This window comes from Marinicrinis lubricantis, assembly GCF_042658665.1.
Taxonomy (GTDB): Bacteria; Bacillota; Bacilli; order Paenibacillales; family KCTC-33676; genus Marinicrinis; species Marinicrinis lubricantis.
This window is the reverse complement of sequence record NZ_JBHSQV010000036.1, coordinates 1-57,671: the sequence shown is the minus strand read 5'-3', so window position 1 is coordinate 57,671 and position 57,671 is coordinate 1. Positions and strand designations below refer to the sequence as shown.

Here is a 57,671-nt window from a genome sequence, read left to right as displayed (position 1 = left end):
AGAATGGAGCGGCTCGGAGAGGATCGAAAATCCAAGTAGGAAATGTTCTCATCGACGGACTGGGTGTCGGAGACGTCGGGAACATTGTCCTTCGTGACCGCAAGCTGCTTTCTCAAGATGGAATTTTAGTCGTCGTCGTTACGTTGAGCAAGCAGGAAGGCAAAATATTGTCAGGCCCTGATATTATCTCAAGAGGTTTTGTATACGTTCGTGAATCGGAAGGCTTGCTGGACGAGGCTAACCGAATCGTTTCCGGAACGCTGAACAAATTAATGAGTGATAATGTGAACGAGTGGGCTTCCTTAAAAACGCATGTTAAAGAAGCATTAGGCCGCTTTTTATATGAACAAACCAGAAGAAGACCGATGATTTTGCCAATCATCATGGAAGTATAACGTTATTCCGCAGTCACTTAAAACCTACCCAAAAAAGCATATAGTGTCGGACGCAGGCTTGTGTACCGGCAATGAAGGTCTCCCATACGGCTATACGGGAGGCCTTTTCTTTTTCCTATTCCGTTTTCGCATAATAATGCCAATCATTTTACATAATAGGTAGGGATATACAACCTGAAAATATGTGATCTGCAAAGGGGTAGTCAAATTATATGAACATGAACCGGTACCAGCCGTATCAACCGAATGTGCAGCAAAATCAGCAGCCGAATATTCAGCTTCCCGGAACGAATCCGAATCCTATGCCGAATCCAGGAATTGGCTCCTATGCTTTTCGTCAATCTGAGCAACCGCCGCAAACGATGCCGGCCCCAGATAAGAAAAATCCAGTCGCCGACAATATTCAGCAGATGGGTACGCCGAATTTGCCGCAGCTCGACTCCAATATCCACTGCTTAACGATCATCGGCCAAGTTGAAGGTCATATCGTGCTCCCGCCGCAAAACAAAACGACGAAATATGAACATATCATTCCGCAATTGGTGGCAGCGGAGACCAATCCGAAAATCGAAGGTGTACTTATCATTTTGAATACAGTAGGAGGAGATGTCGAAGCGGGACTTGCGATTGCCGAGATGATCTCTTCGATGTCTAAACCGACGGTTACGATTGTTTTAGGGGGCGGACATAGTATCGGTGTACCGATCGCCGTTTCTTCGAATTATTCGATTATTGCCGAGACCGCGACGATGACGATTCATCCGATTCGGCTCAACGGACTCATCATTGGCGTTCCGCAAACCTTCGAATATTTAGATAAGATGCAGGATCGTGTCGTCCGCTTTGTAACCACCCATTCCAACATCACGGAAGACAAATTTAAGGAGCTGATGTTCATAACAGGTGAACTGACACGTGATATTGGAACGACAGTCATCGGCGAGGATGCCGTGAAGCACGGATTGATTGATGCCGTTGGTGGTGTCGGTGAAGCGATCAAAGTACTGAATCGCTTGATTGATGAAAAGAAACAGCAAAGTCCGACGCCGAATGGAGGGATGGTTCAGTGACGCTGTATACGGAAGTATCGCTTAACGACATTTTTGAAGGGCACGACCAGTTGACACAAGCCTTGGAAGAGATTCAGGTTGAAGGTGTGACCATGCAGGTGGAACCGATGAGTACAGGGCAAGCCAAAATTGTCAGACTAATCTCTTCGGACCCGAATGATTATCTTAATCCGCGCCTGCAGCCCGGAAGCATCATCGAGTACAAGCCATATCTAATGCCTTAACCGTGCCCTCAGTAGTGGGCATCCCTGGAAAGAGTATGTTATAATAACTTCCGGGGGTGGATCGATTGGCAAAACGACGCAAGCGCAAAAAAAACCTCGGGATGAGTTTAAAATATGAAGTATACGGTATTTTAATTATCGTATTCTCAATCATTTCATTGGCCGGCAAGGAGGATGTCCCCGGTATTGGAAGTGTGGGACGAAGCTTAAGCTACATCAGCTTATTTCTTGCCGGTCAGTTATATTTTGCGATACCGCTGATTTGTATTTACATAGGTTTGTACGTCATGATCAAAAGAGACTGGCCGGTTAAATGGACATTCAAAAAAACCGGAGTTCTTTTGTTTATTTTGGCTCTGTTGATTCTTTTTCATATTGAGCTGTTTACCGACAAATATCCTGCAGGCAATCAAACGTTCGGCACCATTGTCGGACAGCCTTGGCTGAACCTGCAGGAGCAGCTTGCAAATCCGAATTACAGTCAAACGTTTCTGCAGGAAATCGGAGGCGGCCAAATCGGCGCCATTTTGTATGCTTTACTGTTCTTGCTGTTAGATAATCTTGGTGCACGACTGATCGTATGGACACTGTTCGCAATCTCTTTTATTTGTATGACCGGTTGGTCGCTGTCGGACATTGTGAAGAAGCTGCGCAAAGGCTCTGGAGGGTTCATGAAGCAGCTAAAGCTTCGTTTGTCTGAGAGCAGGGCTGCAGTGCGTCAGAGGAAGCGTACACCGGAGCCAGCCGTTTCTGACGATTTTGATTTGTATGATGACGAGCTGCTGGATGAAGAAGCTTGGACACCGGAGTTAAGTTCTTCGAAGCCGAAGAAACGAAAGCTGTTCTTCCAGCTGTTTCAAAATGAAAAGAAAGCGGAATCCCAAAGTCTTGATGATGATTTCGAACCTGCCGAAGATGTGCTTTCGCCTGTTCAGGATGAGGAACAGGTAGTGTACTCCGCAGACGAAAATGGCGAAATGCTTTCGAATGATGCGAAAGCGAAGTACAACGACGATCTAGATGTACCCAGTCATGAGGAGCCTTTATTTAGAGATTTTCAAGAACATGTACTTGTATCAAAATTACCTGCTGTGCAGGATGATTTAGAAATAAAATCCGAGCAGCATGATATGCCGGTGCAGGAGGCAAGTGAACACATTCAGAACGCTGGTTCTGAAGAAGAGCAGCAGCATGATGAAGGTGTTGATGCCGTAAGTCTAGAAGCACCTGTGGAAAGGAAAATACCTTATCAGCTTCCTCCGCTTGATTTACTATCGATGCCATTAGACGGCGGAGCGGGGGGAAGCAGTTCGGATTATCGGGCCAATGCCCGAAAACTGGAAGCTACCTTAGAGAGCTTTGGGGTAAGAGCGCGCGTGCTGGAAGTGGTTAGAGGACCGGCGGTTACCCGGTATGAAATACAGCCGGATATTGGTGTGAAAGTTAGCAGAATCGTTAGCTTAACAGACGATATTGCACTTGCCCTCGCGGCGAAGGACATTCGGATGGAAGCACCCATACCTGGGAAATCTGCCATCGGTATCGAAGTGCCGAATTCCGAGGTATCGATCGTTACGATGCGCGAAGTGATGGAGAGTGCCACGTTCCAGAAATCGGAGGCCAAGCTGTCCATTGCGCTTGGGAGAGATATTTCGGGACAGCCGATCGTCGCCAATCTTGCGAAAATGCCCCATCTCCTTGTGGCAGGTGCGACCGGTTCCGGTAAGTCTGTCTGTATTAACGGAATTATTACGAGTGTCATTTACAAGGCCAAACCGGAAGAGGTCAAGTTCCTCATGATTGATCCGAAAATGGTCGAATTGAACGTCTATAACGGCATTCCGCATCTGCTATCTCCGGTCGTTACTGATCCGCGCAGAGCATCGCTGGCACTCAAGAAAATCGTAAAGGAAATGGAAAATCGCTACGAGCTGTTTTCTAAATCGGGGACACGCAATATCGAAGGCTACAATAAATTACTGGTTCAGGACGGACAGCAGCCGCTGCCGCTCATTGTCGTCATTGTGGACGAGCTGGCAGACTTGATGATGGTAGCCGCCAACGATGTGGAAGACGCGATTTGCCGGCTTGCACAGATGGCTCGCGCCGCTGGCATTCATCTGATTATTGCCACCCAGCGGCCTTCCGTTGACGTCATTACCGGGGTCATCAAGGCGAATATTCCTTCACGAATCGCTTTCGGTGTTTCCTCTCAGGTGGATTCAAGAACGATTCTTGATTCGGTTGGCGCAGAGAAGCTGCTTGGCCGAGGTGATATGCTGTTCCTGCCGGTAGGATCCTCCAAGCCGGTGCGTGTTCAGGGGGCATTTTTGTCAGATCAGGAGGTAGAGGCTGTCGTATCGTTCGTCAGCAAACAGGAAGAAGCGCAGTATCAGGAGGATTTGGTACCGGAAATTGACGATACACAGGAAACAAAGGATGAATTCGAGGACGAGCTGTTCGACCAAGCGGTCGGTATTGTACTAGAGGCTAAGCAAGCTTCAGTATCTTTACTGCAAAGAAGAATGCGAATTGGATATACAAGAGCGGCCCGCTTAATTGACAGTATGGAGGCGAAAGGAATTGTCGGTCCATACGAGGGAAGCAAGCCGAGGGAAGTGCTTACGAGCTTGGAAATGTATCAGCAGCAAAATCGTATCAGCTCGTAACAGATATATCGAGACATCCGGAGTTGTTTTACAATCGAATACCCATACCGCTCTTTGGAAGTAAGAATAGAAGCAGGTGCTGTTTGCAATAATAAGCGTAAATGGATTTCATCAGAAAGGCTGATCTCGATGAATAAACGCTTAATTGTAACCACCTGCTTTATTGTTTTTGTTCTGCTTTCAGTCATGCATTTGAAGGAGTCTCAGCAGACCGATGAAGTATTTAGTAAAAATATCATCAAATATGGTGCTGTTGGATCAGATGTGCGTGAGCTGCAAGGGCGTCTGAAATTTCTAGGATTTTATCACGGCAACGTGGACGGCGATTTCGGTTATCAAACTTTGACCGCCTTGAAATCATTCCAATACAAATTTGGAATGAAGGTGGATGGTATCGCCGGAGCCAAAACAAAGCTGAAGCTGTGGGAGGCTACAAAGAAATGGCGTCCTGGAGCAGGCGATACGGGTCAAACCGGTACTGCCCAGCGGCAAACGGCCCCGAACCAGGCGGGTGCTGGCGGTGCGGCGAATGTCATGTCCAGCTCGCATCGAGGCTTGTCCAGCAACGATATCAAGCTGATGGCCAACGCTGTATACGGTGAGGCTAGAGGAGAACCGTATGAAGGACAAATTGCAGTTGCAGCAGTCATCTTGAACAGGATTGATTCCGAGAGATTTCCGAATACCGTTTCTGGAGTCATCTTTCAGCCAGGCGCCTTTACTGCGGTAGCCGACGGTCAAATTTGGCTGGAGCCGAATGATAAAGCGAAGCGGGCGGTATTAGATGCATTGAATGGAATGGATCCAACCGGAGGATGCATTTACTACTTCAATCCAGCAACAGCAACCTCGAAATGGATATGGAGCCGTACTCAAATTAAAACAATCGGAAAACATATATTCTGCAAATAGACAAATAAGGTTCAGCCAGTCTGAAATTGCAGCTTGCTTTTTTGAAGTAAGTTGGCAGCTTCCGACTGGTTTTATTTTGCAAACCAATTGGAATGAATTGTAATGGATGAATCAAATAAGGTAGAATATCGGTAACAGGTATTCGGTGACAGCCATCCTGTAACCTCCGTAAAAGGAAGGAGTATGAATATTGAACAAACAAAGCTTTGAGCGGTCTCATGTTCGTCAAATTCGAATTCATGTGATGCCTACAGATCGATTTAAGACTTTTTCCATCTCACTGTTCGCAGGAACCCCGCTGCGCGAGCAGACGGTTACGCCTACGGCACTGCTGCCGTTTGTATTGCGGAGGGGGACGAAGCGTTACCCGCTCACCAAGCAGTTTCGAGAGCGTTTGGATGATTTGTACGGCGCTGGCTTTGGCTTTGATATATATAAGCGCGGCGATTATCAGATGGTTCAGTTTAAAATGGATACAATACACCAAGACTACGTGCATGCGGAGAAGGATGATTTATTGAGAGCATCTCTGACCTTTCTCGGTGAGGTACTCTGTTCCCCGGTAATCGAGAACGATATACTGAAAACTCAATACGTACAATCTGAAAAAAATACACTTACTAAACGGATCGAATCCATCATTAATGATAAAATCAGATACGCTGCGGAGCGGTGCGTGGAAGAAATGTGCAAGGACGAACCATACAGGCTTCATCCGCTAGGACAAATTGAGCGTATCCCAGAAATAGATGCGGAAAGCTTGACCTCCCATTATCACAGCTGGCTGAATGAAGCAGTGATGGATCTGTATGTCGTCGGCAACACGACGATGGAAGAAGTAACGAAAATCGTCGAGGAGGCATTTCCGTTATCTCGCAGCAGCAGTCCGGGTTATGAGAGCCATTCGCATAATGTGCAGGCAAAAGATGTCCAAACGGTTGTTGAACGATTAGATGTCACACAAGGCAAGCTAAACTTAGGACTTAGATCCAAAATCCGCTACGCCGACCAGGATTACCCGGCAGCGCTGATGTACAATGGCGTGTTAGGCGCTTATCCTCACTCCAAGCTGTTTATTAATGTCAGGGAAAAAGAAAGCCTCGCCTACTATGCTGCATCTCGATATGATGGTCATAAAGGAATCATTACGATACAGTCAGGAATTGAGATTGAGAATTATGAGAAAGCACTGCGTATTATTCAAAAACAGCTTGATTCCATGAAAAACGGAGAAATTACCGATTTAGAACTAGCCCAGACGAAAGCGATGATCCGCAATCAGCTGCTTGAACTCAACGATTCCGCCTTTGAAATGATCGGCTACGACTTTAACGGTGTGCTTTCGGGGGTACATCGAGATACCGATGCCTTTATTGAGATGATTGAACAAATCGACCGCGGAAAAGTGCAGCAGGCCGCAGAACAGGTGGAGCTCGATACGGTCTATTTCCTTCGCAATGAAAAGGAGGTACTTGCAGATGCAGACAAAAACGTATGAGCAGCTTCAGGAGACGCTGTATTTTGAAAAATTGGATAACGGCCTGAGCTTATATGTGCTGCCCAAAAAAGGCTTCCGTAAAACTTTTGCGACGTTTTCCACAAAATATGGATCGATCGACAACGATTTTCAGGTGCAGGGAAAAGAGCGTACGCAGGTACCTGATGGAATTGCGCATTTTCTTGAGCATAAAATGTTCGAGGAGCCGGAAGGGGATATTTTCGCGCGTTTTGCATCGCAAGGAGCATCGGCGAATGCATACACAAGCTTTGATAAGACGGTTTATTTATTTTCTTCGACCGGTGAAGTGCCTAAAAACCTGGAGACACTCATCGATTTTGTACAAAATCCTTATTTTACGGATGATAATGTCGAGAAGGAAAAAGGAATTATTGGGCAGGAAATCAATATGTACAGAGACAATCCGGACTGGCGGGTATATTACGGGTTGATCGAAGCATTGTACCAGCGGCATCCGGTACATATTGATATTGCCGGAACGATTCCATCGATTACTCAGATTACGAAAGAAATGCTCTACACATGCTATCATTCCTTTTATCATCCATCCAATATGTCATTGTTCGTTGTAGGTGGCGTAGATCCGGATGAAATCAGCACGCTGGTAAAGCAGAACCAAAGCCGGAAGAAATTCGAACCACAGGGTCATATCGAGCGGTTTTTACCGGATGAACCGCAGGAAGTCCGGGAAAAGGTTCGCAGGAATACACTGCCTGTCTCGCTTCCGAAATTTTATATGGGCTTCAAAGAAACAGATCTGCAGGAACAAGGCCCTGATCTGCAAAGAAAAGATGTGGAAATGCGCATTGTAATGGATATCTTGTTCAGCTCCACATCCGATTTGTATCAGAAACTCTATGATGAAGGGTTGATTACGGATCAGTTCGGCAGTGATTATCGAAGCCATCCTCGTTATGCCTTCTCGGTCATTGGCGGAGATACGAAGGACCCGCAAAAATTAGAAGAGACGATTCAACAGGAATTGTCAAACGTGTTGAAACAGGGACTCAGTGAACATGATTTTGAACGGACTCGCAAGAAGAAGATGGGCGGTTACTTGCGAATGCTGAACTCTCCGGAAGGCATTGCCAACCAATTTACCGATTATCTGTTCAAGGGAATGGACTTTTTCGAAACATTGAGCTTGTATGAGTCTGTTACTTTAGATCAGATTAATGAACGAATGAGAAAACACTTTGATTGGAATCGATGTGCGGTATCTATCGTATCGAGTGATAAAAAATGACGAAAGCGTTAGGGGATATGACGGTCCTCATCACAGGAGCCAGCAGGGGGATTGGAGCTGCGATAGCAAAGCGTTTTGCTTCCGCGGGTATGAATATTGTGATTCATTACCGCGAATCGCATGAAGCCGCCAATGAGGTGGCCAGAAGCTGCCTAGAGCTGGGAGCTCAAGTCCTGACGGTGACGGCCGACGTATCAAAGAAAAATCAGATTGATAAAATGGTGGAGAAGCTGGAGCAGCACGGCATGCTTCCGAATGTGCTGATCAACAACGCGGGAATTTCACACTTTGGCCTGATCTCCGATGTGTCTGAGGAAGAATGGGATGAAGTGATGAATGTGAATTTAAAAGGCATGTTTCTGTGCACGCAGGCTTTTTTGCCGCAGATGATCAGACAAAAATGGGGACGGATTATTAACGTATCTTCCGTATGGGGACTTACGGGCGCATCTTGTGAGTCGGTATATTCTACGGCAAAGGGCGGAGTGAATGCATTTACGAAGGCACTCGCCAAAGAGCTGGCACCTTCCCACATTACAGTTAATGCGATAGCGCCGGGTGTCATTGATACCGAGATGAACCATCGATTGGATGGAGAAGAAAAGCTGGCATTGCAGTCCGAAATACCGGCAGGCCGTTTTGGCCAGCCGGAGGAAATCGCATCACTTGCTTATTTTCTTGCCCTTCCGGAATCAAGCTACATTACAGGACAAATTATTAGCCCTAATGGCGGATGGCTCACTTAGATTTCAAACAACTGCTAGCAGCCCTTTGCATAAATCAAGGACAGCAGACACATATTATAGTTGTTCCTCGAATTTATGGATTAAGGGGTGAGCGTACATGTCCACAGTATTGGAAACCTTCGACAGATGGAAAAGCTTTTTGGCTGAGCGCGTCAACGCCGCTCAAAAGCTTGGTGTCAGCGATGAGATGATTTCCAAGCTGGCTTATGAAATTGGCCAATTCCTTGATGAAAAAGTAGATCCGAAGAACGACCAAGAGCGTTTGCTTAAGGAATTATGGGATGTTGGATCTGAAGATGAGAAAAAGACAATGGCTCGTCTAATGGTCAAATTGGTGGATACAAAATAATGACGACAAAGCCTCCTATCATGGAGGCTTTGCCTATAATACAAGAAAGCTTCAGGTTCATACGGTTTTGCAATGGATTCTTTGCTTTTTATATCGAAGAACTTTTTTTTCTAGAAGGAATCATCTATTCATTGTAGAATACATTCAAAGAAAGAGTTCTACAAAACAACATTTATCGACTATTTTCTCAATTTATTCGACTTTTTGATTAGAAATTTCGTCTAAGAGTATAGAATAGATGAATGTGAACAGCACACCATACCTGTGATGAGGTGTTATTTTGGAATTAACACAGTGGTACATGGAATACAAGATACATAAGAATAGGCCTGGGTTATTGGGAGATATCGCTTCACTTATGGGGATGCTTGACATTAACATTTTGACCATCAATGGAGTGGACGATTATACGCGCGGCATGCTGCTCGAAACTGCAGATGATGAAAAAATCGATGTGATGGGTAAAATGCTGCAAAAAGTGGATAATATAACCGTAACCAAATTAAGGGCACCGAAATTAGTGGATATTCTCGCCGTTAGGCATGGACGATATATTGAAAGAGATTCCGACGATAAAAAGACATTTCGTTTTACTCGTGACGAATTAGGACTATTGGTTGATTTTCTTGGTGAAGTCTTCAAAAGAGAAGGAAATCAGGTCATCGGACTCAGAGGCATGCCTCGCGTGGGGAAAACGGAAAGTATTATTGCCGGAAGCGTGTGTGCCAACAAGAGGTGGTCTTTCCTATCCTCAACGCTGTTGAGGCAAACGGTGAGAAGCATGATGTCCGAAGAAGAAATGAGTCCGGATAACGTTTTTATTATCGATGGAATTGTAAGCACAATCAGAGCCAACGAAAAACACGTTCAATTGCTAAAGGAAATCATGGAAATGCCATCGACCAAGGTGATTGAGCATCCGGACATCTTTGTCCGAGAGTCGGAATATAATTATGATTGCTTCGATTGTATTGTGGAGCTGCGCAACGATCCAGATGAGGTCATTGATTACGAAGCCATTACGACGAGTATTGAGGGCTTCTGAGATGCTTGTAAATAGAACATAAGGGAATGCCGGAGGTGAACGGATTGTCTGACTTGGGAGAAATACTAAAGACGGCAAGAACGGAAAAAGGGATCACATTAGATGAACTGCAGGATCAAACCAAAATACGGAAAACGTATCTAGAAGCTATTGAAGCGGGAAATTATAAAATCCTTCCGGGCAATTTTTATGTAAGAGCTTTTATTAAAAGCTACGCAGAGGCTGTGGGTCTTGATCCGGCCGAGGTGATGAGTCATTATCAGAACGACATTCCGAAGCCAGAACCGGAGCCTGCTGCAGTAGAAAACTCGAGACCGCGTTCCAGCCGGTTAAGAAATACGGATAAAATCGCCAAATGGGCTTCTTCTCTGCTGCTGCTTTCATTTATTGTGCTCATCGCGGTTGTCATCTACACTTTTGTTGTAAAGGGCGACGATGGTTCTAACGAAAGCGTAGACAACAATCCTCCTATTACGGACAGCAGAAGCAATTTGGAAGCTGGGCTGGTGAACGGGGGAGATGAAGAGCAGGCGGATGATGGTGAGAAGCCGGCTGACAATGGAGCATCTGAAGAGCAGGAACCGGAACAGGAGCCCGTTCAGGAAGTCGAAGTGTCTTATGTTGGAACAGACAGCAGCACTTACATTTATACCATCAATAACACGAAAGAATTAAGTGTCGAATTCATAGCTGCGAACGGAGAATGCTGGGCCCAAGTGAAGAGCGGCAACAGCAACGGTGAAGTTTTGGTAGAGAAAAAATATAATAAAGGTGAACAGGAAACCTTCACTGCTCAAAATTCATTGTGGATTCGCATGGGTAATCCAAGCGCTGTACAAATTAAGGTGAACGGGAAGCTGATTGAGGAAGAAAAATTAAAAGAAAGCAGTCCGTGGAACATCCAATTGAACCTTTCTAATTCCGCAACGGAATCGCCGGCATAGGTTTACAACGAAGCGCATCAGGGGATGCGCCTTTTCTTTGCATTTTTTTCCTGATATAATGAGGTTGATTTTTGATGAAAGGTCGTGTGAGGACAATGGCTTCAGAATCTTCTTTTGATATTGTTTCCCAAATTGATATGCAGGAGGTTAACAATGCCGTTCAGCAAGCAATGAAGGAAATTGAAACCCGCTTTGATTTCAAAGGCTCCAAGAGCTCGATCAAGCTGGAAAAGGATGAGATCGTTCTGATCTCGGATGATGAATATAAATTAAAAAATGTCATAGACATTCTTCAATCCAAGATGGTGAAGCGCGGTATTCCGATTCGCAACTTGGAGTTTGGCAAGGTGGAAGGTGCAGCATCGGCAACGGTTAGACAAAACGTGAAGTTGATCTCAGGCATTGAGCAGGCGCATGCGAAAAAAATCAATCAACTGATTCGTGACTCAAAGCTAAAGGTCAAAAGCCAGATTCAAGGGGATCAAATTCGCGTTACCGGCAAAAGCAGAGACGATTTGCAGCAGGTTATTCAGATCTTGAGGGAAGCGGATTTGCCCATCGAGCTGCAATTCATAAATTACCGATAAATTTTAGCGAAATTACTTTTTTGACACCCTATCAGGGCTTGTATTATACTTTATCAGGGCTTGTATTATACTTTGAAAAGAGTTTCCATTGTGAGTAGCAATGCAGGCACGATACTGGGGGATAGCCATGACTGAAAAAGTAAAAGTAGTGACGCTCGGTTGTGAGAAAAATTTAGTTGACTCGGAAATTATGTCTGGTCTGATAGATTCAAGAGGATATCAGCTGGTTGACAATAAAGAAGACGCCACGATCATTATCGTCAATACGTGTGGTTTTATCGATGCGGCGAAAGAAGAGTCGGTGAATACGATTTTGGAAATGGCCGACTTGAAGGAAACGGCGAATTTGAAAGCACTGATTGTATCGGGCTGTCTAACACAGCGCTATAAGGAAGTACTGATGCAGGAAATGCCGGAGATCGATGGAATCGTCGGAACAGGCGACTTCCACCGAATCAATGACATCATTGACGAAGCGATGGGCGGTAAAAAGCCGATCTATGTTGGAAATCCTATTTTCAACTACGAACAGGCCCTTCCGAGAAAAGTGGCCACTCCGCGTTACACTGCGTATGTAAAAATTGCAGAAGGCTGCGACAATGCTTGTACGTTCTGCAGTATACCGATCATGAGAGGGAAATTCAGAAGTCGTACCGTAGAATCGATCCTTTCCGAGGTGAAACAGCTCGCATCCCAAGGTGTGAAGGAAATCAGCTTGATCGCGCAAGATTCTACCAACTACGGGTCGGACCTCTACGATCGATTTATGCTTCCTGAGCTGTTGAATCAAGTGAGCCAAGTGGAAGGCATCGAATGGGTACGTCTTCATTATGCATATCCAGGCTTCTTCACTGACGAATTGATAGAAACTATCGCGAAAAACGACAAAATCTGCAAATATATCGATATGCCTCTGCAGCACAGTGAGGATCGGATTTTGAAGCGGATGCGCCGACCGGGAAGACAAAGAGATGCGAGAGAATTGATTGCTAAGATCCGCTCGCATATTCCGGATGTGTCTATTCGTACATCGCTGATTGTAGGTTTTCCTGGTGAAACAGAGGAAGATTTCAATCAACTAAGTGAATTTGTACGGGAAATGAAGTTTGATCGTCTAGGTGTATTTACCTATTCCAACGAAGAGGATACGCCTGCATCGAGACTTCCGGATCATTTGCCGGATGAAGTGAAAGAGTGGCGCGCTAATACGCTGATGGAAATTCAAAGGGAAGTATCGACGGAAGTCAACAGCCGCTTCGTCGGTAAAACATTGGATGTTCTGATTGAACGGTACGATGGACGAAACGATGTCTTTATCGGGAGAAGCCAATATGATGCGCCAGAGATTGACGGTGAGGTGTTCGTTTCCAATGTCCATAAGAACATCGAGATCGGTCAGGTGCATAAAGTGAAAATTACTCATGCATATGAGTACGATTTGTCCGGGGAGGGTCTAGCATGAACCTGGCCAATAAAATCACTTTAGCGAGAATCTTTTTAGTTCCCTTAATTATGTTTTTATTGCTGGTTCGGTTGGACTTTAATCCGATTCGTATCGAAGATTTTACCATTACGTATAATCAAATTTTTGCAACGCTGATTTTTATTATCGCGGCGAGTACGGATGGTCTGGATGGATATATCGCCAGAAAAAGAAAAATGGTATCCAATTTAGGAAAGCTGCTCGATCCTTTAGCAGATAAACTCCTCATTGCCGCCGTACTGATTTCGTTAGTGGACATGGGCAAGCTGGACGCTTGGATTGCCATTGTGATTATCAGCAGAGAGTTCGCGGTCACTGGACTCCGGCAGATTGCGCTTCTGGAAGGAAAAGTGCTTGCGGCAAGCAAGTGGGGGAAATGGAAGACGGCGATTCAAATTGCAGCTATTATCGTGCTGCTTATTAACAACTTTCCATTCACATTCTTGGATATTCCGGTTGACTTGATCGCAAGCTGGGCGATGGCGGCCATCACGATTTATTCGGGTATCGATTATTTTGTGAAGAATAAAGAGTTGTTAGTGCTAAATGCTTAGCTTGACAGAGGCTCCGATCAGGAGCCTTTTTTCGTAGTATTAAAAGGATAACAATTTTGGGGGCTATTAGTTGATGACTGTATTGCTCTGAGTAGAATAGAAAGGAGTGGGTAATGCCGGAGGAGCGACTTTTGCAGACGTGTTGTTACCAAAAATTTTAATGAAGAGAACATGGCTGCAATGGAGTCCCGGAGGTATTATCCACAACTCCCTATGCTCGGATGAACTCATGCTCGAACCAAAGGACGCCAATAGGCGTTTTCTCATAGAATAAAATGAAAAGTTATGTAGGAGGGATCATAAGATGAAAGCTGAGATTATAGCAGTTGGCACTGAGCTGCTGTTAGGACAAATCGTCAATACGAATGCGCAATACATATCGAAACAGCTGGCGGAGATAGGGATAGACGTTTATTTTCAAACGGTGGTCGGAGACAATCGCGAAAGAATTCAAGAAGCTCTCCGCATGGCTCAGCAGCGTGCAGATGTGATTGTGTTGACTGGAGGACTGGGACCCACGGAGGATGATTTAACCAGGGATGCCGTCGCAGAATTTACCGGGAACACGCTGGCGTTCGATCGTGCAGCTTTGCAGCAGTTGGAGACTTATTTTCACAATCGCGGCATGGCGATGACTGAGAACAATCGCCGCCAGGCCTTATTTATTGAAGGAGCGGATGTGCTTCCTAATGATGCGGGACTGGCGATTGGATCCGCGCTGCAAGCCGGCAATACCCTGTATATACTGCTGCCAGGTCCTCCTAAGGAGCTGAAACCCATGTTCGAACGGTACGCGAAGCCTTGGCTGTTAAAGCATCTAGGACAGGAAATTCGCTCGCTGCATTCGGTTATGCTCAAGTTCGCAGGAATCGGTGAATCGATATTAGCCGATCGGCTTGCTGATCTTATCGATGGCCAGCACGACCCTACGATCGCACCTTATGCGCAGGAAGGAGAAGTGACGATTCGGGTCAGTACGAAAGCGTCTGATCCGGCAGAGGCGGAACGAAAAATGCGTCCTGTATTGGATGAGATTAAGAAAAGGGCTGGCGAGCATTTGTATGCGGAGACGGATATCCCCCTCGAGCAAGCCATCGTTGAACATTTCGCACAAAATGGTTGGACCGCAGCTGCGGCAGAGAGCTGCACCGGCGGCCTTATCAGTGAAATGATCACATCGGTTCCAGGCAGCTCAAGAGTGTTCGCAGGGGGCATTGTGAGCTATACGAATGAGATTAAGCATCAGTGGCTTGGGATCCCGATGAGTGAGCTGGAAGGTCAAGATGCGCATGGTGCCGTAAGCAGAGAGACAGCTAAGCTGATGGCTGAGCAAATCAGAGAACGGATGAACTGTCGTTTTGGGGTTTCTATTACCGGCGTTGCTGGTCCTTCACCATCGGAAGGGAAACCGGTTGGATTAGTTTATATTGGAATATCCGAGCAGGGCAAACAGACGCAGGTTTTTGAAGAGAGATTTAACGGAGATCGGGTATTAATCCGTTGGAGGGCCGCGAAACGAGCATTATATTTGCTTTGGAAAAGCTCTAAAAATATGGAATAGGGCTTGTCAATCAGCCCAAGCGGCGTTATAATTATAAGTACGGAAGAACCGCAGTGAACGTCCTTTTGCTGCGGTTTTATTTCGGACATTAAATCGAATGTATGTTCGCAAAAAGTGCTTGGCAATCGAAGCAAAACAAGTTATCATACTATTATAACAAGTATCAGATTCATCAGTGAATCCGTATTTTATGCACTCTATTTTACAAACGTTTATTTCATTTAAAGGAAGTGAGTCTTTTGACAGATCGCAGCGCGGCACTAGAAAATGCCCTTCGTCAAATTGAAAAGCAGTTCGGTAAAGGTTCTATTATGAAATTAGGTGAGAACGCAGGAGCCAAGGTAGAGACAGTATCCAGCGGTTCTATTGCGTTAGATATCGCGCTTGGTGTCGGAGGATTTCCAAGAGGCAGAATTATTGAAGTATACGGTCCGGAATCTTCCGGTAAAACGACCGTTTCCCTGCATGCGATTGCTGAAGTACAGAAAGCCGGCGGACAGGCTGCATTTATTGATGCGGAGCATGCTTTGGATCCGCAATATGCTAGTAAATTAGGTGTTAATATTGACGAGCTGCTGCTGTCTCAGCCAGACACAGGAGAGCAGGCGCTGGAAATTGCCGAGGCGCTCGTACGAAGCGGTGCCATCGATGTGATTGTCATTGACTCTGTAGCGGCACTCGTTCCAAAGGCCGAGATTGAAGGCGAGATGGGGGATGCCCACGTCGGACTTCAAGCACGCTTGATGTCTCAAGCATTACGGAAGCTGTCGGGAGCGATCAGCAAATCGAAGACGATTGCGATCTTTATTAACCAGCTCCGTGAAAAAGTAGGCGTCATGTTCGGTAACCCAGAGACCACTCCGGGAGGAAGAGCGCTTAAGTTTTATTCTTCCGTTCGTTTGGATGTGCGTCGTGTTGAATCCATTAAGCAGGGTAACGATGTTGTCGGGAACCGTACAAGAATTAAAGTTGTGAAAAATAAAGTTGCTCCACCGTTTAAGCAGGCAGATGTTGATATTATGTACGGTGAAGGTATTTCCAAAGAAGGCAGCATTATTGATATCGCTACCGAAATGGATATCGTCAATAAGAGCGGTGCTTGGTATTCCTATGAAGGTGAACGTTTAGGTCAGGGCCGTGAGAATGCGAAGCAATTTTTGAAGGATCATCCAGAAGTTTCCGAAACGATTGAATTGAAGATTAGAGAAGCTGCCAGCTTATTGGTTCCTCAAAATGCTTCAATTATAGAGGACGACGATGAAGATGAGGAAACATTGCTTGCACTCGAATAGTTTTGTTGTCATGGAGCGCACCTGAAAGTAGGTGCGTTTTATCATATATAAAACAATGAACGTGAAGCTCTAGTGATCGGCGGTGAAGGGATGGAACAACAATCTAAGGGTGGCGAGATAACATCTATACAGCAGCAGAAAAACAATCCGCATCGATTTAATATCTACATCCAAAACGAATATGCTTTTTCCGTGCATGAGGATGTCATGGTCAAGCATCGGTTGCTGAAAGGCCAAGTTTTAGATGAACAGAAAATAGTATATATTAGCCAAGAAGAAGAACTACATGCTGCTTACGCCGCAGCTGTCCGGTATCTGGGCAGAAGGCCGAGGACGAGGCATGAAATTTCTGTCAAATTAGCGGATCTAGGGTATGAACCCGAACAAATCCAATGGGTAACCGATCGACTTACGGAGCAGCGCTGGATAGACGATCTTGATTTCGCCCAGCGTTTTGCGGCTGACAAGATCCGGCTTCAGAAAAAAGGGACAAAATGGATACAATTTGAATTGAAGAAAAAAGGGATCAGTCCACAATTGATTGATGAGGCGCTAAGGCAAGTCTCCAAGAAGGATGAGCTTGAGCAGGCTGTGTCCGTAGGTCTAAAGAAGTGGAAGCAGTTCGATGGCAAGCCGCTGCCGGAACGAAAGGCGAAGACGATTCAATATTTAATGAGACGAGGATATCCTGGAGAAATATCGAGAATGGCGCTGCAGCGGTTGATGGATGAAGATGAAGACGCTCAATTGGAATAGTATGTGTGATAAGAGAGCAGCTCATACGTTTAAATCCAAAAAAAGAAACATATTGACAGCCCTTCCCTTGACAAAAAAGTTTCACAAAAGATACAATGAAAAATGTGTTACTGTATTATACACAAAGAATTAGTTTCCTCATTACGTCATTGGAAATTAGTTCGAACCATTTCGCCAAATTACATGTGTTATACGGAATCGAATGCAAACAAAATCGGATTAAACAAACCAAATGAGTCCCCAAGCAAGCCTTGGAGAATCAACGGAGGAGGTGATAACGTGGAAGCGTTCCTCTGGGTGTTGATTATTCTCGTAGTTGGTGCTTTGTGCTTAGGGATTGGTTATTATATCCGCAAATCTCTTGCTGAAGCTAAAATCTCCAGTGCTGAAGAGGCTGCTAAACAAATCTTGGAGCACGCCAAGAAGGAAGCGGAGGCACTGAAGAAAGAGACAGTGTTGGAAGCGAAGGACGAAGTCCATAAACTCCGAACTGAAGCTGAAAAAGACATTCGTGAACGTCGGATGGAAACACAACGGCTAGAAAGACGATTGTTGCAAAAAGAGGAATCGCTGGATAAAAAAATAGAATCCTTAGAGCGTAAAGAAGAAAAACTAGCCAACAAAGAGAAACGAATTGAAGAAACCCAAGAGCAAATTGATGAAATTTACAAGCAGCAAGTCAGTGAATTGGAGCGTATTTCCGGCCTAACTATGGACGATGCGAAGAAGATTATACTTCAGAACGTTGAACAAGAGGTTCGGCATGAAACCGCCCAGATGATCAAGGACATTGAGAATCAGGCGAAGGAAGAAGCAGATAAGCGGGCTAGAGAAGTCATCACACTCGCGATCCAACGCTGCGCTGCTGATCATGTGGCTGAAACGACAGTTTCCGTCGTATCACTGCCTAATGAAGAAATGAAAGGCCGGATTATCGGTCGGGAAGGCCGCAATATCCGCGCACTGGAAACATTGACCGGTATTGACCTGATTATTGACGATACCCCAGAAGCGGTCATTCTTTCCGGATTTGATCCCATTCGCAGAGAAATTGCTCGAAATGCACTAGAAAAGCTGGTGTCTGATGGACGAATTCACCCTGCGAGAATTGAAGAGATGGTGGAAAAATCACGTAAAGAAGTGGATGAACGTATTCGGGAATATGGTGAACAAACCACGTTTGAAGTGGGGGTTCATGGTCTGCATCCAGACCTCATAAAGATATTGGGAAGATTAAAATTCCGGACAAGCTATGGACAGAACGTTCTGAAACATTCGATGGAAGTCGCTTATCTCACCGGATTGATGGCTGGAGAGCTAGGCGTAGACGTAACTTTGGCGAAACGAGCAGGACTTCTGCATGACATTGGTAAAGCCCTGGACCATGAGGTAGAGGGTTCACACGTAGAAATTGGCGTGGAAATCGCTAAGAAGTATAAGGAACATCCAGTTGTAATTAATAGTATTGCTTCTCATCATGGCGATTGTGAAGCGAACTCGGTGATTGCGATGCTGGTAGCTGCAGCGGATGCATTGTCTGCTGCTAGACCGGGAGCACGCCGTGAAACGCTGGAAACTTATATTAGACGCCTTGAGAAGCTGGAGGAAATCTCCGAATCGTTCGAAGGTGTTGAAAAATCTTACGCGATTCAAGCGGGTCGAGAAGTACGAGTCATGGTTCAACCCGAAAAAATCGACGATGCGGAATCGTTCCGTCTGGCTCGAGATATTACAAAACGCATTGAAAGTGAACTGGATTATCCAGGACACATCAAGGTCACGGTAATCCGTGAAACGAGAGCCGTCGAATATGCAAAATAGTTGGAACAATGAAAAGTGGCTGAATAGGCCACTTTTTCAATGTTATAAGAATATAGTCACTCTGGAGCATTGTACTTCGTACTTTGAGGAGATCCGGAGGATAATGAACATAAAGACCAGCGTGATAGCGAGGAAGGAGTACGACTTATCATTAAATTATTATTTATTGGAGACATCGTCGGTTCAGTCGGTAGAGATGCGTTGAAGAAAACATTGCCTTACTTAAAACAAAAGTATACCCCTGATTTTATCGTCGTGAATGGAGAAAATGCGGCAGCAGGAAAAGGGATTACACCGGAAATCGCAAAATCCTTTTATGACTGGGGCGTCGATTGTATTACATTGGGTAATCACAGCTGGGATAAAAAGGAGATCTTTGATTACATAGAGGATGAACCAAGAATGATTCGTCCAGCCAATTTTCCGGAAGGAACCCCGGGCCGCGGTTATACCATCATTAAGAAAGGAGGGAAGGAACTGGCCGTTATTAATATTCAAGGCAGAACCTTCCTTCCGCCACTCGATTGTCCTTTTCAGAAGGTGAATCACATCATTGAAGAATTGCCCTTGAAGTTGAAGTGCATTTTTGTGGACTTTCACGCAGAAGCAACGTCGGAGAAAATTGCCATGGGTTGGCATTTGGATGGAAGAGCCTCGGCCGTTGTAGGTACGCATACGCATGTGCAAACCCACGATGAGACCATTTTACCTAGCGGAACAGCCTATGTAACGGATGTTGGGATGGTAGGGTCCAAGGAAGGCGTACTGGGGATGGAGCGGACAGCGGTGCTTCGCAAATTTATGACCCAGCTGCCTGTTAGATTCAATGCGGATACGGGGAAATGGCATTTGCACGGCGTCTATATTGAAATGGATGATGCGTCAGGGAAAGCAACGAAAATTCGTCTGCTTCGTCATTATGAGGATGAAGTCCGATTTGATTAAATCAGATTCATAAGTCGTTTTCCATAAAGAGTCATGAATTAAGTCATCCATGAATACCTTTAATAATGGAATTACTCATCATTCCCGAGGAGGTACTTTCATGGAAGTATTAAAGGTATCAGCAAAATCCAATCCAAATTCCGTAGCTGGTGCATTGGCAGGCGTACTGCGTGAACGCGGATCCGCCGAACTCCAGGCGATTGGGGCAGGTGCACTGAATCAAGCGATAAAAGCGGTCGCCATCGCAAGAGGATTCGTAGCCCCCAGCGGAGTGGACCTCATTTGCGTACCGGCGTTTACGGATATTGTCATTGACGGAGAGGATCGGACAGCCATTAAGTTAATCGTTGAGCCTAGATAGCCGGCAGACGAGAAGAAGTGAAACCTGTTTACCCCGTAGACAGGTTTTTTTGCTTGGAATCTAAAGCGAAGTACATCCTGCGGTTTTATGGACACGACATAAGTCACCGGGGAGGGACGATGAGATGAAAGTGTTTGATTTGCACTGTGACGTCTTGACGAAATTATACAGTGACACCACGATTCACTTTCAGGATGGAAAACGGCTCGATGTTACCTATGATCGTATGAAGGGAGCAGACAATTACATTCAGTGCTTTGCGATCTATTTGCCGGAGCGAATCAGCAGGCCGGACGTTCGTCACTGGCTGCATTATATTCAGGTGTTTCACGAGAAAATATTGTCTTTTCCGGATTTGGTGCAAATTCGCAGCAAAACGGATTTAATTCACTGTGTGCACCATGGAAAGCTTGGAGCGATACTGACGATCGAGGGAATGGATGCGCTGGGCGGTCAGCTTGAGCTGGTTAGAGCGTTCTACGAATTGGGCGTGCGATGCGCCGGAATCACTTGGAATTATGGGAATTGGGCGGCGGATGGGATATTGGAGCCGCGAGGAGGAGGCTTGACGAGAAAAGGGAAGCAATTCGTAGAGCTTTGTAACGAGCTGGGCATCGTTATTGATGTTTCGCACCTTTCGGTTAAAGGCTTTTGGGATGTGTGTGAGGTAAGCGATCAGCCTTTCATCGCATCGCACTCTAACGTGAAGTCCGTTTGCGGTCATCCGCGAAATCTATCGGATGATCAAATCAAGGAAATCATCCGACGCAACGGCAGAATCGGCTTGAATTTTGTTCCTTTTTTTATCTCAAGGAAGCAGGCTTCAATGCATGATTTGCTTCATCATATCGATTATATTTGCGCACTCGGAGGCAGCCGCGTCATCGGTTTTGGTTCTGACTTTGACGGCATCGAGGAATGGACCTATGGGCTTGAACACGCAGGTAAATATCAGGATTGGGCGGAGCTGCTCACCCATCATTACGGCAGTTCTCTTGCGGAACAGTGGCTGTGGAGGAGCATGTACGACTTCTTCCTGCAGCATCTTCCGGACGAATAGGCCGAATACATGCCTTTATATGGGCTGAATTATCTATTTGAGCTATCATAACGATCTAAAAATGCTATATTTCGTTCTAAATATTTCACTTGTATTATTCCTGCTTTAGTCATACCATGGTATTGACTTCCATATGCAGGTTTTTTATATTTTCGACAGGCGGACGTACTCCTTCAAACAAGATCAGTCACTTTCCGCCATTTTTCCAACATATGATCAAGTGGATTGTAAACGTATTCTTGCCATCGATAAAAGGAGTGGACATTTCGTGACCAGAGAGCTTTCGTGGAAAATCGGCGGTCAGCAAGGAGAAGGTCTGGAAAGTACCGACCGCATTTTTTCTACTGCATTAAATAGATTAGGATATTATTTGTACGGTTACAGGCATTTCTCTTCCCGAATTAAGGGAGGACATACGAACAATAAAATTCGAATTAGTACTTCACCGATTCGATCCATCTCAGACGATCTGGATATTTTGGTTGCATTCGACCAAGAGACGATCGATCTGAACGCGGCAGAGCTTCGTGAAGGCGGGATCATTATCGCGGATGCGAAATTCGAGCCAAAAGTTTCAGATGGAGCCGATGCAAGGCTCATTGCCGTGCCTTTTACAGCGATTGCGGAGCAACTGGGAACTTCTTTGATGAAAAATATGGTCGCTACAGGTGCCTCTGTTGCGCTGCTTGGACTGCCGGTCGATGTGGTAAAGCAAGTCGTTGAAGAAGAATTCGGGCGAAAAGGCTCCGCCGTCGTAGTGAAGAACGTAGAAGCCGTAGATCAAGGATATCAATTTGTGCTGAATGAGGTGGGAGGACCTCTCGCCCATTTCCAGTTGGATGCGGGAGATGGCCATCAGCGTCTTTTCATGATCGGTAACGATGCCATTGGCTTAGGCGCCATCGCTGCAGGCTGCCGTTTTATGCCGGCATATCCGATTACACCCGCATCGGAAATTATGGAATATTTGATTAAGCATCTTCCTAAGTTTGGAGGAACGGTCATTCAAACCGAGGATGAGATTGCAGCTGTCACGATGGCGATCGGAGCGAATTACGGGGGAGTTCGGGCAATGACGGCATCTGCTGGACCTGGTCTATCGCTGATGACGGAAGCCATTGGCTTGGCAGGAATGACCGAGACGCCTGTCGTGATCGTCGATACGCAGCGCGGAGGTCCAAGCACAGGACTGCCGACCAAGCAAGAGCAAAGCGATTTGAATGCGATGGTGTACGGAACGCACGGAGAGATTCCGAAGATCGTAATTGCACCCAGCACGGTAGAGGAGTGCTTTTACGATACGATAGAGGCTTTCAATTTGGCTGAGAAGTATCAATGCCCTGTTATTCTGATGACGGATCTGCAGCTTTCACTAGGCAAGCAAACCGCTGAAAATCTAGATTATGAACAAATTCGCATAGAGCGGGGGAAATGGGTTCGCGAACCTGAACCATTAGAGCCGGGAGAACTGTTTGCGAGGTATCAGTTTACCGAGGATGGAATATCTCCAAGGGTGGCTCCAGGTACGCAGCATGGAATTCATCATGTTACAGGAGTAGAGCATGATCAGGAAGGGCGTCCTTCAGAAAGTCCAGCCAATCGGAAGGCGATGATGGAGAAGCGGTTTAAAAAGCTGGAGAATCTGCAGGTGACGAATCCGATTAAGGTGGATGCACCGCATGAGAAACCAGATGTACTTTTCATTGGGATGGGCTCAACCGGGGGGACGATTGATGAAGCGAGAACACGCCTTGAGCGAATGAGTGTAACCACGAACCATGCGACGATTCGTCTTGTTCATCCATTCCCTGCGGAAGAGCTGAAAGCTTATGCAGAGCAAGCGAAGATCATAGCGGTTGTAGAAAACAACTACACGGGCCAACTCGCTGCACAAGTTAGGCTGCATACGATGCAAGCGGAAAAAATCCACAGCATATTAAAATATGATGGGAATCCGTTTTTGCCGTCTGAAATATTCAATAAGACGAAGGAGTTGTGTGAACGTGGCGACATTTAAAGATTTTCGAAATAAGATCAAGCCGAACTGGTGTCCGGGCTGCGGTGACTTCTCCATTCAGGCGGCTATTCAAAGAGCGGCGGCGAACGTCGGATTGGAACCGGAGGATGTTGCCATCGTATCCGGTATTGGATGCTCGGGACGAATCTCCGGATATATTCACGCATACGGATTTCACGGTATACATGGCAGGGCACTGCCGATTGCTCAAGGCTTGAAGATGGCAAACCGTGAATTAACGGTCATTGCCTCCGGCGGCGACGGTGACGGTTTTGCCATCGGCATGGGACACACCGTACACGCGATTCGCCGCAATATGAATATCACGTACATTGTGATGGATAACCAAATTTACGGTTTGACGAAAGGGCAGACCTCACCGCGCAGTGCATTCGGGTTTAAAACGAAAAGTACACCGGAAGGTTCGGTCGAAGATGCGCTGTCTCCTCTGGAGCTCGCTATGGCCGCAGGTGCAACCTTCGTCGCTCAATCGGTCTCCAGCAATATTAAACAGCTGACACGGCTTATCGAAGAAGGAATCAAGCATGACGGCTTCTCTTTCATCAATGTATTCAGTCCATGTGTGACCTTTAATAAAATCAACACCTATGATTGGTTTAAAGAACACATTGTCGATCTGGACGAAGAGGAAGCCTACGACCGCTCGAATCGTACATTAGCCATGACGAAAATTATGGAGACAGGCAGCTTGGCCTGCGGACTCATTTATCAGGATCAAACGAAAAAATCGTATGAGCAGGTCGTATCGGGCTTTAAGCCGGAGCCGTTAGCGAAGCAGGACATTCAATTGACGAAGAAACAATTTGAACAATTGGTGGCAGAATTTAGGTGAAGATGTGAAGGCACACAAGGAATTGTCCGGTGTGCCTTTTATATTAGATGAATTATAGATATAATTGGGTTTGGATAAACTATACTGACATATTAGACGGAAGGAACGATGGAGAGATGAAACAAGTACCAGTCGGCGTATCAGCCAGACATATCCACTTATCTAAGGAGCATATTGAGATCCTCTTTGGACCTGGCTACGAACTGACCGTCATGAAGGACTTATCCCAACCAGGCCAATTCGCTGCGAATGAAACCGTTGCGGTCCATGGTCCTAAAAGCAGTTTTCCTAAAATCAGAATATTGGGACCCGCAAGAGGCAAAACGCAGTTGGAAATTTCACGTACGGATGCTTTTTCGATCGGTGTGAATGCACCGGTTAGAGAATCCGGCCATATTGAAGGGACACCAGGGATTAAAATTGTTGGACCAGCGGGCGAAGTAGAGATCCAAGAGGGCGTCATCGTTGCCGCTAGACATATTCATTTCCATACGAGCGATGCGGAGAAATGGGGCATTCAAGACAAACAAGTCCTGCGTGTTCAATTGAAAGGCGAAAGACCTTTAACATTCGATGATGTCATTGCCAGAGTATCGGACAGCTATGCTCTCGATATGCACATTGACACAGATGAAGCCAATGCGGCTGGCGTAAAAACCGGAGACACGGCGGTTATTTTGGACTAATCCACAGCAGGGCATTCGGATTGTCCGGATGCCTGCTTTTCATGATTCCTTGAATGCGCATACACGTCAGTATGTAAAGACTTGACTTTTCCATCGTTTAATCCGGTACCTATCATATATGTATAATCATCGGCACATCCTTATTTTTTCTTTGTGTCGCCTATAGAGTACATGATATAATGAGAGGATGAATTCGACAGAAAGGAAGATTGTTCACATGGCGAAAACATCCGAAAAGGATTTCTCTATATATTTTCAGCCTCCTTCTCTGAAAGACGCGAAGAAGCGTGGGAAGGAAGACGTCAAGGTTCATTATAATTTTGAGATCCCTGAGGAAATGGAAGGCTTCGGGATCGGAAAAAAATATATGATCCGTACCTTTGGCTGCCAAATGAACGAACACGATACAGAAACCATCAAAGGAATCTTGGAGCAGCTGGGATATACCGATACGGAAGACAGAACCCAAGCAGACTTGATTCTATTAAATACGTGTGCCATTCGTGAGAACGCCGAGGATAAAGTGTTTGGCGAATTAGGCCATTTGAAATCGTTAAAGAGGGAAAATCCGAACCTCGTGCTCGGCGTATGCGGATGTATGTCGCAAGAGGAATCGGTCGTAAATCGTATTCTGCAAAAGCACGCGCACGTTGATCTCATTTTTGGAACACATAATATTCACCGGCTTCCTCATCTCCTTAAGCAAATCTCGTTCGAGAAGGAAATGGTCGTTGAGGTTTGGTCCAAGGAAGGCGATATCGTAGAAAATATGCCGAAGAAGCGGGAAGGCATGAAGGCCTGGGTCAATATTATGTATGGCTGCGATAAATTCTGTACGTATTGTATTGTTCCTTATACGCGAGGTAAAGAAAGAAGCAGACTGCCACAGGACGTGATCCAGGAAGTAAGAGAGCTGGCACGCCAAGGCTACAAAGAAATTATGCTGTTAGGCCAGAACGTAAACGCCTACGGCAAGGATTTTGAGGATATGGATTATGATTTCGGCGATCTCATGAACGATATTCATAAGATCGATATTCCGAGAGTTCGTTTCACAACTTCTCATCCTAGAGACTTCGATGATCATTTGATCGAAGTATTGGCGCAAAAAGGGAATTTGGTAGAGCATATTCATTTGCCGGTACAGTCCGGGAACTCGGAAATCCTGAAGAAAATGAGTCGCAAATATACGAGAGAACGTTATTTAGAACTCGTCAAGAAAATAAAAGCGGCGATACCGGATGTGGTACTGACGACGGATATTATTGTCGGATTTCCTGGTGAGACGGACGAGCAGTTTGAGGATACGATGTCGCTCGTGCGAGAGGTCGAGTATGATTCAGCGTTTACGTTTATTTATTCACCAAGAGAGGGCACTCCAGCTGCGGTCATGGAAGATAACGTTCCGTTGGAAGTGAAGAAGCAGCGTTTGTATCGATTGAATGAACTGCTTGCTGAAATCGGATTGAAGAAAAATCAACAGTTGGTCGGCCAAGTCGTGGAGCTGCTTGTTGAAGGGGAAAGTAAAAATAACCCGGATATGCTTACAGGCCGCACACGTACGAACAAGCTCGTTCATTTTTCCGGTCCGAAGAGCTTGACTGGCCAGTTCGTCCACGTTCGAATTGATCAGGCGAAAACATATTTGCTGACAGGTACACTCGTTGACGTAGAGAAACAAGCGTCAGCCATGTAATGGGGAGACATTAAGTTCAGCGTTTATACGACGAACAGCATGCCGCTGCGTAGTAGAAAGCTGGCGGCGTGTCTGGGATCATCGGAAGAAATCGTTGCTGTACAACGATACGCAATTAGAGGTTATATACGAAGGAGAAGTGTATAGATCATGACAGGACACGCGCACGCGCATGAGCATGGCAAAGGGGACTTAGGCACGATGAAGTCCTATAATGTAGTGGATCTCGTTGTTCGGGAAGATATTATGAAGAAGACGAAGGAATTGGCTGAGCTGATTTCTACTTCGGATGAAGTGATCATGTATCAAAAAGCGGAAAAGCAAATTCAAGCGAACGACAAAATCCAAACTTTAATTGCGCAAATCAAGAAGAAGCAAAAGGAAATCGTCGGTTTTGAATATTTCCAAAATGAAAAAATGGTTAAAAAAATTGAAGCTGAGATGCAGGCTTTGCAGGATGAATTAGATGGAATCCCGCTCGTTCAACAATTCCAGCAAACGCAAACCGACATTAACGATTTACTGCAGTTCGTTGTTCAAATCTTGAAGGACAGCTTATCCGAGAAAATTCAAATTGAAGGTGTTTCTCAGGTGAATCCTGAGAACTGCAGTGATTAATTTCGTTCGATCTCGAATGTCAAAATGGAGGTAAGGAACGTTGGGCATGGAAATCGAAAGAAAGTACCTTCTTCCATCTTTTCCACAGCAGCTGATTGACCAGGATGCGATGAAAATCGTGTCCGTCTTACATATTGAACAAACGTATTTGGCCTTAGTCAAAGATCAGGAACTGCGTGTGAGAAAGCTGGAGGATATTCTCCAGCGAGGGAAAGTGCATTATACACATACGTTTAAACGGGGAAGCGGAATCGCTAGAGAAGAAGTGGAATATGAGATTTCCGCAGAGCTCTATGATCAGCTAGTCAGCTCGCTGAAGAAGGTTCCTCTGCGAAAGACGCGGACGACGGTACTTTTTGAAGGAAGACGGTACGAAATCGATCAATACCATCAATATGATTTGATGACGGTGGAAACGGAATTTGAGAGCGAAGAGGAAGCACATTCGTTTCAGCCTCCGGATTGGTTTGGTGGAGAGGTTGGCGGCGAGCTCGAATATCAAAATAAAAAGCTGTGGGCATCCTTACAACCAGAATAAGATCTCGGCCTAAAGCAGGGAGGAACAGAATTGGCTGAATCGCTGATGATTCGAATAATGTATATTGGATTCGCAGGCTTTTCAGGCTGGCTGTTCTTCTTGCTGTGGCTGCGGCAGGTCACAATCAGACCATTCTATTCCGTTCTCGTCTCGTTATGGCTTGGGATGGCATCTTTTTGTTTATTGGAACTCGGAAAATATGTGATCGATGTCATATGGGGACAAGAAGCAGAGCTGAAGCTTTCAATCCTTGAACTGGATCAGTCTGTTTCGCTGTCGGACGTTCTCATGGCTTTACTGATTGCGATGCTTCTTGGATTGATCTGTGCAGGAATCCTTCGTATGAAACGTTGGAAACCGCTGATGAGCGGACTTCATGTTTCGGATGGTAAAGACAGTCGGGTGAAATGTTTTGTCTTAGACCGCGTAGGCTATGAGATTATTTTAAGGGGCACGGAAAAGGACGAAGCGATTAAGGGGCGTCTGGAGGATGCTGAGTTTTACAGCGAATATGTCGATCTGCTGCTCAGCTCGGTTTCCGTATCGAAGCGGGGACAAGCCTACGAAGTGGATCGGCTGTATGTGACGAAATCGGTCCGTGACGTGATGATCGAGTTCCACGATTGGGAGCTGCAGACCGTTTCACGAAAGCACAGGTCCAAAGCATAGTACGATATATCATTAAAAGGCGACCCGCTTGCCCAAGCGGGTCGCCTTTTTGATGCCTAAAACCACTTCATCTCTTATTGGACTAGCTCTGTAATGAGGACCTGCTGATTTCCTTGCTGCCATTCGCCCTGCAGTCCAAAGTAGGAGAGGGCCTCTATCGGGATCATCATACTGCCGTCTATAATTTGTGCAGGCTGTGAAAGCTGGACAGTCTCGCCGTTCACTTTCATTTCAGTTGAGCCTTGCTTGAGCTTCACGATGCCGTCATTCCATTCGACGAGTGAGGATTTCGTTTCTTCTTCCCACCCAAGAGCAGCACCTTTAAGGATTACAAGTGCCTTAATAGGAATGTACAGCGCATCCTCCTGAGCTACTGGATTGGCCCCCGCAGGTACGTTCTCGCCTTGGTATACGATTTGGATCGAATCGGTATCGAATTGGCTAATATCTAAGTTCTCAACCTGTTTATCGAGGTCGGAGATCATCTTACCAATGGTTTCATCCGTTACTTGATGATCGCCATTAGCCATCGATTGAATGATCCACTCATTGATTTCCAGCGTATGGTGGGATAAGTCCTTGTAGTTATTTGAATCGAAAGTGACCTCTTCCACAGCTTGAAAGTCGAAAATCTTCGCGTTCGGATATTCCGACAAGGTATCCCAAACATACTGCTTGAACTGCTGCTGATTGTTATACCGTTTCGGATTTAACTCGTACCAGACATAATGTCTTAAAACGTGATAGGGGGGATAATAAAATATAAATTCCGTTTCCGGATGCTCCTTCACGAGAGATAAGATGTTAGCATCGAATGCCTTTTTAATCTCTTCAAAATCCTCTTCTGTCTTTACATAGGAGGGTTCTACAGCTTCTGCTCGCTTCAAATCCTTAAGCACGGATTCCGTGCCATAGACGGCATAATAATCCCAGTTATTCAGGTAGTCTAAATTTCTCAAAGTTAAGCTTCCTTGAAGCTTGCCTTTCAATATGTTGATCGTCTGAGTAATGGTCGTATAGTTGAACAAATATTTGATGTCGTTTAGCGGATTCTTATCGTATAAGTAATACGGGAACGGTCCTTGGTCGTCCCGAACCATCGTTTCTCCGCCCTTAACCGAGAAATAATCAAGCCCCCAGATGACATTCTTCACTTGTCCCGTACGGAAAGCTGCTTCCGAAATAAGATGATGCTCATGGGAATAAGAGCCGGACATCGACAGCTTGATGGACTTGCCTCCGAGAACTTCATCTACATAGGAAGGAACGAAATTTTCGGTCATTGAAGATCCGATGATAATCGTATCATAGTCATAATTGCGGGCGAGTCCCGGGTTTTGATATCGCTGCTCCATGGAATACTGCGGTACATACCAGCTGGGCTTACGGTAAAATTGCAGCGGATCAACAATATAAGTAATCAATGCGACAATCGAAACGCTAATGAGTGAAAATACAATGAACCAAATGAAAAAATTACGAGCCTTAGCAGACGATGCGGCGTTAGGTTCGACAGTTGACACGGTTTCTTGTTTCAATGGGTCTGATCCTCCTTAACATGCTTGCTTAAGGCACTAGAAGTTGAAATATAGGAATTCACTGATTTGATTAAAATGAACCAACGACACGACAAAGATAACGGCCGTCATGGCGGCAATCCACCAGGTTGGCTTGAAATTGTCCCGCATTTGGTTCGTATTCTTCATGAAGACAGATACAAGGAAGAAGAAGGCGATTAACGCGAACTGCCAAGAAGGCGTCGTGCTGATCGCAAGTCCCCAATTTTGAATAAACGGTACCAGATTCAGCGTTCCCGGTATGTCGAAGCCATGGAAGCCAAACATTCCTTTTAATACCTTCATCGCCTCGGAAAGACTAGTCGCACGGAAGAAAATCCAAGCGATATTGACAAAGTTGAAAGTCAGGAACCACGCCAAATACTTGTTCATTTTTAGTCCAAACTTCTTCGACCAAATCCGGTGAACGACGAGCGCTCCTCCATGCAGCGCACCCCAGTACAGGAAAGTCCAGCCTGCGCCATGCCAGATGCCGCCGATGACGAACGTGATGAACAAATTGAAGCAGGTGATGATAAAGCCTTTTCGGTTGCCACCAAGCGGTATGTAGATATAGTTTCTAAGAAAACGGCCTAAGGTGATATGCCACCTTCTCCAAAATTCTTGGATGTTCAGAGATTTATATGGAGAATCAAAGTTGATCGGCAGATGGACGTTGAACATGAGCGCTGCTCCGATCGCCATGTCCGAATACCCGCTGAAGTCGAAGTACAGCTGCAGCGTATAGGCCAGCGATGTAGCCCATGCGTCAAAGAACGTCAGAGTGTCTGCCGTATCGAAGCCCGCGGTGGCGATGGGTGCGAATGTATCAGCGATGATGACTTTCTTCGCTAACCCCATGACAAAAATAAAGGTCCCTAGCGTTAAATTATTGAAATTGAACGCTTTGTTTTTACGATCCGCGAACTGCGGCATCATTTCCTTGTGGTGAAGAATAGGCCCCGCAATGAGATGCGGATAGAAGGTAACGAACAGAGTGTAGTTAATGATGTTGTTTTCCTTCACATCTAAGCGGTAAGCATCCACTAAATAAGCGATTTGCGTGAACGTAAAAAAGCTGATCCCGAGTGGAAGAATCACATGCAGCAGTCCCCAGTCGGTACCTAATGCGGCATTCACATTTTCAATGAAGAAATCCGCGTATTTGTAATAGCCGAGCAGTAACACATCCCCGACGATACCCGCCGTTAGCAGCAGCTTGCGGCCAAGCTTGGCAGAAGGGTTGATTCGGGCAAGCAGACTTCCTACCGCAAAGTTGAATAGGATGGAGCCCAACAATAAGGGCAAATAGCGAATGTCCCAGTAGCTGTAAAAAAATAAAGAACTGGCAGCCAGCCAGGCCTTCGACAGAAAGACTTGTCCCAAGCGACCCAAAATAAAATAGACCGCAACGGTTATGGGCAAAAACACCAAAATGAATTCGTACGTGTTAAAAAGCATGAAATTCGCCCTTTCATCATTTCAAAATAAAAGTAAATATCGACATAAAATCCAATTCATTTTACCAAATGCACTGACACCACTCAACAAATATTTTAGGTTTGTTTCATTGAACAAGACGATCTAGAGGCTCAATTGGTTGCAGTTGTTGATGATTTGATAGAACTGGGAATGGGAGGTGGAAAATACCAATATTTATGGGCTTCTAAAAGACTTCTTTTCATGATAATTTCAATACAGCCAAAACTTCTTGTTTACCGGGCCCAGGCTGAATGCTCGGTTGTCGTTTTTATGGATGCCGTTCATCATGGCGCGGTCTTAAGGTCGACAAAAGAAGTACGGGGGACTCCTGCGAAGCTGCGCATTCGCTTGGGGTGAATCGTCATTGGTCCTTTTACGGAGTACATAGTTTAAATCCGTAACAAGGTCCATGCGTAGGGAAAACTCCTTCCCGAATCCGACAACTAACCTCGTAGGCACTAGAGGAGGAAAACAATGAATTTGAAAAAAACAGCGGTAAGATTTTTGACCGCAGGAGTGCTGTTTTCGGCACTTACGGTGAACACGGCGTTCGCCTCCAATCTTGCTCCCTATACCATTCGGGAAAACGGTGAAACGTTTTGGTCGATTTCCAAAAAGTTCAACGTTCCTCTGCAAACGGTTCTAGATGCGAATTCTCATTTGAACCCGTTCAACATTTACAAAGGAATCAAGACGAACATTCCAATGGTTCCTGGCTTTACTTCAGAACGCTATTCCATTCCGGCAGCCGGATCAACATTCAAAATTCAAAACAGTCCGACTTTACAGGCAAACGCATCTTTGCAAAATGCAAAGAAGCTCTCACTGACAGCAACAGCTTATACCGCATCCATTGAGGAAAATAAATGGGGCGCGATCGATTATTACGGTAATCCTTTAAAGCTGGGGACCGTTGCTGTAGATCCGAAGATGATCCCTATGGGATCCAAGCTTTATATTACAGGTTACGATTTTGACGGATTGCCTGAAGGCGGGTTTTATGCAGAAGCAACGGATATGGGCGGTTCGATTAAGGACAATCGGATCGATATTTTTGTGCCGGTTTCCCGTACAAAAGCATTAACCTTTGGCATGCAAGATGTGACCGTTTATATTTTGCCGGAATAATTGGATAACGTCATGAATGGGTATGGGAGCATGAACAGCTGAAAAAAGAACCAGACTGCACACCGTTGCGATCATAACGGAATGCGGTTCGGTTCTTTTTTCGCTGCAGGTCATCTGTGAGACAGCAGTTCGGAAATCGTAACGAATTTAAAGTCCTTGGCGAGCAGGGTGTTGATGATAACCGGGAGCGCTTCGATCGTGCCCGTAAGATCAGAGGTTACACCACCACCTGCATGCTGCAATATAATCGAGCCTGGCCTGATCTGATGAAACACGTTGGTGTATACGCTGTTTCCTGATATGCCTTTCCAATCGAGGGTGTCGACATTCCAGTTAATGATTTTAAAATGGTGATTTGCCGCCCACAGAAGCTGGCTTTCCTTGATTGAACCGTACGGAGGGCGTATATATTTTGCATGGACCTGTGTTATGTTCCATAAAATACTGTGGGTTTTTTGAATTTGTCGTTCAAATTCGGCCATCGTCAAATCGGGGAGAAATGGATGGTCATACGTATGGTTGCCGATTTCGTGTTGTTCTTCAGCGATTCGTTTCACGAGTCCGCGCTGTTTTTGCGCCTTCGTCCCGACGATAAAAAAAGTGGCCCTTACATTGTACTTTTTTAGGATATCCAGGATCTGCGGTGTGAATCGGATGTCCGGCGCATCGTCAAAGGTCAAAGCAATTTCCTTTCGGTTCGGGTTTCCATGAAATATAAATACATCCGGATATTTTAGCTTTAGCTTGCTCAGCACAGCTGATTCATTTTCATCATTAAAGCTGGCTTGTATGTCATCTTCTGGCTGCATCTCAGGAATGGCTGCTTGCGCAACAGATAAAGCTGGAAAGGGAACGGAAATGGCTGCAGTACATAGCATAACACCCAATAACAGCATTCGTTTCAACATGCCTATACCTCCTTACATTCTATGATTTCTCAAGGATGCCAATTCATTCATGGAAGAAATTGTGTCTTCATCTGCTTCGTCATCGAAGAGAATTCACCTTCAACTTGAATAATGAAAGGCACAGCTTTAAAATTGAACCATAGTGAACAGGAAGGAGTGATGCACATGTCACAAACTGAGACAAATCAAAATCTGGAGATCGCGACCTTTGCCGGAGGCTGTTTCTGGTGCATGGTCAAGCCGTTTGATGAACTGCCCGGTATCCATAAAGTCGTTTCTGGTTATACCGGCGGGGATAAGCCGAATCCAACATATGAAGAGGTGTGCTCGCATACGACCGGACATACAGAGGCGGTTCAAATCACATATGATCCGCTGGTTTTTCCATATGAGAAGCTGTTAGACATTTTTTGGAGGCAGATCGACCCTACAGATCCAGGCGGTCAGTTCCATGATAGAGGGGATTCTTACCGCACAGCGATTTTCTATCATACGGAGGAGCAGCGGCAGAAGGCGGAAGCTTCGAAGCAGGAGCTCGAGCAAAGCGGCAGATTCGATAAGCCGATCGTGACGTCCATCGAACCGGCGAAGCCGTTTTATCCAGCGGAAGAATATCATCAAGATTATTATCGCAAAAATGCACTGCGCTACCATCTGTATCGCAGAGGTTCGGGAAGGGACGCTTTCATCGAAAAGCATTGGACCGTGAATAAAGATCCAGAGGAATTGAAATCAAAGCTAACTGACATGCAGTACCATGTTACACAAAACAATGGAACCGAGCCCCCATTTCGCAATGAGTTTTGGGATCACCGCGAGGAAGGCATCTATGTAGACATCGTTTCCGGAGAGCCGCTCTTCAGCTCCTTGGATAAGTTTGACTCGAATTGCGGCTGGCCGAGCTTTACGAAGCCGATGTTGTCCAATCACATCGTCGATAAGCTGGATCAGAGTCACGGTATGATCCGGACCGAGGTGAGAAGCAGATACGGAGATTCCCATTTGGGACATGTGTTTGAAGACGGACCTCAGGATAGAGGCGGATTGCGTTATTGCATTAATTCCGCAGCGCTCCGGTTCATTCCAAAGGCGGAAATGGAAAAGGAAGGGTACGGCGAATATTTATCTATATTTGAATCGAAATAGATTGAAATAGATCACATGGAAGACCTGTGCAGCAGTTTGCACAGGTTTTTTTGCTCTTTAGAGTTATTGTTCATTCCAAACTTTGGAACAAATAGGGAGCATCCATGATGATTTGGGAAGCATTGGGAAGGATTTAGAGGATCGACAGGATAATGAACCCTGTGACTGTTTCATCGTATCTTACCCCAAGATACACGGGCTGAGCCCAGGTGAGCAACTAGAGGTTTCATGTTACACTAATTCATGTGTTCAGCAAATATAACAATACAAGGAGGTTTCAACTAAATGATTGGTGAAATCCAAATTCGGCAGCCTTCTGGAGCAGATGGTTCGCGGATTTGGAAGCTTGTTCGAGAAACCGGTGTACTGGATGTTAACTCGGCTTACTGCTACATGATGCTGGAAAAATACTTTTCAGATACTTGTGCAGTGGCACAATCGGGTGACGAACTTATCGGTTTCGTGTCCGCGTTTATTCCCCCCCGGCAGCCCGATACGCTGTTTATATGGCAGATCGCGGTTGATGCAAGGGCGAGGGGAGAAGGTATTGGCACCACATTGATCGAGCATCTATTGGAACGCCCGACCTCAAGTGAGGTTCGTTACCTAGAGGCGACGATCTCCCCATCAAATTCCCCTTCTATAGGCTTATTTCAACGATTCAGCAGGCAATGGAAAGCTTCTATCACGACTTCCGATGGCTTTCTCGAGGATGATTTTCCGAATGGAAATCACGAAGAAGAAACCTTATACCGAATTGGTCCCTTCCAATACCAAACCGATCGAAAGGAGATTTTGGCATGAGCATCCAAATTGCGGAGCAACCAAAAATCACGATGGACGTGTTTGAACAATGGGAATCGGAGGTGAGAAGCTATTGCCGCAGCTTTCCTACGGTGTTCAGCAGAGCAAAGAACGCGCGCATGTGGGATACGGCTGGAAACGAATATATCGATTTCTTCGCTGGAGCCGGGTCGTTAAATTACGGTCATAACAACGACAAAATCAAGCAAAAGCTTGTTGAATATATTTTGGAAGATGGAGTAACGCACAGCTTGGATATGGCTACCGTAGCCAAGGGCCGGCTGCTGGAAAGCTTCGTGCATCACATCCTGAAGCCGAGAAATATGAATTATAAAGTAATGTTTCCAGGACCTACTGGAACGAACTCTGTGGAGAGCGCATTAAAGCTTGCACGTAAGATAACCGGAAGAGAAACCGTGATCAGTTTTACGAATGGTTTCCACGGAATGACGCTAGGATCGCTAGCCGTCACGGGCAATAAGTTCAAGCGTCAAGGTGCGGGCGTACCGCTTCATCATACGGTGTCGATGCCTTTTTGCAAATATCACGGGGATGAGGCAGATACCATTGCCTACATAGAGAAGTATTTGGAAGACAGCGGAAGCGGGCTATCTCTTCCGGCAGCGATGATCATTGAGACGGTGCAGGGTGAAGGCGGCGTTAATGTAGCAAGCGATAGTTGGCTTCGAAAGCTGTCTGAGTTGTGCAAGCGCTTTGAAATCTTATTGATCGTGGATGATATTCAGGTCGGATGCGGAAGAACCGGTACGTTCTTCAGTTTTGAGAAGGCGGGTATTGAACCGGACATTATTTGTCTATCCAAATCGATAGGCGGGTATGGATTGCCGCTCGCGCTGACGCTCTTTAAGCCCGAACTGGATATATGGGAGCCGGGAGAGCATAACGGAACATTCCGAGGCAACAATTTAGGTTTCGTCGCAGCAACCGAAGCAATCAATTACTGGAAAGACTCCGAATTCGAGCAGTCGATTCAGCACAAGGGCCAATGGATTGAAGAGACGATGCAGCAAATCAAAGATGCTTATCCGCAGATTGAAATGGAAGTGCGAGGGCGCGGTATGATGCGCGGAATTGCCTTCACAGAAGCGGAGTGGGCAGAGAAGCTGTGCCGTACTTGCTTTGAAAATGGCTTAATTATGGAAACCGCAGGAACAGACAGCGAGGTGGCCAAAGTAATGCCGGCGCTCACTATTGAGGCGGAGCTTCTCCAAAATGGTCTGAATATTCTGAAAGATTGCGCCCGTCAGCTTTTCACGAAAGCTCAATGATGGAAGTGTATCTGTAGATCAATATTTCGCTATATTCATATAAGAGGTGATTGCCGTGATCGTAAGAAGCTTAGAAAATGTACTCGGTACAGAACGGGATGTACAGGCAGAAACGTGGAGCAGCAGAAGATTGCTGTTAAAAAATGACGGGATGGGCTTTTCGTTACATGATACCGTCCTTCATGAGGGCACCGTGACTCGTATGTGGTATAAGAACCATGTCGAAGCAGTTTACTGCATCGAAGGAGAAGCAGTTTTGGAGGATTTGACGAACAACAAGACCTATACAATCAAAGCTGGAGACATGTATGCGCTAAGCGGGAATGAACAGCACATTTTGACTGTCAAACAACGTTTCCGCTGTGTATGCGTGTTTAACCCACCTTGTACAGGTAGAGAAGTACATGATGAAGAAGGGGCCTACCCGATCCTAGATTGATTTGCGATCAGATAAATGAACAGCAGCACGAGTGTTATTCACTTTTTCAATACATTTGACTAGGAGGAGATGCAAAATGAGTATCACCAAAATGACGGATGTGTACCCAACTCGAACCGGAACAGAAGTGAAGATCATTCAGCGTCAAGACCCTGTCGTTTATGGAAAGGATAAGAAAGGTCCGCTTTCTGTTGAGCAGCTGGATTTCTTCGAAAAGAACGGATATTTGTTTCTAGAAAATTACTTTACTCCGCAAGAGGTGGAGGAGCTGCAGCAGGAGATGAATCGGATGCTGGAAGCCAATAGGGGCTCGTCTGCTTCCGAGGTGATTCTGGAACCAGACGGGGATGATGTTCGTTCGATCTTCGCCGTCCATCAAAGCAGCAGTGTATTCGAAGCGCTGTACAAAAAGCCGAAGCTGAATGAAGCGGCAAGGCAAATTCTCGGCAGCGAGGTATATATTCATCAATCGCGAATCAACTTTAAGCCGGGCTTTGCGGGAAAGGAATTTTACTGGCATTCCGATTTTGAAACGTGGCATGCGGAAGACGGCATGCCGAGAATGCGCGCTTTTAGCTGTTCCATTGCGCTGACGGACAATTACCCGTTCAACGGACCGCTCATGGTGATGCCAGGGTCGCATCAAAAGTTCGTATCGTGCATTGGCGAGACGCCGGATGACCACTATAAGCATTCACTCCGCAAGCAGGAATATGGTGTGCCTGATCATGACAGCTTGACGATGTTGGCTGAGCAATACGGGATTGAAACACCGGTAGGCAAAGCTGGATCTATATTGCTATTCGACTGCAACATCATGCACGGCTCAAACAGCAACATTAGTCCGTATCCGCGCAGCAACATCTTCATGGTGTTCAACAGTGTCGAGAATAAGCTGACCGATCCATTCGCCGCAGCTAAGCCGAGACCTGAATTTATTGCTCACCGCAGCTAATATAAAGACCATCTTCCTAAGAGGAACAAGGGGGATGGTCTTTTTTCTTCAATGGAATGCTATACGTTTGCATCAATTTCTTAAATCATCATGGCTGCAAAGGAGAACATGTGAATTTTTGGTGTATGAATGCATCTTCCAACCGGTTTGCGAGCGGCTTCAATGGTTTCGGACAAAGGTGCAATTCAGCTAGTTATTGCTGCATCACTGATTTAATCTAGTGATTTCTGCAATTGATAAGATCATTCCTCTGCGCTGATCGGAAAGTCGTGCAACTTTGCGTCTTTTCTATATAAGCTAGCATATCACTTTACGATTTTAATGTTTTGTGCATTCGTTTGCATTTTTTCATTTATATCGTAAAATTGAAGGGAGAATACTGTTCTAGAATACAAAATGAGGAGTCAACACGCATGAAAAAATGGTGGAAAGAAGCCGTTGCTTATCAAATTTATCCGCGGTCATTTATGGATAGCAACGGAGACGGTATTGGAGATCTGCAGGGGGTCGTTTCCAAACTGGATTATTTAAAGGAATTAGGCATTGATGTCATTTGGATCTGCCCGATGTATAAATCGCCGAATGATGATAATGGATATGATATTTCGGATTATCAAGATATTATGGACGAGTTTGGTACAATGCGTGATTTCGATCAGCTGCTTGATGAGACGCATCGCCGAGGAATGAAGCTCATTTTGGATTTGGTCATCAATCATACCTCGGATGAACATCCGTGGTTCATTGAATCCCGTTCAAGCAAGAACAGTCCGAAACGCGACTATTACATATGGTCCGACGGCAAGGATGGTCGCGAACCGAACAACTGGGAAAGTATATTCGGCGGTTCGGTCTGGGAATTCGACGATAAGACCGAACAATACTTTATGCACATTTTCTCAAGAAAGCAGCCTGATCTGAACTGGGAGAATCCGAAGGTTCGCCAAGATTTATACGCGATGGTCAACTGGTGGCTGGATAAAGGGATTGACGGTTTTCGTGTGGATGCGATTTCGCATATTAAGAAGGTGCCGGGCTTTCCGGACATGCCGAATCCGAACAACCTGCGCTACGTGCCTTCGTACGAAGGTCATATGAACCGTGAGGGGATTCATGAATTTCTGGATGAGCTGAAGAGGGAAACGTTCGCCAAGTACGACATTATGACCGTTGGGGAAGCAAACGGCGTCAGTGCAGAAGGTGCTGAACGCTGGGTGAGTGAGGAGAAAGGCGCCTTTGATATGATCTTCCAATTCGAGCATCTGGGATTGTGGAAGATGGAAGCAGAAGGCGGATTGGATTTGCAGGAGCTGAAACAGACGTTAACCCGTTGGCAGAAAGGACTGGAAGGCATGGGCTGGAACGCGTTATTCCTTGAGAACCATGACCAGCCGCGTTCTGTCTCGGTATGGGGGAACGACGGAGCGTATTGGGACGCTTCGGCAAAGGCGCTTGCAACGATGTATTTCTTAATGCAGGGGACGCCGTTCATTTACCAAGGCCAAGAAATCGGGATGACCAATGTAGCATTCGAATCCATTGAAGATTATAACGATGTAGCGATCAAAAACATGTACCGTAATGAAATCGAGAACGGCAAAACTCATGAAGAGATTATGCGCGTGATTTGGAAGTCGGGACGCGACAATTCAAGAACTCCGATGCAGTGGGATGCTTCAGCGAATGCCGGCTTCACGACAGGCAAGCCTTGGCTTAAGGTTAATCCCAACTATAAACAAATCAACGTCGAGGAAGCGAAGAATCATCCGGATTCGATTTATCATTATTATAAAAAGCTGATCGAGCTTCGCAAACAAAATGAAATCGCCGTTTATGGCACATACGACCTCATTGTACCGGAACACGAGCAGGTCTATGCATATACGCGTACGCTTGGCGATGAAAAATGGGTTATCGTTTGTAATTTATTTGCGAAAGAAGCTTCATTCAAGCTTCCTGATGAGATTGCCTATTCTAAAGCAGAGCTGCTGATTTCGAATCGACCTGTCACAACAGATGACAGTATTCGGGAGTTAAAGCTTGCTCCGTACGAATCAAGAGTTTATCGTTTGGTCTAATCCAAGACGCACCATTCACCCTTCACCTTCAAGCTGTGAAGGGTGATTTTTTTTATATTTGCGAATGAAATGAATGGCTTTCAAAAACACATATAGCATCGTATGATAAGATTAAGAAATGAGTGTAGTGATCGTAAAGGCGGATAGACAATGAACATGATGCTGTTGTATTCCTTCGTATTGACTGCGGCTGCAGGAGTGCTGTTCTTTGCAAACAGAAAAGGTGAAGTGAATCGTTGGGGAGCTTTATTTTTCGTTTGTGCTTCCTTAGGCGGGTTCGCAGAGGAATTCAAGTCGGCATTCCTTCTTGAACATCAGGGTGAGAGCGGCTGGGTTGCTGCAGCTATTTATGCCGTCCTTTATATTTCGAATCTGGTCGTGACGCCGTATTTCGCACTTTGGTTTGGTTTTTCATATGCAGGGAAGGTAGATCTGAGGAAGCGTTCATGGTGGAAATGGGTGACAATGCTTCCGATCGTCAGCATGGTGTGCTTTACGGACTATTCCCAAACCGAACCGTCTGTGCCCGCAGCAGCTTTATGTGTGGTCGCCATCTTCTATTATTTGGGGTCTGCATGGATGTTTTTGTATGCTGCCATCAGTGAAAGGCAGTCCCGTTTCTTTACCAATCGAATGTTCACCGCGCTGGCTGTCGCTCCGACCTTGCTGGCCGTTGTCCTATTCATCTATATGATTCCTTTGTTTCAGCCCGACTTCAGCTTTTTTCCTTATGTGGGTTGGTTTATCGCATATTCATTTGCTTTAGGCACAAGCTTCTCCGTGTACCAAGGCATGCTCGGCGTACGCATCCGGGTCGAAGCGAACCCGCTGGAAAGCTCTGTAAGAGCGGCTCACACGGGTGCCGCTTTTCTCAACCATTCTATAAAAAACGATATCGGCAAAATACGTCTTGCTGCGGAAAATTTGAAAAGATTAGGACCCCTAAACGAAAGTCAGCTGGAACAGCTGAAGCTGCTTCAGCGTTCCTCGAATCATCTTCTGGAAATGAGCCAGAGAATTCTTCAACAGCTGCGCGAGATGGAGTGGGAGGAGCAGTTTGTTCATGTGAAACCGCTGATGCAGCAGGTTTTATCGCAATCGAAGATGAATTCCAAGGCGGATGGGATTGAGATTCATCTTGAAATGGACGAGCAGCTAGCCGTCTTCGCTGATCCCGTCCATTTCGCCGAGGTGTTGACCAATCTGATCAGTAATGCGCTCGAAGCTATGAATCATCGCGGTACTCTTCGTATTCGAATGAAGAAAACACGAAGAAAGCTGCTGCTTCTCATCGAGGATACGGGTCCAGGCATGACGAGAAAAGAGCTGGATCGCATATTTGAGCCCTATTATTCTACGAAATCGAGCCAATCGAACTATGGATTAGGGTTGACCTACTGCTATCAGGTGCTGCGTAAAGCGGGCATTGGCTTTGAAATTGGCAGTGTTCCTCAGAAAGGAACAACGGTAACGCTGCTGTTTCCGAACAAAAAAGTAGTTTCCTTACAGGAGGGTCCGACATGAAGGATTTCATTAAAATACTGCTTGTTGAAGATGACCCTGATTGGATCCAGGCAATTCAAGGATATCTTCAGCAGGAGCCGGATTTTATGCTCGCGGGTGCGGCTTCGAATCGTGCTGAGGCACTTGCACTAGCAGATGCACTGGAGATCGATGTCGTGCTGATGGATATTCAGCTTGCAGAAGGGGAGCTGTCCGGGATCGAGGTAGCTGCTGAAATATTACAACGAAAGTCAGTGAAAGTGATCATGCTTACCTCTGTAAGCAGCGAGGACATGATCCGTAAAGCGTTTACGGCGGGGGCGGTGCAGTACGTATTGAAAAATGACTTCGATCAGCTTCCGCATTTGATCAGGCTAGTTCATCGACAGCCGCTGGCAATGGACGTATTGCTGAAGGAATTTTCCAGGTTGAAGAGAGAAGAACAGTTGAATCCGCTCACTCCGGCTGAACGGGAAGTATTCGAGATGATGGAGCAGGGACTGACGGTTCCCGAGATGGAGAAAAAGCTGGTGAAGTCCGAAAGCACACTGAAAAACCAAATCAACCGCATTTTGAAAAAGCTGAACGCAAGCTCACGCAAAGAGGCGGTCGATAAAGTGAACCGAAAGGGCCTATAAACTGTAGGCCCTTTATCTGTTGAAGTCTATAAAAGTTAGAACTGCTTTGAAAGTGAAGTACCGTATATACTGTTAGTATGAAGGCAACGAGAAGAAAGGAAGCCGGTTGAACATGGAGAAGAAAGGCATGCCGAAGCATCTGCTGCTGTATGACGGAGAATGCGGGTTATGCAGCCGAACCGTACAATTTGTGCTGAAGAAGGACCGCAAGGAGATGTTTTATTTCGCTCCTTTGCAATCACAGCTTGGCAGACAGATAGCCGAAAGGTGCGGTCTGGATGCAGAGCAGCTCAGCACCTTCATTTATATTCGAGAAGGCCTTGGTTTGACGAAGTCAGCGGCTGCGCTGCACGTGCTGAAATCGCTGGGGATGCCGTGGTCCGCGGGTTTTATGTTCATTATCTTGCCTAAGCGATTTCGGGATGCATGTTATGATGTTATCGCAAAACGCCGTCATCGCTGGTTTCCATGGAACGAGCAGTGCCTTATCATCGATCGGCATCACCGTCACCGATTTTTATCATGAGGAGGGGAGGGAATCTGCAATGGGAAAACGTACATCAAAACCAATATATGTGGAGATAGACATCGACTCCGATATGGATACGATATGGAACAGAACGCAACATCCCGAAGAGCATGTACGATGGGATCTGCGTTTCTCGGAGATACATTATTTACCCCGTGAGGAAGGAATGCTTCAGTCTTTTCTGTACAGGACACGAATCGGCTTCGGTTTGAACATCAGCGGGACAGGGGAGACGTCCGGCAGTCATATGAGGGATTCCGGGGAACGAACGTCCACTTTGAAGTTTGGGTCTGAACAGGCAATTTCGCTGATTCGGAAGGGAGGAGGATACTGGAGATACATTCCGATAGATAGGGGCATCCGATTTATGACCTTGTACGATTATGATACCCGGTTTGGATGGTTTGGAAGAATAATTGACCGGCTGCTGTTTCGACCTCTGATGGGTTGGGGGACGGCGTGGAGTTTTGATCGGCTGAAGCTTTGGATCGAAGAAGGCATCCCGCCGGAGAGGTCCTTCCGTCACACGGCGGTTTACGTCACCGCTGTCGCCTTTCTTGCTTTACTGTGGCTGGTGCAGGGCATCGTTCCTAAACTGTGGTTTCCGGAGGAAGGGGAAATTCAGCTGCTAAGACAAGCGCTGCCTTTGCTCCAAAATGCGGAGATGCTGCTTCCGCTCCTTGCTGTGCTGGAGATTGGGATAGCCGCGAGTCTACTCTTTGCTAGGAAGCACTCGGCCATTTACGCGGTTCATATCGTCCTGTTGCTATTACTCGGAGCAGGATCGGTGTGGAATGCTCCAAGGCTGATACTTAGTCCTCTGAATCCGATGCTTCTTCCACTTGCGATGATCGGCTTAACGATGATTGCATATTGGACGGGGAAAGATATCCCGTCTGCGGCACGTTGTAAAAGAAATAAATCATAAAACAAGGGGTTAATCGTATGGTATCGATTTATCAAATCGCGCTTGGAGATCAATTTGGCCGGCTCCATCCGAAAATTCAGGAGCGCTTCGGCATATCCAGCTCTGATCGGAAAGCATCCGTTGGGGTCGGAACGATGCATCGCATCTCGTATGCGAGATGGGCAGCCCTTCCGCTGTATGTTGGGACGAAGAGACACATGATGTTCCCAAACGGAGGCAGGAATATTCCTTTTTCAATCGAAAATTATCCTTATCGTGATCCGTTCGGTAGAGAGACGGTAACGTGGATTCGTACGTTCAAATTTCCGCGAACATTGCGCCGATTTGACGCAACCATGATTTATAGTCAGGAGAGAAGTCGGATTGTCGATTACTTGGGAACGCATCAGCATCTGGCTGTCGATCTGGAATTGTCGGCTGCGCCGAATGGAGGGATACGCATCCGTTCAGGGGAACAGCGCTTCTATGAGGGATGGCTGCAGTTTCGCTTTCCTTACCGATTGACGGGAATCGCTGAGGTGTGTGAATGGTACGATGATGAAGCGGAGAAATATCGCATTACCGTTCAGGTGAATCATCGAACGTTAGGAACGATATTTGCCTATGAAGGAGAATTCGAAGCCGTAACGATTGAAGTTCTGAATGGACATGTTCCTCCTGGAGCACTGCCCTTAAGATCGGAGAGAAGGGAATAAGGTTCCTAGCGTACGATACAAAAAAAGGAAGTGAACATCATTCAAATACTCATTATTTACTACTCTGCAATGAATTTGATCGGGCTGTGGCTGATGAAGAGCGATAAAGTGAGGGCGGTGCGAAAGCAGCGGCGTATTCCTGAAAAGCGCCTTTTCACAATTGCTGCATTAGGCGGAGCCGCAGGCTGCTGGCTTGGTATGCGCATGTTTCGCCACAAAACGAAGCACCGCTCCTTCATTATCGGTATTCCTCTGCTTGTACTCATCAACGTTCTATGTATATATGGCCTGTATACATGGGTGCTTTAACACGCGATCACAGAATGGGAGACAGCAAGCGCGCGGCAGATTCGGCTACCTTGCTCGTCCAGCTCCTGCGTTCGTACTCTTCATAGGAGACAATGCTGGAATCCTGCAAATCCGCAGCAAACATATCGCGGAGCTGATGTGCGATGTTCGTATCATAGATGAAAGCATTCGTCTCAAAGTTGAGCGCAAAGCTGCGGTTATCCAGATTGGTTGTTCCGACGGTTGCCGTTTCCTCATCGATCATGAGCATTTTCGAATGTAAAAAGCCTTTGTTATAAAAATATCCTTTCACGCCGTATTTCAACAAATCCCCTAAATAGGCCTTAGATGCCCAATGCACAAACCGATTATCTCCCTTGCGGGGAATCATGATGTGCACCTCGATTCCGGACATTGCGGCGATTTTCAAGGCATTGAGCACACTCTCATCCGGGATCAAGTATGGCGTCTGAATGTAAATGCAGCGTTTGGCAGAATAAATCAGCTTTAGAAAACCGGATTTGATTTGCTGCTGCTCGGAATTTGGACCGCTAGACACGATTTGCACCGGGGTGTTTCCCGTACCAAGCGATCGTGGGAAGTACATTTCGTCTGTATTGATCCATCTTCGTGCACCAACGGACCAGTCCAAAGCAAACTGCATCTGCAGAGACAGCACGGCGCTGCCTTCGATCATTAGATGTGTATCACGCCAATAGCCGAAGAACGGATCCTTTCCCAAATACTCGTCCCCTACATTAAACCCTCCAAGAAATCCGATATGTCCATCAATGACAACGATCTTCCGATGATTTCGGTAATTCAATCGAATGTTTACATAAGGAATGCGTGAGGGGAAGAAGGAGAACACTTCTCCACCGGCCTTTTTAAGCTCCCGGAAAAAATGCCGCGGCAATCCCGCAGAGCCGATAGCGTCATACAGCAGTCTGACCTGCACACCTTCCATTGCCTTTTCGACGAGTGCATCTCGAATTTTTCGCCCGATTTCGTCATTGCGATAAATATAATATTGAAGGTGGATGTGGTGCTGCGCACGATGAATTTTCTCCAGCAAAGCTTGATACTTCGCTTCTCCCTCCTTGAGCAAAGTGAGCCGATTGTCCGATGAAAGAAGAGAAGAACTGTAGTGAAGGTTTAGAGAAATTAAGCTCGATTGTTTTTGAAGAATTGGATTATTGTATTGGAAGCATTCGGAACGGATTTGTTCCTCCTGCTCGCTGACCAGCTTGCGGATCGTCTGCAGTGTAGTTCGTTTCACCTTGTATACTTTTTGACGCGCGAGGTTTTGACCTAAAAAGATATATAGAAATAATCCGAGTACAGGGATTAAGATCAAAACCATGAGCCAAGCCCACGTAACAGCAGGACTCCGACGCTCCAAGAAAATAATCGCTAATCCGACGAAAAAGTTAATGACCGGCAGCCAGGTCAGAAGGGTTTGCCAGAAATTCATTTGATCCCACACAGGGTTTCCTCCGTTCTGCAGCAAAAGCATAGGATCGCTAATAAAATGGGGTATCAAAGACATCGTTATTTTACCACAATTGCAGTTTTGATAGAAAACATGCTTTTGGATGAAAGTGAAGGAACAATGTCCAGCAAGAAGATGCTGGTTTTTAGTAGAGTTGGGCAGCCTGCAGGTGATATAATAGGTTTCGTGTTTGAATGGGCGGCGTAAGCCGCCGGATGCAAGTGCAAAAAGGAGCCTGCAGATGGATATTTCAGTACAGAATTTATCTTTCTTCGTCATTCAAGGGGAAGAGGAGAGCGAATCAACGAAACGATATAAACATTACCAAACTTTAAACGAAGAGCAGTATGAAAGCAGCGAGATTAAACGATTCTTGGACGGAGAATTTGTACGTATTGTGAAACGGAAGGTAGAGAAAAATCCGAATTCCGAGAATGCGCCGACGAAGGTAGGGCGGTTTATTGTAGAGCCAGGGCATCCGCTGGACAGCAATCCGAATTTCAACCTGTTTGACAGGCTGCTTACCGCTGAAGACAAGGATATGTTCTTAGGCGGTGCGGATGAGATGGTACGGACCTATATGGATACGAGCGCTGTACGGGGCGGTGCATTCATTGTATCTAGGGCGAAAATCAATCCTTATTTTGACGAGCCTTTTTTGTTCATCATGAAATGCGACTTTGAACAAAAGATTGCCCGTATCTCTGATGAAAAGAGCCTTATTTCGGAAGTAGAGATGGCGATCAGTGCCCGAAATATTAAATCGATTCAGTATCCGTATATGCCGGAGGAAGGGATGCGGGAGGAAGCGGAGCTAAAAATTCATCAAGCCTCGCATGCAAGATATTTCGAGGATTTCTTACGATTTGTCAGCTATGAAAAATCGGTACCCGAAATATTGAATGAGCAGATGGTTCAGATGGTAAGCTCCTATATAGAGGAAAAATGGCAGGGCGAAGACCATGCAGAACGGAAACAGGAAGAGGAAAGCTTCGAAATTTGGGCTGCCAGTGAGAAGAGGGAGCTTCAGCAAAAATGGGATCATCAGCAGGTGATGGAAGCCCGGTCATTTCTCGTTGAGCAAAAAGAGGATTTAGAGCTGAAGTTTAAGCTGGACGGTATTGCTGTGAAAGGTCTTCTTGCGCAATATGGTGATCAGATTCACATCGCCCGTATGAATGGGAGATACATCGTGTTGATCGAGGGAGATTCCTTTCAATTTGATAAAGGCGTATCGCCCATTGAATTGCTGAATCCGCAAGAGTTGGATGAAGTGATTGAGCATTTGAAGGCAAAGCCGTCGTCTTACGAGTCAAGAGATTGGACTGCGGATGAAGAGAGGGCCAATCAAGCCTCCGATCAGGATAAGCCTCCTTGGGAATCATAGGCGTTCCAGCACAGTAATCCGGACGGGTCAAGCGTACAAGCAATGTGCTCGTATTCATCATAAATTGGCAATACATACCTGGAAAGCTTCACTTGGTTGTTATCTAAGGGTCATGCGGCCATAGATCTCCGCACATAGATAATGGCTTGGGGAAAAGCTTCTTCGGGAGATCAAGAGGTGATGAATGTGGTACAAACGCCATCCGGATTAACGGAGAGTGAAGCGAAGCGTTGGATCGGTCATCCTGTTTGTTTGGTATCGAAAACCGGCAGCTATTATGTGGGTACGATTCATAAGGTGGAGAATGGCAAAATCTATTTTACCGGACAAAAAGGCAAGCAAAGATTGGATCCGCAGCAGCAAGTCAAAGTGCAAGGTTTACTTGGAGGATTACTTGGCAGCATGTTGGGTGGCGGCGGGCAAAATAACAGCGGAGGCCCGCTTGGAGGAGGAGCATTCAATCCTTTTAGCTTTATTCCTGGGGGGATGGGACTCGGTCCAGATGCAAATTTGACCAGACCGAATGGAGGGCTGGCCCAAGGCGGCCGGTTTCAATTGGGTCTGGGCGCAATGCAGTTTCTGCTGCCGATGCTGAGCCGATTTTTAATATAATACAAGCGACATGTCGTGGAAATGGAGCAGCGATAGATGCAGGTTAATTATTGTTTAACATGTGGTACTCCTTTGGAAACAAGACTTATCGGAGATTCGGATCGCAGGGCTTGTCCGAAGTGTGACTTTGTGTATTGGGGAAACTACAGTATTGGCGTTGGCGCACTTCTGTTCAAGGAGAAGCGGGTGCTATTGGTGCGCAGAGCGCAAAACCCAGGGAAAGGCTACTGGACGAATCCCGGAGGATTTATCGAGCAGTTCGAAACGATTGAGGAAACCGTAGAACGGGAAGTTTGGGAAGAGACGGGCATTAAGGCAAAGATACGCAGCATTGTCGCACTTCGTGATCAGCCCCGCGATCCGCATAATTTGTATGTGGCGTTCTCTATGGACTATGTGGAAGGGGAACCTAAGGCAGATGGTGTGGAAGTGGATGGAGCAGGATTTTTCAGTTACGAGGAAACGCTTCAAATGAACGTCGCTCCATTTACTCGGTGGCTCTTAGAAATTGCTTTTCACGGAAAAGACCCCGGTCTATGGCCGGATACACATGCGGCAGAACCGATGCCTGCCAAAGGGCTGTTTAAAATCAGCACTGAACAAAAAGAGTGATGCCAATCTATCATTCTGCGATTTCATAGGAGTGAAGTGCTATTTTATAAAAATGAAATAGAATAGGACTACTCGGTGATTTTCTTATGGACCATAACTTGCCACAATGGAATAAACACTCGCCATGATGTGGTGAAGATGGAATTATGGATTGGGGGGAGTGACATAGACGACCGACAGCTGCAGCAATTAATCGTTGAAATTGAAGTCGTAAGAGAGCAATTGATACAGCTATCACTCCAGTCCGGGACCATTAAAGATGCGAAAATCATTAAAAAAAGCGAAGAATTAGATGTGCTCATTGTGAAGTATCATAAGCTGCAGAGAGCTTCAAAGAAATCGTAGTACACGGGTAGTTGTCTTTTCCTTTTACAATGACCGATGGACAATTCATATGGTATAATAATGTCCAATATATCATGCTAGTTCATCACGATATTGGGGGCAGGTAATTGATGGAAAAACACATTACCACAGGAATTGAAGGATTGGACAGTATTCTTTCGGGAGGGTTTCCTGAAGGGGCTGCTGTCGTTGTTGAAGGCGCTCCCGGAACGGGGAAAACAACGATGGGTCTGCAGTTTTTATATGATGGCGCTGTGAATCACGAGCAAGGCGGCATCTATATTACGTTTGAAGAGCTCCCCAATCAAATATATGCCGATGCGCAATCTTTTGGCTGGGATCTGCGAACGCTTGAGAGAAGCAATCAGCTGCGGATCGTTTGTATTTCGCCTGAGCTTTTGATGAAAGAGATTGTCGTACAAGACGGATTTTTTGAGCAGATGGTAGATGAAATCGGGTGCCGTCGGCTTGTCATTGACAGCATTAGTCTATTAAGATATGGCGCAGAGAATGACGAAATGTTAAGAAAAACCATTTATGGGTTTCGCAATATTTTGCGCAAGCTGAACATTACTTCCATGTTCATACGGGAACAAACATATGATACGCCTCATTTGGTGCCTTTCGAGAATTATGTCGTGGACGGAGTTATCCGCTTGGAATTGAAGCCCCTAATGAACAAGTACCGGAAACGTACATTGGAAGTATTGAAAATGAGAGGTACAAGAATCACGGAAGGTGAGCATAATATCAAGTTTATGAGCAACGGCATTCATTTGGCGCCGCTGTTTTCTATGGTTGAAGATAAGATTCTTTCTGAAAATACGGACAATATTTCGACAGGTATTCCAAGCTTGGACGGTCTTTTATCTGGAGGACTTCCGCAAGGATCTGTCTTTATTTTGGATACAAACAGCAAAGCAAACTATCAATATTTACTGAATTCAATTTATTTTGAGCAGTTGCGGAGAGGAAATCGGGTACTTTCGCTGATTCCCGGTTCTTCATCGGTTAACTTGATTCGTCAGAATGCAGAATTGTACGATATTTCACTGGATGAGATGGTAAAGCAGGATAGGGTCTTTTTCATCGATCCCTTTGATCGTGTTGAACAGCATCAATATGGTGACGCCGTATTCAAGATGAACGGTATGAGTGAAATAGAATATGAACAGGTCATCACAAATACATTGGCCCCGAAAATATTGGAAGATTCGAAGAAAGGTCAGCATTGGTTTGTATACTACGATTTGAATACGATTTTTTCCACGAGAGGTATCGATTTTGTGAAGCGCTTCTTTGCTGAAGAGGCCGCCAGAGCAAGGTCTACCGGGACGACTATACTTGCTCTGTGCAACTTTTCTGAAATATTGCCGGAGGTATCCTCATTTTTAGAGCGGGTGGGCAATGGCGTAATTCGTACTTGGGTGGATGGAAACTATCAATATTTACAGATTACGAAGTCGCCGACGGGTCAAATGTCTGCTCCTCATATGATCGAAAGCATATCTGAAAAACCGTTCATTCGGTTAGTGTGAGGAGGAAAGTAGATGAGCCAAGCGAGATTGCTTTCATTGCAAGCGGAATGTTCATTATATTTTGAAGAAAACCCTTATTCGATAGAAAATGAGCAGGGCTTGGCTTTGCGCCTGGGACGTAGACGGGAAGATTTGATGCCGGTGTTGGAAAGACTGACCTCCCTATCTATTTTGCAAAGAGTGGGTGAAGGTGAACATGCCTACTACAAATACAATCAGCCTGATGTAATAGAAAAAGTGGTTGTATGGGAGAGTCAATGAAACAGATTCGGCAGCTGCAGCATGCTTACGGCGCTGCATATGGATTCTCGTCTGTAGTTGCCGGACCCCAAGGCCAATTGTTGACAGAGCCCGTATACATGTGCGACTTAGGCAAATGGATTTATGAACGTATGGTTATGCCCAGCAGGCAGTTTAGAATGCTGCAGTACGGAAGATCTGGTGAAGGCGAAGCGCTCGTTCTAGACTTTGAAGATACGGGCCTCAGCTTTGTGATCGTTCCATTCGAGGCCGCCGACGGGAGAAGCTGCTTCTTGTGGTCGGGCCCTTTGCTGGAATCCGATGATAAAGATGCTGTCGAATCGTCCATTCGGAATCGGTATCCTGAAGCGGAGCCATTTTTGGAACATATACAAACACTCTCTTCGTCTTGGCCGAATAAAAAGACCGTCAAAGAAAAATCTGTAGAGTTAGCTGACCTGATATCCGTCTATTCCATCCATGAATTTCTGGTTGCAAAGAACACAGGATTTTCTGATCAATTCGGTCACTTGCTGTCACGGTTAAGTGAATTCAACGGTGATTTCGCTGCCCTGCTGAAGGACTGCTTGGCCTATTCATCCCAGATTGATTTTCTGGGCTATGCGGTAAAAGGAGAAGGGAATCAGTATCAAATTACCGATTATGAAGGCGAAGGCGGCGGTATTCTTATCGGGTCGTCCTTCTCGATTGGGGAAGGCTACCTTGGACAGGTCGCCATTACGGGTCAGGATCGTCATTGGAAATGTCATGCCGCAGATCCACGCACGAAATTTTTTGCGTCCAAGGGAATCGTACCGACCGAACTGTACTGTTTCCCGATCAGAAGCCATGATGAAATCGTTCGGGTGCTGTTTTTTGGAAGCGTTCAACAGGTGACTTCAACACAGCCGCTAATGAATCTAGGTAGGCTGATGTCGCAATGTATCGGTCAATGGATTTCGAGACGTGATCTTATGAATTCATTGGAAATTGAGCGGAGCCGACTGACGACGTTAATGGAAGTATCACGAGTGATTACTTCTGTGAGGGATGTACGCAGAATATTGTTCTTGCTGGTTGATATGGCTCTTAATTTAATTCAGGATTCGAAGGCCTCGCTTGCGATGATCCGAAAGCACAACGAAATGCGGACGGCGGAGCTGGTCACAAGGGGACTGACTAGGGAACAGGCCGATAGGCACGGGAAGAGGCTGGCACATCATTATTGGAGAGGCGAGTCAGCTGTGTCGACCGTTGAGTCCGATGCCGCAGAAGGTACCGTTTTTTTGGAAAGCGTACTCACGTGTCATCATGAAATCGTTGGAGTACTCTGTGTTGAGCTGGCTAACTACGATTCGCAGCATCACGAATTTCAGCTGCTGCTGGATACGTTGGCTTTCATGGGTAGTACTGCGTTGGAACAAACTATTGGACAATCGAATCATGTGACGGGAAAGATCGAATTGCTGTTTGAGTCGTTGAGGCAGTGGGATCCAGACAAGTACAATTATGCGGAAGCTTGCCAAAGCACGGCAGCACAATTCGGACGTTTCGTTCATTGGAATCCAGAACAAGTGGAGCTCGTGATCCAAGCTTGCAAGCTGATGTATTATGAAATCGATATATTGAAGAAAGCCGATCTTCCCGACAAATTAGTAAAGCTGGTCGAGCACTTTCAGGCATTGTCTTACGAGACGCCGCCAACTGTGAATGACGATCATCTAGCGCAGGCATTATATCTCATGGACATGCATCTACGTCAAAAGAATGTACCTGCTGAAATCAGCTGGATAGATCGGCAGCTCTTACTGGGATTTCAGAGCTATTTGAACTTTCAGCAAAAACAAGTTGCACATATTGAAGTCGTATCTGAGAACTTCCCTTATTCAACGAATGAGATATCGGAAACAACAGATCCGGTACCTGAATATACCATGCTGTCTCCAAGAGAAAAGGAAGTGCTCCAGTGGATCGCGAAGGGGAAGAACAACAAGGACATCGCAGAAGCTTTATTCATCAGCGAGAATACGGTGAAAAATCATATTACAAGCATTTTTAATAAAATGGGCGTGACTGACCGAATCCAGCTCATGACGATCGTATTATCAAAAAGATAACCTTTCTCCTATCATGGAGAAAGGTTTTTTTGACGTTTATCCATTACAACAGGCTGAGAGACTTCGGGCAGATGTCTCTTCTTTGGATGATGACTAGGAGTATGCTCCTATTTCATGATGGATGTAGCAAATTAGGAGACATAGGCGATGTGGACATGCCATCAAATTGCCACAATAAAGAGAGGAATTCTTCATCTGATTCGACTCTTGTGAGGAAGAAGAATGGTTAGGACTATACGGAAGGCAGGTTGAACAGCGATGAATTACAGCAGACGTGAGGAGTCGTTTCGATATACTTTTCATCAGCCATTGCCGGGTACATTTCATATGACTCGGATTGACGGAGAGGTGATGATCAGCAGTGAGGGAAAACTGCAGATTTTAGACATGAGCTTGAATGGAATGAAGATGGCGTCGTCGTTAAACATTCCGGCAGGCAGGCACGAGGTCCATCTTGCTGTCAGCTGCCAAATTGCGTCTGAGCTATTGGAATTGGAAGGGACAATACTATGGCAGGAGAGTTATGCAGGAGAATATTTATACGGTGTGCAGTTTCAACAAGATGAGAAAGTCCGGGAACAGCTGCTGCAAGAATTAAAGCGCTATGCAAGAGATCTAGCAGGCATGGATTAAAAAAAGAATGGGCAATCCATAAAGTGGAAACGATATATCAAGCAAGAGGTTTGCCATTTTCCGCAATCGGAACAAAAAACTGCTGTTATGAAAGTAGTGGTTAACGATGAAAGGTTCAAACTTGGAACAGCTTCGTATGAAAACGAACTGTACGAATTCCTATACCCCCCATCGTTCTAACAATCTGATCATCTCGAGCAGCTCCAATCTGACATTCCCTGAGATCAAAAGGCTCGTAAGTCAGAACGTGACGATTTTGAATGAGGAGCGAAAGCCTTACTGCAACGTACAGCTTATCGACCAGTCGGTTCGTGAGCTTCAAGACGCGTTTAGGATCGCTAAAGCGTTCCGTCGTTTGCCCTTGAAATCACTAAGAGACCAAATCATTCCGATCATTATTCAGATTTGCCATATTCATGAGATTGGGCATATTTATGCAACGATGGCTAAACGTGATGCGTATACATATACACACTGTGTCGGAGTAACGATGATCACTCGAATCATTGGGATTTGTCAGGGATTGAGTGAAGAAGAGCTAAAGGAACTGACCATATGCGCCTTTCTCCACGACATCGGAAAAATTAAAGTTCCTTTAGAAGTGCTGCATAAGTCTGGAAAACTGTCGAGTATGGAATTTGAGGAGATGAAGAAGCATTCGAAGTACGGCTATGATCTGCTCAGGCGGATTCCAGGGATCTCGGAACGAACTGCGCTTGTTGCATTGCAGCATCATGAACGGGAAGACGGCAGCGGATACCCCTCCGGAATAAAAGGGGATCGGATAGAAACGTTCAGTAAAATTGTGGCCATTGCCGATGTGTTCCATGCGATGATTTCCAAACGCAGTTACAAGGCTTCCATTCCGCTATTTGAGGTGCTTCGAGTCATGTCGGAAGACGCCCATGATAAATTTGACTCAACGTTGAGCGTTCATTTTTTTCAAATCGTGATGGAATGGTTGATTGGCAATCGCGTATTGTTAACAAATGGTACGGTAGGGGAAATCATGGATATCCACTCCTACGATCCCATTCATCCCGTTATCGAAGTGAACGGAAAGCCAATAGATTTAAGCAGAAAGACGGAACTGGATATCGAAGCGATTCTTTGATTATCGTGCGGAAGCAGGTGGAAGTTATGGGTGTTAGTCTGAAAAATGAGATGATCGTAACGTCTTTGCTGAATTCCATGTTAGAACCTGCGATGGTCGTTGATCAGGATGGACATAAAGCAGCGGTCAATCGGGCATGGATCGAAGCATTTCAGAGAAATGAGTTCCCATGGAAAGCCAGTGGGGATAAAGGCGGTGCTTTCGATGACCAATTGAACGCTGTTCTGCTCGGGAAGCAATGTGTTTATGAGGAAGAATGGGTTTGGACCATTCAAGAAGAGAGGTACCGGATTCGGATGAGCCCAATACATCATCATGAAGGGTTCATCATGGGGGCACTCATACAATGCACGAATATTTCGCAGCAGAAAGAGATGGAACAGGCCTATCAGATCGCGGAGGAACGCTTAAGCAAGATTACAGAAAATTCGTTCGAAATCATCAAAATTACAGATTTTCATGGAAATGTGGCATATTCTTCACCATCTCATCAGAAAATTCTAGGGTACGAACATGAGGAAACGTCGATTTTCGAAGCCATTCATCCAGAAGACAAGCAGCACATCGAGGAAGTGTACCGGAAAGTTCGTGAAACCGGGGAGTCCTGTATGATTGAAGTCCGGAAAAAACACAGAAATGGACGTTGGGTGTGGCTGGCAGCTTCGTTTAATCCCATTGTTCATTCGAACGATACTTCTACTCACATCCTTGTCATCTCCAGGGATATCAGCGAGAGGAAAAAAATTGAGCAAGAGCTTCAGTATATGGCTTACCATGATGCATTGACGGGTCTTTATAATCGTAGAAGATTTACGGAGCTAATGGAAAGTTCATGTGCGGAAGCTGCTGCGAATCAAGCGAAAGTAGCTTTAATCATGATGGATCTTGACAAGTTTAAATCGATTAATGACACGTACGGACACGCAGCAGGGGATGAATTGTTAAAACAATTTGCGAAGCGGCTGCTGGAGTGCAGAAGAGATGGGGATGTTGTTGGAAGAATCAGCGGTGACGAATTCGCAGTATTGTTAAAGGTACAAAGCCAGGAAGAAGTGAAGACGTTCATACAGGCGTTTTACGAGGTATTAGAGGATACTGAGATTGTACTTAACGAGCATACTTTAAAGGTGAAATCCAGCGCGGGCTATGCGATGTATCCGGATCATGGGAATAACTTAAGCAAGCTGTTTAAACATGCGGATATGGAACTTTATAAGGAAAAACGCAGGAGGCATGCGAAGCATTGGATCGCTAAAGGAAGTAGATTAAGAGAGAGCTCGCGAAGATGGAGAGACCTCATGTGTAAATGAACGGTGAATCTTAGCAGAGATACGGCCCGTCTTTTGTTGAAGGCGGGCCGTATCGTTTTGCTTATTCATCATGCCTGTGCTGCGGATTCCTGCTGCAGAGGAGTATAATATAATTGGAACGAAATATCTTGATTATAGTTGCCGAATCCTGTTCCGAACAAGGTGACTCCTCCGACGTGCTTGGCATCTTCGAGTACGGCGATGCGGAACGTCCACTGCTTTTGCCGTATATCGACATCATCCAATGTGACATTTGATATTTTGTTTCCGTCCATATACGTACCATCGCGCGTGATTCGAAGCTGCTTCAGCAGACCGTACTGGTTAATTTCGATGGGCCACCAAGAAGGTGTATACTTGCCTCGGCTGTCTCCGAAATCTCCTGGACTCGTCCATGTACCCAACTGGACTTGGTTTAAGAAGAAGGAGATATCTGATGGCCAGTTGTTATTCGTAGAGGGGGCTTCTGATGAAATTTCCATTGAGATGATAAGCTCTTCCGGCTTTTGACTTGTAAGCAGGAAGTTCGGCACTTTATATTCAATATAGCCTTTGGTAAACCATAAGATTTTGGCATCCACGCGATCTGGATCCCAGAAATACCTTGTCTCGTCTAACTCGCCGATAATGTGCTCGCGCGTAGCTAGACCACAGGTCGGTTCAATTCGGAAATCCGTGTAATGTCCAACAGATAGCTCTATTCGATGATATTCACGGACGATCTCATTTTTTTGCGGAAATTCGATGTCAATTTGATCGACGTCGAGAATACATATTTTTTGGACGCCGCCTTTACCCGGCATCATTTCCGTACGTATAATTTTCGCTTTTTCCAGCTTCTTCACATGCATGGTCATAATAGCGCTGCTTAGTCCGACGGCATCTGCTAACTCTTTAATGTTCATGGGGGATTTCGCCAGTAGTTGAATGAGTTGAAGACGGACGTCACTTGCTAGTGCCTCATACACGGGAAGAGATTTTTCAGAAATATCAAGTTTCATAATGTCCTCCGGTTAATTACGGTCCAAAGATCCTTAGTTAATATAGATATAAATAATATACATCTTTATTGAGTCATACTCAATAGATCTCGTGAATAAGAAGACCTTCACGGCTACTTGAGTAAACCACATCATCATTGCACGAGGAGCACCGAACAAAGGATCAAGTCCGAATTTGTGTGTAAATTCTCCCTCGGTTAGCTAGGAGTCTTTACCCAATTCGGGTAACTTTCGTTTTTTGGTTTGATTTGTGTTCTTGTTGCCATGTAAGATACTCGGTCATGTCTA

The 57,671-nt window shown here is 45.7% G+C and carries 57 protein-coding genes and 1 riboswitch (1 of these 58 running past the window's edge); of the genes, 52 read left to right on the top strand and 5 right to left on the bottom strand.

Annotation, left to right across the window (positions count from 1 at the left end; all coding sequences use genetic code 11):
- The 28 genes from ACFPXP_RS07055 to ACFPXP_RS06920 all read left to right on the top strand — a co-directional run.
- Positions 1-395, top strand: partial view of a ribonuclease J gene (locus ACFPXP_RS07055; protein WP_379893520.1) — the 3' portion only. The gene continues 1,282 nt to the left of window position 1, outside the view; 395 of the gene's 1,677 nt are visible here — the last part of the coding sequence; its start codon lies off the left edge, out of view; the stop codon is at positions 393-395.
- 302 nt (positions 396-697) lie between these two features.
- Positions 698-1,465, top strand: coding sequence for a ClpP family protease (locus tag ACFPXP_RS07050; protein ID WP_379893685.1), 768 nt, complete (start codon positions 698-700; stop codon positions 1,463-1,465).
- On the top strand, positions 1,462-1,689 hold the full coding sequence (locus ACFPXP_RS07045; protein ID WP_379893519.1) for a YlzJ-like family protein: 228 nt from the start codon (positions 1,462-1,464) through the stop codon (positions 1,687-1,689). The genes ACFPXP_RS07050 and ACFPXP_RS07045 overlap by 4 nt, the downstream gene beginning before the upstream one ends.
- A 65-nt stretch (positions 1,690-1,754) precedes the next feature.
- A complete protein-coding gene (locus tag ACFPXP_RS07040) occupies positions 1,755-4,358 on the top strand; it encodes a DNA translocase FtsK (RefSeq protein ID WP_379893518.1) in 2,604 nt (867 codons plus the stop codon).
- A 129-nt stretch (positions 4,359-4,487) separates the two neighbouring features.
- The gene (gene sleB, locus ACFPXP_RS07035) at positions 4,488-5,270 is read left to right on the top strand and encodes a spore cortex-lytic enzyme (RefSeq protein WP_379893517.1); all 783 of its coding nucleotides are present in this window, start codon (positions 4,488-4,490) and stop codon (positions 5,268-5,270) included.
- 190 nt (positions 5,271-5,460) lie between these two features.
- Entirely contained in the window at positions 5,461-6,768 is a 1,308-nt protein-coding gene (gene yfmF, locus ACFPXP_RS07030; protein WP_379893516.1) for an EF-P 5-aminopentanol modification-associated protein YfmF, read from the top strand.
- Positions 6,749-8,035, top strand: a complete 1,287-nt coding sequence (gene yfmH, locus ACFPXP_RS07025) for an EF-P 5-aminopentanol modification-associated protein YfmH (RefSeq protein ID WP_379893515.1) — start codon at positions 6,749-6,751, stop codon at positions 8,033-8,035. The genes yfmF and yfmH overlap by 20 nt, the downstream gene beginning before the upstream one ends.
- Positions 8,032-8,781: an elongation factor P 5-aminopentanone reductase gene (ymfI, locus tag ACFPXP_RS07020; RefSeq protein WP_379893514.1), complete on the top strand. Its 750-nt coding sequence runs from the start codon at positions 8,032-8,034 to the stop codon at positions 8,779-8,781. Before yfmH ends, ymfI begins: the two co-directional genes overlap by 4 nt.
- A gap of 97 nt (positions 8,782-8,878) precedes the next feature.
- Complete coding sequence (locus tag ACFPXP_RS07015; protein WP_379893513.1) at positions 8,879-9,130, top strand: DUF3243 domain-containing protein; 252 nt, start codon at positions 8,879-8,881, stop codon at positions 9,128-9,130.
- A 280-nt stretch (positions 9,131-9,410) separates the two neighbouring features.
- Positions 9,411-10,175, top strand: coding sequence for a DUF3388 domain-containing protein (locus ACFPXP_RS07010; RefSeq protein WP_379893511.1), 765 nt, complete (start codon positions 9,411-9,413; stop codon positions 10,173-10,175).
- Positions 10,176-10,219: 44 nt separating this feature from the next.
- A complete protein-coding gene (locus tag ACFPXP_RS07005; RefSeq protein ID WP_379893510.1) occupies positions 10,220-11,119 on the top strand; it encodes a helix-turn-helix domain-containing protein in 900 nt (299 codons plus the stop codon).
- Positions 11,120-11,214: 95 nt separating this feature from the next.
- On the top strand, positions 11,215-11,706 hold the full coding sequence (locus ACFPXP_RS07000; RefSeq protein WP_379893684.1) for a YajQ family cyclic di-GMP-binding protein: 492 nt from the start codon (positions 11,215-11,217) through the stop codon (positions 11,704-11,706).
- Between the two features lie 127 nt (positions 11,707-11,833).
- Positions 11,834-13,168, top strand: a complete 1,335-nt coding sequence (gene rimO / locus ACFPXP_RS06995) for a 30S ribosomal protein S12 methylthiotransferase RimO (RefSeq protein ID WP_379893509.1) — start codon at positions 11,834-11,836, stop codon at positions 13,166-13,168.
- Positions 13,165-13,743, top strand: coding sequence for a CDP-diacylglycerol--glycerol-3-phosphate 3-phosphatidyltransferase (pgsA, locus tag ACFPXP_RS06990; protein ID WP_379893508.1), 579 nt, complete (start codon positions 13,165-13,167; stop codon positions 13,741-13,743). Before rimO ends, pgsA begins: the two co-directional genes overlap by 4 nt.
- A 304-nt stretch (positions 13,744-14,047) precedes the next feature.
- Positions 14,048-15,304: a competence/damage-inducible protein A gene (locus tag ACFPXP_RS06985; RefSeq protein ID WP_379893507.1), complete on the top strand. Its 1,257-nt coding sequence runs from the start codon at positions 14,048-14,050 to the stop codon at positions 15,302-15,304.
- 239 nt (positions 15,305-15,543) lie between these two features.
- Entirely contained in the window at positions 15,544-16,596 is a 1,053-nt protein-coding gene (gene recA, locus ACFPXP_RS06980) for a recombinase RecA (RefSeq protein ID WP_379893506.1), read from the top strand.
- 90 nt (positions 16,597-16,686) lie between these two features.
- Positions 16,687-17,352, top strand: coding sequence for a RecX family transcriptional regulator (locus ACFPXP_RS06975; protein WP_379893505.1), 666 nt, complete (start codon positions 16,687-16,689; stop codon positions 17,350-17,352).
- Positions 17,353-17,631: 279 nt separating this feature from the next.
- Entirely contained in the window at positions 17,632-19,173 is a 1,542-nt protein-coding gene (gene rny / locus ACFPXP_RS06970; RefSeq protein ID WP_379893504.1) for a ribonuclease Y, read from the top strand.
- Between the two features lie 150 nt (positions 19,174-19,323).
- Positions 19,324-20,118 carry a TIGR00282 family metallophosphoesterase gene (locus tag ACFPXP_RS06965; RefSeq protein ID WP_379893683.1) on the top strand — a complete coding sequence of 265 codons (795 nt, stop codon included), beginning with the start codon at positions 19,324-19,326 and terminating at the stop codon, positions 20,116-20,118.
- Between the two features lie 100 nt (positions 20,119-20,218).
- On the top strand, positions 20,219-20,479 hold the full coding sequence (locus tag ACFPXP_RS06960; RefSeq protein ID WP_091226192.1) for a stage V sporulation protein S: 261 nt from the start codon (positions 20,219-20,221) through the stop codon (positions 20,477-20,479).
- A 124-nt stretch (positions 20,480-20,603) separates the two neighbouring features.
- A complete protein-coding gene (locus ACFPXP_RS06955; protein ID WP_379893503.1) occupies positions 20,604-21,539 on the top strand; it encodes a dipeptidase in 936 nt (311 codons plus the stop codon).
- A gap of 268 nt (positions 21,540-21,807) precedes the next feature.
- Positions 21,808-23,556 (top strand): 2-oxoacid:acceptor oxidoreductase subunit alpha, encoded by a 1,749-nt coding sequence (locus ACFPXP_RS06950; protein WP_379893502.1) that lies wholly within the window; start codon positions 21,808-21,810, stop codon positions 23,554-23,556.
- A complete protein-coding gene (locus ACFPXP_RS06945) occupies positions 23,543-24,409 on the top strand; it encodes a 2-oxoacid:ferredoxin oxidoreductase subunit beta (RefSeq protein WP_379893501.1) in 867 nt (288 codons plus the stop codon). The genes ACFPXP_RS06950 and ACFPXP_RS06945 overlap by 14 nt, the downstream gene beginning before the upstream one ends.
- Before the next feature lie 116 nt (positions 24,410-24,525).
- Positions 24,526-25,095, top strand: a complete 570-nt coding sequence (gene pduL, locus ACFPXP_RS06940) for a phosphate propanoyltransferase (RefSeq protein ID WP_379893500.1) — start codon at positions 24,526-24,528, stop codon at positions 25,093-25,095.
- A 217-nt stretch (positions 25,096-25,312) separates the two neighbouring features.
- The gene (gene miaB / locus ACFPXP_RS06935) at positions 25,313-26,791 is read left to right on the top strand and encodes a tRNA (N6-isopentenyl adenosine(37)-C2)-methylthiotransferase MiaB (RefSeq protein ID WP_379893499.1); all 1,479 of its coding nucleotides are present in this window, start codon (positions 25,313-25,315) and stop codon (positions 26,789-26,791) included.
- Positions 26,792-26,941: 150 nt separating this feature from the next.
- On the top strand, positions 26,942-27,409 hold the full coding sequence (locus tag ACFPXP_RS06930; protein WP_379893498.1) for a RicAFT regulatory complex protein RicA family protein: 468 nt from the start codon (positions 26,942-26,944) through the stop codon (positions 27,407-27,409).
- 46 nt (positions 27,410-27,455) lie between these two features.
- Complete coding sequence (locus ACFPXP_RS06925) at positions 27,456-27,947, top strand: CYTH domain-containing protein (protein WP_379893682.1); 492 nt, start codon at positions 27,456-27,458, stop codon at positions 27,945-27,947.
- Between the two features lie 30 nt (positions 27,948-27,977).
- On the top strand, positions 27,978-28,616 hold the full coding sequence (locus ACFPXP_RS06920; RefSeq protein ID WP_379893497.1) for a hypothetical protein: 639 nt from the start codon (positions 27,978-27,980) through the stop codon (positions 28,614-28,616).
- A gap of 74 nt (positions 28,617-28,690) precedes the next feature.
- Here the strand turns inward: ACFPXP_RS06920 and ACFPXP_RS06915 are convergent, their stop codons facing one another.
- Both ACFPXP_RS06915 and ACFPXP_RS06910 read right to left on the bottom strand, forming a co-directional pair.
- On the bottom strand, positions 28,691-30,154 hold the full coding sequence (locus ACFPXP_RS06915; RefSeq protein WP_379893496.1) for a copper amine oxidase N-terminal domain-containing protein: 1,464 nt from the start codon (positions 30,152-30,154) through the stop codon (positions 28,691-28,693).
- A gap of 36 nt (positions 30,155-30,190) precedes the next feature.
- Positions 30,191-31,633 (bottom strand): MBOAT family O-acyltransferase, encoded by a 1,443-nt coding sequence (locus tag ACFPXP_RS06910; protein WP_379893495.1) that lies wholly within the window; start codon positions 31,631-31,633, stop codon positions 30,191-30,193.
- 305 nt (positions 31,634-31,938) lie between these two features.
- A riboswitch (cyclic di-AMP (ydaO/yuaA leader) is annotated at positions 31,939-32,126 on the top strand.
- A 2-nt stretch (positions 32,127-32,128) separates the two neighbouring features.
- On the opposite strand from ACFPXP_RS06910, the gene ACFPXP_RS06905 reads away from it, so the two are divergent.
- Positions 32,129-32,782 carry a 3D domain-containing protein gene (locus tag ACFPXP_RS06905; RefSeq protein WP_379893494.1) on the top strand — a complete coding sequence of 218 codons (654 nt, stop codon included), beginning with the start codon at positions 32,129-32,131 and terminating at the stop codon, positions 32,780-32,782.
- A 110-nt stretch (positions 32,783-32,892) separates the two neighbouring features.
- On the opposite strand, the gene ACFPXP_RS06900 is transcribed toward ACFPXP_RS06905, so the two are convergent.
- Positions 32,893-33,690: a polysaccharide deacetylase family protein gene (locus ACFPXP_RS06900; protein WP_379893493.1), complete on the bottom strand. Its 798-nt coding sequence runs from the start codon at positions 33,688-33,690 to the stop codon at positions 32,893-32,895.
- 165 nt (positions 33,691-33,855) lie between these two features.
- On the opposite strand from ACFPXP_RS06900, the gene msrA reads away from it, so the two are divergent.
- The 12 genes from msrA (at position 33,856) to ACFPXP_RS06840 (ending at position 45,003) form a co-directional block, all read left to right on the top strand.
- Positions 33,856-34,836 carry a peptide-methionine (S)-S-oxide reductase MsrA gene (gene msrA, locus ACFPXP_RS06895; protein WP_379893492.1) on the top strand — a complete coding sequence of 327 codons (981 nt, stop codon included), beginning with the start codon at positions 33,856-33,858 and terminating at the stop codon, positions 34,834-34,836.
- A 285-nt stretch (positions 34,837-35,121) separates the two neighbouring features.
- Complete coding sequence (gene ectA, locus ACFPXP_RS06890; RefSeq protein ID WP_379893491.1) at positions 35,122-35,640, top strand: diaminobutyrate acetyltransferase; 519 nt, start codon at positions 35,122-35,124, stop codon at positions 35,638-35,640.
- On the top strand, positions 35,637-36,929 hold the full coding sequence (gene ectB, locus ACFPXP_RS06885) for a diaminobutyrate--2-oxoglutarate transaminase (RefSeq protein WP_379893490.1): 1,293 nt from the start codon (positions 35,637-35,639) through the stop codon (positions 36,927-36,929). Before ectA ends, ectB begins: the two co-directional genes overlap by 4 nt.
- Positions 36,930-36,984: 55 nt before the next feature.
- Positions 36,985-37,368 (top strand): ectoine synthase, encoded by a 384-nt coding sequence (locus ACFPXP_RS06880; RefSeq protein ID WP_379893489.1) that lies wholly within the window; start codon positions 36,985-36,987, stop codon positions 37,366-37,368.
- Positions 37,369-37,444: 76 nt separating this feature from the next.
- Positions 37,445-38,323, top strand: a complete 879-nt coding sequence (thpD, locus tag ACFPXP_RS06875; RefSeq protein ID WP_379893488.1) for an ectoine hydroxylase — start codon at positions 37,445-37,447, stop codon at positions 38,321-38,323.
- A 413-nt stretch (positions 38,324-38,736) separates the two neighbouring features.
- A complete protein-coding gene (locus ACFPXP_RS06870) occupies positions 38,737-40,401 on the top strand; it encodes a glycoside hydrolase family 13 protein (protein WP_379893487.1) in 1,665 nt (554 codons plus the stop codon).
- Positions 40,402-40,551: 150 nt separating this feature from the next.
- Positions 40,552-41,925 (top strand): sensor histidine kinase, encoded by a 1,374-nt coding sequence (locus ACFPXP_RS06865; protein WP_379893486.1) that lies wholly within the window; start codon positions 40,552-40,554, stop codon positions 41,923-41,925.
- Positions 41,922-42,542 (top strand): response regulator transcription factor, encoded by a 621-nt coding sequence (locus ACFPXP_RS06860; RefSeq protein ID WP_379893485.1) that lies wholly within the window; start codon positions 41,922-41,924, stop codon positions 42,540-42,542. The genes ACFPXP_RS06865 and ACFPXP_RS06860 overlap by 4 nt, the downstream gene beginning before the upstream one ends.
- Before the next feature lie 112 nt (positions 42,543-42,654).
- Positions 42,655-43,068, top strand: a complete 414-nt coding sequence (locus ACFPXP_RS06855; protein WP_379893484.1) for a thiol-disulfide oxidoreductase DCC family protein — start codon at positions 42,655-42,657, stop codon at positions 43,066-43,068.
- A gap of 19 nt (positions 43,069-43,087) precedes the next feature.
- Positions 43,088-43,999 (top strand): DoxX-like family protein, encoded by a 912-nt coding sequence (locus tag ACFPXP_RS06850; protein WP_379893483.1) that lies wholly within the window; start codon positions 43,088-43,090, stop codon positions 43,997-43,999.
- 17 nt (positions 44,000-44,016) lie between these two features.
- On the top strand, positions 44,017-44,694 hold the full coding sequence (locus ACFPXP_RS06845; protein ID WP_379893482.1) for a DUF4166 domain-containing protein: 678 nt from the start codon (positions 44,017-44,019) through the stop codon (positions 44,692-44,694).
- Between the two features lie 30 nt (positions 44,695-44,724).
- Positions 44,725-45,003 (top strand): DUF1294 domain-containing protein, encoded by a 279-nt coding sequence (locus ACFPXP_RS06840; protein WP_379893481.1) that lies wholly within the window; start codon positions 44,725-44,727, stop codon positions 45,001-45,003.
- 7 nt (positions 45,004-45,010) lie between these two features.
- On the opposite strand, the gene cls is transcribed toward ACFPXP_RS06840, so the two are convergent.
- Positions 45,011-46,468, bottom strand: a complete 1,458-nt coding sequence (cls, locus tag ACFPXP_RS06835) for a cardiolipin synthase (RefSeq protein WP_379893480.1) — start codon at positions 46,466-46,468, stop codon at positions 45,011-45,013.
- A gap of 45 nt (positions 46,469-46,513) precedes the next feature.
- Here cls and ACFPXP_RS06830 point away from each other — a divergent pair, with 45 nt between their 5' ends.
- The 11 genes from ACFPXP_RS06830 to ACFPXP_RS06780 all read left to right on the top strand — a co-directional run bounded on the left by ACFPXP_RS06830 (position 46,514) and on the right by ACFPXP_RS06780 (position 56,382).
- On the top strand, positions 46,514-46,681 hold the full coding sequence (locus ACFPXP_RS06830; protein WP_379893479.1) for a hypothetical protein: 168 nt from the start codon (positions 46,514-46,516) through the stop codon (positions 46,679-46,681).
- 34 nt (positions 46,682-46,715) lie between these two features.
- The gene (locus ACFPXP_RS06825) at positions 46,716-47,861 is read left to right on the top strand and encodes a DUF3900 domain-containing protein (RefSeq protein ID WP_379893478.1); all 1,146 of its coding nucleotides are present in this window, start codon (positions 46,716-46,718) and stop codon (positions 47,859-47,861) included.
- Between the two features lie 180 nt (positions 47,862-48,041).
- The gene (locus ACFPXP_RS06820; protein ID WP_379893477.1) at positions 48,042-48,473 is read left to right on the top strand and encodes a hypothetical protein; all 432 of its coding nucleotides are present in this window, start codon (positions 48,042-48,044) and stop codon (positions 48,471-48,473) included.
- 72 nt (positions 48,474-48,545) lie between these two features.
- Entirely contained in the window at positions 48,546-49,085 is a 540-nt protein-coding gene (locus tag ACFPXP_RS06815; protein ID WP_379893476.1) for an NUDIX domain-containing protein, read from the top strand.
- A gap of 138 nt (positions 49,086-49,223) precedes the next feature.
- Positions 49,224-49,430: a Spo0E family sporulation regulatory protein-aspartic acid phosphatase gene (locus tag ACFPXP_RS06810; protein WP_379893475.1), complete on the top strand. Its 207-nt coding sequence runs from the start codon at positions 49,224-49,226 to the stop codon at positions 49,428-49,430.
- A 110-nt stretch (positions 49,431-49,540) separates the two neighbouring features.
- Complete coding sequence (locus tag ACFPXP_RS06805) at positions 49,541-50,968, top strand: ATPase domain-containing protein (protein ID WP_379893474.1); 1,428 nt, start codon at positions 49,541-49,543, stop codon at positions 50,966-50,968.
- 12 nt (positions 50,969-50,980) lie between these two features.
- Positions 50,981-51,229 (top strand): hypothetical protein, encoded by a 249-nt coding sequence (locus ACFPXP_RS06800; RefSeq protein WP_379893473.1) that lies wholly within the window; start codon positions 50,981-50,983, stop codon positions 51,227-51,229.
- Positions 51,226-53,325 (top strand): helix-turn-helix transcriptional regulator, encoded by a 2,100-nt coding sequence (locus ACFPXP_RS06795; RefSeq protein WP_379893472.1) that lies wholly within the window; start codon positions 51,226-51,228, stop codon positions 53,323-53,325. Before ACFPXP_RS06800 ends, ACFPXP_RS06795 begins: the two co-directional genes overlap by 4 nt.
- A 258-nt stretch (positions 53,326-53,583) precedes the next feature.
- Complete coding sequence (locus ACFPXP_RS06790; RefSeq protein ID WP_379893471.1) at positions 53,584-53,958, top strand: PilZ domain-containing protein; 375 nt, start codon at positions 53,584-53,586, stop codon at positions 53,956-53,958.
- A 106-nt stretch (positions 53,959-54,064) separates the two neighbouring features.
- The gene (locus ACFPXP_RS06785; RefSeq protein WP_379893470.1) at positions 54,065-55,072 is read left to right on the top strand and encodes an HD-GYP domain-containing protein; all 1,008 of its coding nucleotides are present in this window, start codon (positions 54,065-54,067) and stop codon (positions 55,070-55,072) included.
- A gap of 26 nt (positions 55,073-55,098) precedes the next feature.
- Entirely contained in the window at positions 55,099-56,382 is a 1,284-nt protein-coding gene (locus ACFPXP_RS06780) for a diguanylate cyclase domain-containing protein (protein WP_379893469.1), read from the top strand.
- Positions 56,383-56,450: 68 nt separating this feature from the next.
- Here ACFPXP_RS06780 and ACFPXP_RS06775 read toward each other — a convergent pair whose 3' ends face one another.
- Complete coding sequence (locus ACFPXP_RS06775) at positions 56,451-57,383, bottom strand: ArsR/SmtB family transcription factor (protein ID WP_379893468.1); 933 nt, start codon at positions 57,381-57,383, stop codon at positions 56,451-56,453.
- Positions 57,384-57,671 lie beyond the last annotated feature (288 nt).

Bases quoted from the DNA above. Each gene is read 5' to 3' on its own strand.
- ACFPXP_RS07050 (WP_379893685.1), top strand. From the start codon at position 698: ATGCCGAATCCAGGAATTGGCTCCTATGCTTTTCGTCAATCTGAGCAA.
- sleB (WP_379893517.1), top strand. From the start codon at position 4,488: ATGAATAAACGCTTAATTGTAACCACCTGCTTTATTGTTTTTGTTCTG.
- yfmH (WP_379893515.1), top strand. From the start codon at position 6,749: ATGCAGACAAAAACGTATGAGCAGCTTCAGGAGACGCTGTATTTTGAA.
- ymfI (WP_379893514.1), top strand. From the start codon at position 8,032: ATGACGAAAGCGTTAGGGGATATGACGGTCCTCATCACAGGAGCCAGC.
- ACFPXP_RS07015 (WP_379893513.1), top strand. From the start codon at position 8,879: ATGTCCACAGTATTGGAAACCTTCGACAGATGGAAAAGCTTTTTGGCT.
- ACFPXP_RS07000 (WP_379893684.1), top strand. From the start codon at position 11,215: ATGGCTTCAGAATCTTCTTTTGATATTGTTTCCCAAATTGATATGCAG.
- rimO (WP_379893509.1), top strand. From the start codon at position 11,834: ATGACTGAAAAAGTAAAAGTAGTGACGCTCGGTTGTGAGAAAAATTTA.
- pgsA (WP_379893508.1), top strand. From the start codon at position 13,165: ATGAACCTGGCCAATAAAATCACTTTAGCGAGAATCTTTTTAGTTCCC.
- ACFPXP_RS06985 (WP_379893507.1), top strand. From the start codon at position 14,048: ATGAAAGCTGAGATTATAGCAGTTGGCACTGAGCTGCTGTTAGGACAA.
- ACFPXP_RS06975 (WP_379893505.1), top strand. From the start codon at position 16,687: ATGGAACAACAATCTAAGGGTGGCGAGATAACATCTATACAGCAGCAG.
- ACFPXP_RS06960 (WP_091226192.1), top strand. From the start codon at position 20,219: ATGGAAGTATTAAAGGTATCAGCAAAATCCAATCCAAATTCCGTAGCT.
- ACFPXP_RS06955 (WP_379893503.1), top strand. From the start codon at position 20,604: ATGAAAGTGTTTGATTTGCACTGTGACGTCTTGACGAAATTATACAGT.
- pduL (WP_379893500.1), top strand. From the start codon at position 24,526: ATGAAACAAGTACCAGTCGGCGTATCAGCCAGACATATCCACTTATCT.
- miaB (WP_379893499.1), top strand. From the start codon at position 25,313: ATGGCGAAAACATCCGAAAAGGATTTCTCTATATATTTTCAGCCTCCT.
- ACFPXP_RS06930 (WP_379893498.1), top strand. From the start codon at position 26,942: ATGACAGGACACGCGCACGCGCATGAGCATGGCAAAGGGGACTTAGGC.
- ACFPXP_RS06925 (WP_379893682.1), top strand. From the start codon at position 27,456: ATGGAAATCGAAAGAAAGTACCTTCTTCCATCTTTTCCACAGCAGCTG.
- ACFPXP_RS06910 (WP_379893495.1), bottom strand. From the start codon at position 31,633: ATGCTTTTTAACACGTACGAATTCATTTTGGTGTTTTTGCCCATAACC.
- ACFPXP_RS06905 (WP_379893494.1), top strand. From the start codon at position 32,129: ATGAATTTGAAAAAAACAGCGGTAAGATTTTTGACCGCAGGAGTGCTG.
- ACFPXP_RS06900 (WP_379893493.1), bottom strand. From the start codon at position 33,690: ATGTTGAAACGAATGCTGTTATTGGGTGTTATGCTATGTACTGCAGCC.
- msrA (WP_379893492.1), top strand. From the start codon at position 33,856: ATGTCACAAACTGAGACAAATCAAAATCTGGAGATCGCGACCTTTGCC.
- ectA (WP_379893491.1), top strand. From the start codon at position 35,122: ATGATTGGTGAAATCCAAATTCGGCAGCCTTCTGGAGCAGATGGTTCG.
- ectB (WP_379893490.1), top strand. From the start codon at position 35,637: ATGAGCATCCAAATTGCGGAGCAACCAAAAATCACGATGGACGTGTTT.
- thpD (WP_379893488.1), top strand. From the start codon at position 37,445: ATGAGTATCACCAAAATGACGGATGTGTACCCAACTCGAACCGGAACA.
- ACFPXP_RS06870 (WP_379893487.1), top strand. From the start codon at position 38,737: ATGAAAAAATGGTGGAAAGAAGCCGTTGCTTATCAAATTTATCCGCGG.
- ACFPXP_RS06865 (WP_379893486.1), top strand. From the start codon at position 40,552: ATGAACATGATGCTGTTGTATTCCTTCGTATTGACTGCGGCTGCAGGA.
- ACFPXP_RS06860 (WP_379893485.1), top strand. From the start codon at position 41,922: ATGAAGGATTTCATTAAAATACTGCTTGTTGAAGATGACCCTGATTGG.
- ACFPXP_RS06855 (WP_379893484.1), top strand. From the start codon at position 42,655: ATGGAGAAGAAAGGCATGCCGAAGCATCTGCTGCTGTATGACGGAGAA.
- ACFPXP_RS06850 (WP_379893483.1), top strand. From the start codon at position 43,088: ATGGGAAAACGTACATCAAAACCAATATATGTGGAGATAGACATCGAC.
- ACFPXP_RS06845 (WP_379893482.1), top strand. From the start codon at position 44,017: ATGGTATCGATTTATCAAATCGCGCTTGGAGATCAATTTGGCCGGCTC.
- ACFPXP_RS06830 (WP_379893479.1), top strand. From the start codon at position 46,514: ATGGGGTATCAAAGACATCGTTATTTTACCACAATTGCAGTTTTGATA.
- ACFPXP_RS06825 (WP_379893478.1), top strand. From the start codon at position 46,716: ATGGATATTTCAGTACAGAATTTATCTTTCTTCGTCATTCAAGGGGAA.
- ACFPXP_RS06820 (WP_379893477.1), top strand. From the start codon at position 48,042: ATGAATGTGGTACAAACGCCATCCGGATTAACGGAGAGTGAAGCGAAG.
- ACFPXP_RS06810 (WP_379893475.1), top strand. From the start codon at position 49,224: ATGGAATTATGGATTGGGGGGAGTGACATAGACGACCGACAGCTGCAG.
- ACFPXP_RS06805 (WP_379893474.1), top strand. From the start codon at position 49,541: ATGGAAAAACACATTACCACAGGAATTGAAGGATTGGACAGTATTCTT.
- ACFPXP_RS06800 (WP_379893473.1), top strand. From the start codon at position 50,981: ATGAGCCAAGCGAGATTGCTTTCATTGCAAGCGGAATGTTCATTATAT.
- ACFPXP_RS06795 (WP_379893472.1), top strand. From the start codon at position 51,226: ATGAAACAGATTCGGCAGCTGCAGCATGCTTACGGCGCTGCATATGGA.
- ACFPXP_RS06790 (WP_379893471.1), top strand. From the start codon at position 53,584: ATGAATTACAGCAGACGTGAGGAGTCGTTTCGATATACTTTTCATCAG.
- ACFPXP_RS06785 (WP_379893470.1), top strand. From the start codon at position 54,065: ATGAAAGGTTCAAACTTGGAACAGCTTCGTATGAAAACGAACTGTACG.
- ACFPXP_RS06780 (WP_379893469.1), top strand. From the start codon at position 55,099: ATGGGTGTTAGTCTGAAAAATGAGATGATCGTAACGTCTTTGCTGAAT.
- ACFPXP_RS06775 (WP_379893468.1), bottom strand. From the start codon at position 57,383: ATGAAACTTGATATTTCTGAAAAATCTCTTCCCGTGTATGAGGCACTA.